Raw genomic sequence first — 57,671 nt, 5'->3', positions numbered from 1 at the left:
ACAGATGAACAAAGATTTATTACTCGAACCCAATCTACTATTCTTTTTAATCTGAGGGTGTTGGGAAAACAGAGGCAAATCCAAATCGATATCCTAGAGAAACCATCCATAGCAATTGGATAACGGAAGAGAGGATGAAACTCGATTCACCGCCAGAGGTTACTTTAAAGCCTTCTCCGCAAGGCCCTGTTAAAAAGAGTTCGATCGCTAAATGGCTCGTTGGATTAATCGTTCTTGGGGCATTGGCAGGTGGAGGATACTTCGTTTACGTTCAACTGACAAATGCACCGCGCCAAGAAGCGAGACGTCGGATGCAGACGGTTTCTGTGGAACGAGTCAATTTACCGATTTCGATCTCCGCTAATGGAACTGTGCAACCAGAACGAGCAGTGAATATGAGTCCCAAGAATTCTGGCGTGTTGAAGCAGTTGCTGGTGAAGGAAGGCGATCGCGTGGAGGCAGGACAAATCTTAGCATATATGGATGATTCCAACCTGCAAGGGCAACTCACTCAAGCTAAAGCGCAACTAACATCGGCGCAAGCAAATCTCGATCGGCTTTTGGCAGGGAATCGTCCTCAAGAAATCGCGCAAGCAGAAGCGCAACTAACATCGGCGCAAGCCAACTTACGACAGGCAGAACTTACTTTTAATCAAAATAAACAATTATATACAGCGGGTGCGATCGCTCTACGTGAGGTGGAAAGTTCCCGTACTTCCTATGACACCGCCAAAGCCCAAGTTAAACAAGCACAGGAATCACTTAATCTGGTAAAATCGGGTACACGTCCGGAAGAGATTGCCCAGGCACGCGCCCAAGTCAAACAAGCACAGGAAGCAGTTAATCTAGCGCGAGCGGGCAGTCGTCCGGAAGAGATTGCCGAAGCACGCGCTCAAGTCAAACAAGCGCAAGAAGCTCTAGACTTAGTGCGAGCGGGCACTCGTCCGGAAGAAATTGCCCAAGCACGCGCCCAAGTCAAACAAGCGCAAGAAGCACTAGATTTAGTAAAATCGGGCACTCGTACCGAAGAAATTACGCAAGCACGCGCCCAAGTTAAACAAGCACAGGAAGCCCTCAACCTGCAACGTGCTGGTGCTAGGAAGGAAGAAATTACGCAAGCACGCGCCCAAGTGATGAGCGCTGAAGGTGCGATGCAGACCATTCAGGCACAGCTTAGCGATACCGTGATTCGCGCTCCCTTCAGCGGCATTGTCACTCGCAAATTTGCCGATCCCGGTTCGTTCGTCACTCCAACTACTTCCAGCAGTTCGGTTTCTTCAGCTACCTCATCATCTATCTTGGCGCTAGCATCTCAAAATCAAATCGTTGCTAAGGTTGCAGAAACCAGTATCCCGCAAATTAAAGTCGGACAAAACGTCACAATTGAGATTGATGCCTATCCAGGTAAGACGTTTAAGGGCAAAGTTACCCAAGTTGCCACCCAGTCCACTGTCGAGCAAAACGTGACCAACTTTGAGGTGAAAACCTCGATCGACGACCCGGAAAACTTGCTGCGTGCGGGGATGAACACCAACGTGGTGTTTGAGGTTGGCACGTTAAACAACGCCTTAGTGGTTCCTACTGTAGCAATTGTGCGCCAAGAGCAAGGAACTGGTGTGTATGTGTTAAACCAGGAAAGAGGCAGACCGCAATTTAAGCCGATTACAACTGGGCAAACAGTCGAGAATAAGACGGTGGTTGTGTCTGGACTGGAAGAAGGAGAACAAGTTTTAATTAGCTTTCCCCAAGGAAGACCCCAAACTAGGACACCTTCTTTAATTCCGGGAATGGGGCCACCTGGAGGAGGTGGAGCAGGCAGAGGAGGTAGAGGAAGTCGGGGGGGATTTTGAAATGAAGACAGAGGGTAGAAGGCAGCAATTTGAGAGGAAAGCTGGAAATTTGGGTCGAATTCATCCGACCGAGATTTCTCTGTTTGAGGTGCTGACAATGGCGGTGGAGGCGTTGTGGAGCAATCGCCTTCGGACAAGTTTGACAATGCTGGGTGTAATTATCGGTATTGCCTCGGTCATCATGGTGACATCGGTCGGACAGGGTGTGCAGAAGGCGACGGAGCAACAGATCCAAGCTTTGGGAACGAATGTGATGCTGGTGCTGGCGGGAGCTGCGCGGTATGGGGGGATCAGTCAGGGTGCGGGTTCGGCAGGAACGCTAACTTGGGAAGATGCCCAAGCGATCGCCAAACAAGTACCGGCAGCTACTGGTGTAACTGCTTACTTGCAGCGATCGGGACAGGTAGTGTATGGCGATCGCAACGTTTCCACTTTCATTCTGGGAGTTGATTTGAGCTATCCGGATGTCAAAGAAATCCATCCCCAGGAAGGACAATTTTTCACTCAAGACGACCTTGACAAAGCAGAACCTGTTGTGGTGTTAGGTAGCAAGGTGCGGAACGATTTGTTTCCCAGTGGACAACCTGCCGTCGGTTCCACGGTGCGAGTTCAGAGCGGACGCTACACTGTGATTGGGGTGATGGAGTCGAAAGGCTCGGTTGGCGGACAAGATCAGGACGATCGAGTTTATATTCCCCTCACTAATATGTCCCGTCGAATTGTGGGCAACAATGCTATTAATGGCACTGCTATTAACGGGTTGTGGCTGAAAGCAAAAGATCAAATCGATCTGGAAGCTGCCCAGTTTCAAGTTACCAATCTGTTAAGAATTCGTCACAATATCTATCCGCCAGAACCGGATGATTTTCGCATCAGCAATCAGATAGATATTATCAATGCTTTTAGCAGCGTGGTGGGATTATTCACTGTTTTGATCGGTGCGATCGCAGGTATTTCTTTGATCGTCGGCGGGATTGGAATTGCCAATATTATGTTAGTTTCTGTGGTCGAACGCACTCGCGAAATTGGGATTCGCAAAGCTGTGGGAGCTACTAACAGGGCTATTTTGAGTCAATTTTTGGCTGAGGCGGTACTGGTTTCTCTGGCGGGAGGAGCTTTGGGTATTATTATCGGCATTAGTCTTACTTTTGCAATCTCTAATGTATTTAAATTTCCCTTTGTGCTTTCTGTTTGGTCAGCTGTCGCCGGACTCGTTCTCGCTATTACGGTAGGACTGATAGCTGGTGTTATTCCAGCTCGAAATGCGGCAAGGCTCGATCCAATTGCGGCACTGAGAAGCGATTAAAACAAAAGATACGAACTATGCCAAACCCACACATTGAAACAACGCGCCTGACCTTGCGACCTGTTGAGCTAACAGATCGGGAAAGATTGCATAATTTGTGGATCGATCGACATATCCGGAGATACCTGTTTGACGATCGCATCGTCTCGCGAGATTGGACAGAAAGCGAAATTATCAAGAGCCGAGAATCTTTTGCCAAATATAACTTCGGTCTGTGGTTAGTTTTTGCCAAACAAAGCGATAATTTTATTGGATTTTGCGGTTATCGCTTCCCGGATGAATCGTCAGAACCAGAACTTTTGTATGGTATAAAATCGAACTATTGCTGTCAGGGGTTGGGAACAGAAGTAGCGCTTGCAGCAAGCAAGTATGCGTTCGCAAACCTTGGTTTTCAGCGCGTTATTGCTAGCGTGGATAAACCAAACTTAGCATCCGTTAAAGTCTTACAGAATATCGGTATGAAGTTCGATCGGTCTGTTTGCGTTAATGGTACAGAGATTCTCTACTTTGTGCTAACTCAAGTTGCTAGTTATTAGTTTTGAGTCCGTAGGTGTGCCATAATATCATGTCCGGTAGCATCGGTTGCATAAAAATGCGTTATTATCTGATTTCTTATCTGCGTTAATCTGCGTTAATCTGCCTACATCTGCGGTAAAAATTTAATTCCTAATTCCCACAGATAATCTTTCGTATCAGCCTTACGCTATCGATGCAACCGGACACGATATAACGCATAATTTTGGCAATAATCGTTAATTTTTGCGCTAGTCACGCACTCTATTTAATCTTCCCGACGCCCTAGTCTCTATTCCCTAGCCCCTAAAAAATATGGCAACGATGATTTGGATGGAAGGTATCAGAAAAACGTACCATTTAGGAGAAGTCGAAGTACCTATTCTCAAAGGAATAGAACTCGCTATTGAAGAAGGCGAATATGTCGCTATTATGGGTGCGTCAGGTTCTGGGAAGTCTACTTTGATGAATATTTTAGGGTGCCTCGATCGTCCTACTGATGGATATTATTTTCTAGAAGGCAGAAATCTGACAACGCTCAATAATGATGAGTTGGCTTATATACGCAATCAGCGGATTGGTTTTGTGTTTCAGCAGTTTAACCTCCTCCCCCGCGCCACAGCTTTAGAAAATGTGATGTTGCCGATGATTTATGCAGGCATTTCCAAATTTCAACGCCGTCGGCGTGCAGAGGAAGCGCTGAGTCGAGTTGGTTTAGCCCAGAGGTTTTTCAACCGTCCCAGTCAGCTATCTGGGGGACAACAACAAAGAGTAGCGATCGCCCGCGCTCTTGTCAACCGTCCTGCCCTTGTTCTAGCAGACGAACCCACTGGTGCTTTGGATACTCAAACTTCCTACGAAGTAATGGAGTTACTGACTGATTTGAACAATCAGGGCATCACAATAGTTATCGTTACCCACGAACCTGACATTGCTGCCCAAACTCACCGCACGATTCATGTCAAAGATGGTTTGGTGGTTTAATTTGTCAAATCTGCCTTTGAAGCATTACTTAATAAATCACAATAAAAAGCTTACAAAGCGAACCATAATTTAATATACAGAAAATATTTAAATATTCAGAGCCTCTATTGAGTGACCTAAATTTGACTCAAAGTCGCTGCTAAGTCTGGATAAATAGTTCTACTACGCAAGGATAAGCATTAAGACTTACGGAAGTGATTACTAATACTTGTTATAAATTTTGTTAAAGATTGGATACTCACTCTATCACTGGGCAAAAGAGGAGTAAACGGTGAAAATCCTTACTGTATAAGCTTTTCACTGTTCACATTTTTCTCATTTTTCTCTTTGCTCTACGAATAGTAAAAAATCCAGTAAAAGTTATCTCATCTGTTTCTGCTGAATCTGATTACAATATAATTACTTTAGACTGACTATTCGATCGGTCATATCAGTAGAGGTTGCTCTATGCCACAAGTTAACTATATTGTTCCTAGCATCAGAACTCTGCAAGAATTGGATCGTGCTGTTGAGCGCTACAAAACCAGTAATCTAAGCGGTGGGGAACTCCTTTCTCTCTGGCAAGCTATCCGCGATGCTTCTCTCAATCAAAGTTTCTCAGAACCTAAGAATGATGGGGTTTCTGTTGAAAATAGCTACTAAGTTAGGGAGCTAACGATTTTCGCGAAAATCATCAATTTGGGCAATTGGGGGCGGCAATATTTACAACAGTTTTCGTTTGGAGAAAGCTTTCTGAGATCCCCGACTTCTTGAAGAAGTCGGGGATCTTTTTATTTAAGGCAAATCGGAGCTGCCCATCAGGTACAAATCGCACTCGCGGGCGGCACCGCGACCTTCATTGATAGCCCAGACGATCAGGCTTTGACCGCGACGGCAGTCACCGGCAGCGAAGACTCCAGGGATGCTGGTAGCATATTTGCCGTAATCTGCTTTGACGTTGCTGCGGGCATCGCGATCGAGTCCCAAGGCGTCCAGCAAAGGTTGTTCTGGGCCAAGGAAACCCATTGCCAGTAAGACGAGTTGGGTAGGAATGACTTTTTCCGTACCGGGGATGTGTTTGGGAATAAATTGACCTTTCTCGTTTTTCTCCCACTCCACTTGTACGGTGTGGATGGCTTTGACGTGACCGTTTTCATCACCCTCGAACTTGGTGGCTGTGGTGAGATAGACGCGAGGGTCGCCGCCAAACTTAGCAGCCGCTTCCTCCTGACCGTAGTCCATTTTGTAAACTTTCGGCCACTCCGGCCAGGGGTTATTGGCAGCGCGTTCTTGCGGCGGCTGAGGTAGAATTTCTACTTGTACCAGGCTATTGCAACCGTGACGAATTGAAGTGCCTACGCAGTCAGTACCAGTATCGCCACCACCGATAATTACCACATCTTTACCTTCAGCAGAGATAAAGTCGTCTCCCGGTTTTTTATCCAGAATCGCCTTCGTATTGGCAGTGAGGAAATCCATTGCAAAGTAAATGCCCTTTAACTGGCGTCCTTCGATCGGCAAATCGCGAGGCTTGGTCGCACCTGTGCAGAGTAGGACGGCATCGAATTCTTTGAGGAGATTTTCGGCGGGAAAGTCTTTGCCAACTTCGGTGTTGCAGATGAATTTCACACCTTCTTCTTCCAGCACTTTGAGGCGGCGCAGGACGACTTGCTCTTTGTCCAGTTTCATGTTAGGGATGCCATACATGAGCAATCCACCCGGACGATCGGCTCGTTCAAATACGGTTACCCAGTGACCCGCTTTATTGAGTTGGGCAGCGGCGGCAAGTCCGGCTGGGCCAGAGCCAATGACAGCAACTCTTTTCCCAGTGCGCTTGGTGGGCGCTTCCGGCGTTATCCAGCCTTCCTCCCAACCTTTATCGATAATCGAACATTCAATATTTTTAATTGTGACTGGCGGATTGTGGATACCCAGCACGCAGGAACCTTCGCAGGGTGCGGGACACACGCGCCCAGTGAATTCGGGGAAGTTGTTAGTTTTGTGCAAGCGATCGAGTGCTTCCCGCCACAGTCCCCGATACACGAGGTCGTTCCATTCCGGGATCAAGTTATTCACCGGACAGCCGCTAGCCATACCGCTGATGAGCGTTCCCGTATGACAAAACGGCGTACCGCAATCCATACACCGCGCCGCCTGGGTGCGAAGCTTGTCATCCGGCATATGCAGGTGGAATTCATCCCAGTTGCGGATGCGATCGAGCGGGGCGAGTTCCGAGGGCAATTCGCGCAGAAATTCGATAAATCCTGTTGGTTTTCCCATAGTCGTGTCTGAGGAGATAGGGGATAGGGGATAGGGGCTAGGGGCTAGGGGATGAGGAATTTTGAATTTTGAATTTTGACTTCCCCTATCCCCTCAACCTCATCCAGAGTCTGTTATTTTACCGCTTCTTGTTATTTTCCCGATTGGAATTACATTAAGTTTTAACAACCATTATTTTCAGGGCGCGAAGGAGATCGCTGACGAAGGGCGATCTCGGCTGTATTGTTGCCTTTTCTTGACATAGATATTTTAAAATATCTCATAAAAAAAGCATTATTTTTGTCCAGTACGAGCAATAATTCGGTCACAGCGGCTTTCGTCTCAAAAGAGTTTGATAGAGAAAACATTTCTTAGAGTTGATTCACAACAGTAAGCTTTTACTTGACAAGTGACTTTTGTAGTACACTAGGCTTAACACTTAACCAAATTTGGTTGCGATTGTCTTCTGTATATCCTACGACAACAGCACCAACAAATGACCCTATTTCGGGATACATTTCTGGGGTCATCGCTCCTGTATCCACAAAGTCAGTTATTTGAATAATTCCCTTTACTTTTGGTTCCCCAAGATCGAGAAACACTCCAAAAGGTTTATGAACTTCTACTTTACCGTATATTAATTTACCAAGTTGATACTTAGATTTTATTTCGTTCCAAAACCCTTCGTTCATAATCAATTATCGCTGTTTGATAATGCCTCAAAATCTTCCAATGGTTCGTCAAAATCATCTGACATTTCTACTAAGCCTTTTGCACTCCCAAACTTAGGTCGCGGTTTTTCCTGCGGAAGGACTACAATTTTAAACGAAATTCCATCACTGCGCGTAATTATAACATCTTCCCCTTCGGCGGCTTCTTCAATGAGTTCTGCCAGCCGACTTTCTGCTTCTTTCAAATTAACTTCAATCATTTGCTAATTATTTCCGATAAATGTCCCTGCGATGCTTGCAGTGGAGGATTACCACAGTTGATGTTTCGTCATCGATTTCATAACGGATTCGGTATTCACCAACTCGTACTCGGTATTCGTTTTCCAACCCTTTCAGCTTTTTAATTCCGACGGGACGCGGTTCTTCCGCAAGTGAGAGTATTTTCTCTGCTATTCGACTACGCACATCCTCTGGTAAATCATCCAGTTGCTTTTGAACAGGTTTGGGGATGAGAACAGTATAGCTCATTGATTTTTCGCGGACTGAACAGCAATATATTCCTGAATAGTTTGATAGTCCCCCATCTTATATGCTTTTCTAGCTGCTTCAATCTCTGCAATAACTTTTGGATCTCGCTCGCTCGATTCTTCTTCCGCTTCAAACACCAAATCCTCTAAAATTTCCAAAAGCTGATGTTTTTTTTCCAAATCCAAACATGTAATTGCTTCAATCAATGATTCAAATGTAACGCTCAATTTAACAGTTGCCATTATTCTCCTCTCTAAATAATTTTAAATTTCAAATTTTAGATTTCAGATTTATTAAATTTTACATCTGAAATCTAAAATTTGAAATTTCCCGACTTTAAGAATCAGATCAACCGCCACCGATGCGGGCGACATCGCGAGCATTTTGCTCGAATGCCGCCGCCAGTGCTTCATCGCCGCTTAAGCCAGATGCTTCCGCCTGTTTGAGCGCTTGCAACACCCGTTTGTAATCCTTGGGAATTACTTTCACGAATTTCGGCACCATCTCCGTCCAGTTACCCAGCACTTTCAGCGCCTTCTGACTCTTGGTGTACTCCGCGTGTTTGGCAATGAGTTGATAAACGGTATCGATTTCCTCTGCATCTTCCAATTTCTCCAGATTCACCATCTGTTGATTGCAACGGATAGAGAAATCCCCCATTTCATCCAGAATGTAGGCAATCCCGCCACTCATCCCCGCTGCGAAATTGCGTCCGGTGGGCCCAAGTACCACCACCTTACCGCCAGTCATGTACTCGCAGCCGTGGTCTCCCACCGCTTCCACCACCGCGTTCACCCCAGAGTTACGGACAGCGAAACGTTCCCCCGCAATACCGCGAATGTACACTTCCCCCGCCGTCGCACCGTACAGCGCCACATTGCCAATGATGATATTTTCCTCCGCGACAAAAGTGGAAACCGCTGGCGGATAAACGATAATCTTACCGCCACTCAACCCCTTACCCACATAGTCGTTCGCATCGCCCTCCAGTTCCAGCGTCACCCCCTTCGGGACAAACGCGCCAAAACTTTGACCCGCACTACCTTGGAAATGCAAGTGTACCGTATCTTCCGGCAAACCATACCAGTGGCGTTTGGTGATTTCGTTACCCAGAATTGTCCCGACAACGCGGTTGACATTTTTAATGGGTAGAGTCGCTTTTACCTTTTCCCCATTTTCGATCGCACCTTTGCAAAGATCCAGCAACACCGTCATATCCAGCGACTTCTCCAAGCCATGATCCTGCAACATCTGGCTTCGGCGACCCACCTCTGGCCCCACTTCCGGCTGGTACAGAATCTTAGAAAGGTCGATATTCTTCGCCTTCCAATGCGCTAGAGCCCGCTTCGGCTCCAGTATATCCGTCCGTCCCACCATCTCGTCAAACGTGCGGAAACCGAGTTGCGCCATGATTTCCCGCACTTCCTGCGCCACAAACCGCATAAAATTAACCGTATGTTCCGGTTCGCCCACAAAACTCTGGCGCAATTGCGGATTTTGCGTCGCAATCCCCGCCGGACAAGTATTCAGATGACACACCCGCATCATAATGCAGCCCAGCGTCACTAAAGGCGCAGTCGAAAAACCGAACTCCTCCGCACCCAACAGCGCCGCCATCACCACATCGCGACCCGTCTTCATCTGACCGTCCGTTTCCACCACAATCCGCGATCGCAAATTGTTCAATACCAGCGTTTGGTGCGTCTCCGCCAATCCTAACTCCCACGGTAATCCCGCGTGCTTGATCGAAGTCTGCGGCGAAGCACCAGTACCGCCATCGTAACCGGAAATCAATACCACATCCGCGTGCGCCTTCGCAACACCAGCGGCGATCGTACCCACTCCCACTTCCGATACCAGCTTCACACTGATCCGCGCAGACCGATTCGCATTCTTCAAATCGTGGATCAACTCCGCCAAATCTTCGATCGAATAAATATCATGGTGCGGCGGCGGCGAAATCAAACCCACCCCCGGCGTCGAGTGGCGCACCTTCGCAATCCAAGGATACACCTTCCCACCCGGTAGCTGTCCGCCTTCACCAGGCTTCGCCCCCTGCGCCATCTTGATTTGCAACTCCTTCGCCTGGGAGAGATACAAGCTGGTAACTCCAAAACGACCCGAAGCCACCTGCTTAATCGCACTATTCTTCGAGTCCCCCAGTTCGTTCGTCCAAGTGTAGCGTTCCGGGTCCTCCCCACCTTCACCCGTGTTCGATTTGCCACCAAGACGATTCATCGCGATCGCCAACGTTTCGTGCGCCTCCTTCGAGATCGAACCGTAACTCATCGCCCCCGTCTTGAAGCGTTTGACGATCGACTCCACCGATTCCACTTCCTCGATCGGGACTGACTCCCGGATCTTGAACTCCAACAAACCCCGCAAAGTAAAATGTTTCTTACCCTGCTCGTTCACCAGATTTGCGTATTGCTTGTAAATATCGTAACTGCCCGTCCGTACCGCCTTTTGCAAAGTGTGGATAGTTTCCGGACTGAACAAATGCGCTTCCCCATCCTTGCGCCACTGGTACTCCCCACCCACATCCAGCGTATGTCCGTTCGTCGGACGATCCGGGAAAGCATGACTGTGACGCAAAATCGCCTCAGTTGCGATCGCCTCCAAATCCGCACCTTCAATCCGCGAAGCCGTCCAAGTAAAATATTTATCCACAACCGACTTATTCAGTCCGATCGCTTCAAAAATCTGCGCCCCCCGATAACTTTGAATTGTCGAAATACCAATCTTGGAAGCAACTTTTACCACACCCTTCGTCGCCGCCTTAATGTAGTTCTTGCAAGCAGTTTTATAATCAACATTCACCAGCATTCCCGACTCGATCATCTCAAGCGTAGTCTCAAACGCCAGATACGGGTTAATCGCACCGCAGCCATAGCCAATCAGCGTCGCGTAATGATGTACCTCCCGTGGTTCTCCCGACTCCAACACAATCGCCACACGAGTCCGCGTCCCCGACCGAATCAAATGGTGATGCAAACCGGAAACAGCTAGCAATGCGGGTATGGGCGCATTATCCTTATCCACACCCCGATCGCTCAAAATGATAATATTCACACCATTGGAGATCGCCTCATCCGCCTTTTCACAAATCTCTACCATCGCCGTTTCCAAACCCTTCACACCCTCCTGCGGGTTGAAGACAATTGGCAGTACGATCGATTGGAAACCCCCCTCACTTATATATTTGAGTTGACGCAACTCTTCATTCGTCAAAATCGGCGTCTTCAACTCAATTAAATGACAACTTTCCGGTTCCGGTTTGAGCAAATTCCGCTCGCTACCGATCGTCGTTTCTGCCGAAGTCACAATCTCTTCCCGAATCGAATCGATCGGCGGATTCGTCACCTGCGCGAACAACTGCTGGAAATAATCGTAAAGCAACTTCGGACGATCGGACAGCACCGCCAACGGCGTATCCGCACCCATCGACCCCACAGCCTCCACCCCAGCACTTGCCATCGGCGTCAGCAACAAACGCAACTCCTCAAACGTATAACCGAAAGCAATCTGACGCTGAGTTAAATTGGGGGCATCCTGTAGAGACGCGGTATGCAATGTCTCTGCGTCCCCAGGCGCATCTTTCAGCTTGGTGAGTTCGACCATATGCTTCTCGATCCACTCGCGGTAAGGATGTTCCGTAGCGATTTTGCTCTTAATCTCCTCATCCGCAATAATCCGCCCCTCCTCCATATCCACCAAGAACATCCGCCCAGGTTGCAAGCGACCCTTCAAAGCCACCCGTTCCGGTTCGATCGGTAACACCCCCGCCTCGGAAGCCATGATTACCAAATCGTCCTTCGTCACATAATACCGGGAAGGACGCAAACCATTGCGATCGAGCGTCGCCCCCATCATCTTCCCATCCGTAAAAGCAATCGACGCCGGACCATCCCACGGTTCCATCAAACACGAATGATACTCGTAAAACGCCTTCTTCTCATCGCTCATCGACTCGTGCGCCGTCCACGGTTCCGGGATCATCATCATCATCGCATGAGGAAGCGATCGACCCGCCAGCACCAGCAACTCCAACGCATTATCGAAAATCAGCGAATCGCTCCCCTCAATATTAATCACCGGCTGAATCTTCTTGATATCCTCCCCGAACAACTCCGACTCGAACAGCGACTGCCGCGCGTGCATCCAGTTAATATTACCCCGCAGCGTATTGATTTCCCCATTGTGAGCAATGTAGCGATAGGGGTGCGCCCTCTCCCAACTCGGAAAAGTATTCGTACTGAAACGCGAATGCACCAGCGCCAAAGCACTCTCCATATCCGGATCGTGCAAGTCCGGATAATACTGCCCCACCTGCACCGGCATCAACATCCCCTTGTAAACAAGCGTCCGACAGGAAAGGCTGCACGGATACCAGAACGGATCGATCGGCGGCTTCCGGATCGCATTATGAGCGCGTTTGCGAATTACATACAGCTTCCGCTCAAACACATCATCATCCACTATATCCGGCGATCGCTGCACGAAAACCTGCTCCACAAACGGCTCGCTCGATTTTGCCGTATTCCCCAACGACGAATTATCCGTCGGTACATTACGCCAGCCAATCACCCGCTGACCTTCCTCAATAGCAATCTGTGCAAAAATCTCCCGACTTTTCTGGCGCGTCGCGGGATCGGGGGAAGAGTAGATCGTGCCAACTCCATACTGACCCGGCTCTGGCAATGCGATCCCCTCCGCCGCAGCAACCTTCTTGAGGAACTTGTGCGGCACCTGCATAAGAATACCCGCACCATCACCCGTGTTCGCCTCGCAACCGCACGCACCCCGGTGGTCTAAATTCAAGAGGATCGTCAGCCCTTGCTCCACAATCTCGTGCGACTTGTTCCCCTTCATGTGAACAATAAATCCAACACCGCAAGCATCGCGCTCGAACTGTGGATCGTACAAACCCTGTTTTGATGGCAGTCCAGTGCTATTCATTCTTGATGGCATATAAAGTGACAAATGTATAATCAGCTACTAGCTCCGACACAAGCTGAAAAATATCGCCTTCATCGAAGCTGACTTTTGCAGTACAACAGCTGAATTGCTTGTATAGCAAGACTCACAAAAATAAAATCCTGCCTCTTTAAAGCTAACTTGGAAAGCTGTTAACTCTAGATAGACTAGATTTTCTAACGGGAGAGCCTTATAGGTGTAAGATCTTAAGGAAACTTTTAGCCGATGCGGTGGGAAGTTACGAAAATTATCAATTCGGCGTCGGGCGTCCGGAAATAGGGAATAGGGATCGGGGCGTCGGAGCTAAGGGAAACAGGAAACGGGGAAACGGGAAAGGGAAAAAAATTAATTCTGCCCCTAACCCCTAATCCCTAACCCCTAACCCCTAACCCCTAACCCCTAACCCCTTTCAATCTTGTGGGCTGGAAATGCCTCTTTTTGTTGAATTTCGTCACATTTTTGTTTTCTCAAAATCGCTGCTTCGGCGTCTGTTTGGACTCCATCGGCTACTACCCTAAGTTTGAGGCGATGTCCCATTTGAACGATCGCATTTAGAATGGGAACACTTTGTAAATTGGCAAAAGCCAAATTTGCTTCTATCTTCAAGTTATTTAGTCGTAATTTATCTAGATAATCCAGAGAAGTATGTTTGAGGCCAAAATTACTTATCGTAGTTTGAATGCCCAGCTTACGCCATGTCATTAGTTTTAGTGCAGTGGCGTTAATATTAGGAGTATTGGCAATCGTATCGGCTGGTATCTCCACCTCTAAATAACGAGGTTCAATTCCCGCATCTTGACAGGATCGAACAATAATTAATTCTATATTATTGTCTGCAAACAACTGTTCGGAAAGTGTCACCGCTACCCTTGCCGATGATACGCGAGAATGCCGCCAAAGTTTTGCCTGTTGACAAGCAGTACGCAACACCCATTCATTAACGATTGATGCCAATCCAGTTTCTTCCGCAACCGCAGCAGTTTTTTCTAGCGAAATTAAGCCTCGAACAGGATGTTTCCAGTACAACACCGCGCCTAAAGCAACAATTTTTTTACTACGAAGGTCTACTCTGGGTTGATAGAAAACCTGAAGTTCCTTTTGTTCCCAAGCTGAATGAAAATCAGCCCCTAGTTGCAAATCTCTGGAGAATTCATGTCCGAAAATTGGTCGGCTATAAACCGCACAGCGATTACCTCCTTCCCGCTTCGCAGAATTCATGGCTATACTGGCTTGTTTTTGCAATTCTTCTAGCGTCGGAGCAGATGGATAAAAGGAAATACCGATACTAGCTGTAAGCAGAATAGATTTATTATCGATGTCAAAAGGTTGGGCAATAATTTTGAGAATATCTTGCGCTACACCCACGCCTGAATCTTGGTCAGCAACCGGTGGCAAAACAATAGCAAACTCATCGCCAGTCACTCTAACTATACCCGCTCCTTCAATTCTTTTGCCAAACAAAATCAACCGTTGTGCCAGTTGTTGTAAAATTAAATTACCATTGGAATAACCGAGAGTATCGTTAATTCTGGTAAATCTGTCTAAACCTAGCAGCAGGAAAGGAATCAAGCGCTTGTTTCTGTTAGTTTTGGCAGTTGCTTGATTCAAATAACCCTCATCTCCCTCTAAAGCTGATGGATTCGGCAAATTAGTTAAAGCATCGTAGTGTTCTAAATGTTCTACTCGCTCCACAACAGATTTAAGTTTTTCATTTTGTTGAGCGACTCGATTTAATCTAGCGGTAATCGCTTCCAGCAATTCGTAGGGAGTAAACGGCTTAGTAATATAGTCATCAGCACCTAAGTTCATCCCTAAGCGCAAGTCTACTCGATCGCACTTAGCCGTTAGAAATATGAAGGGAAGATCGGCGGTGGCGGGGTCTTGACGTAACTGTGCAATTACACCATAACCATCCATTTCTGGCATCATGATGTCGCAAAGAACCAGGTCGAATTTATTTTGGCGAGCCAGTTCTAAACCAATTCGCCCATTTTTAGCTACCATTACCTGGAAATCTTTAGCTTCCAGAAACTCTTGAACGTTGTCACGGATTTCAGCAGTATCTTCAATAACTAATATCTTTTTCATGGCGGCACCTTTTATAGGGTCTAGGGACTAGATTGAGGGTTTGGTGGAATTAATAACTTCCGCGATACCTTGGTGGTTGATGCAGTTATGTATTTATTTTATTTTAATATGATTTGCTGTACCGTTTGTAACAGATTGCTTTTTCAATTTGTAAATGCTCAAACTGAGGATCGCTTGACTTAAAAATATTAGTTTCCGGCCTAATTTTTGTAGTATCGATATTTAAGATTGCTCCAGAAGCGGCGGGAAAATATTCATATATATTCAAAGGCGTTTCTCCACTACCAAGGAATAAATACCCGTTGGGGGATAAAACTTCTCGGACTTTTTCCAAAACGGCTTTTTTGGTTTGCCAATCGAAATAGATGAGAACGTTACGTAAAAAGATAATGTCAAAAATGGTCTTTTCCAATGAATCGGTAACTAAATTCATTTGACGAAATTCTACCATTTCACGAATGTTATCTTTTAGTTGCCATATCTTGCCAGAGTTTTGGAAATATTTCATCAAGAGCGTTTTGGGCAGCCCTCGCATAATTTCCATCTGGTGATAGCTTGCAGCGCGGGCGCGGGCAATCATTTCATGAGATAAATCTGTGGCAAGTAAACGAATTTTCCAAGTTGCTAGTTCGGGAAATTGTTCGCATAATAACATGGCGATACTGTAGGGCTCTTGACCGCTGGAACACGCAGCACACCAAATATTGAGGGTTTGTTGTGTTTGTTTTTTACGTATTAATTCGGGTAAGATAGTTTTGGCGATCGCATCAAATGGATAGCTATCTCGAAAAAAAGAAGTTTCTGTCAGAAGCATAGCTTCAACTACTTGGATATGTAAATGATTAAATGGCTGAGATTGTAATTTATTCATTAATTCTTCCAAGGAATTTAACTTCATCTTAGTAACTAGAGGCGCTAAGCGTAAGTCAGCTAAGTATGCCTTGTCACTGCTTATCACAACTGAGGAATACCCACGCACTAATTCGCGAAGATAACTGAAATCGTAAAAGTTTATAGACATCTACATTAATTATTTTTTAGCTTTCAACTGTTTCGAGATATTGCCGAAGTAACCAGGCATATACTTTCTACTCAAAAGTATTACTGAGAGCGGAAATTGGCGACTGAACTTTGGAGCTTATTGACAACAACAGCTAATCCATCTAAAGAGGTTGTCACCTCTTCTGATTTTTGGGCAGTTGTTGTAGAAATAGCATTTACTCGCTTTACAGTAGCGGTAATTTCCTCTGCTGAGAAAGTCTGTTTTTTACTGGCGGAGGTGATGTTTTGCACCAAACCGTTAATTTCGCGACTGACTTCAATAATCGCAATTAAATTAGTTTTAGCAGCCGCCGCAATTTGCGTTCCTTCTACTACTTGTTGATTACCAGATTCCATCGCACCCATTACACGACTGATTGCATCCTGAATGGTGCGGACAATTTGGTAAATTTCTTCAGTAGCAGAAGCAGAACGTTTAGCTAACTTACGGACTTCTTCAGCAACTACGGCAAAGCCTTTTCCTTGCTCTCCGGCTCGTGCTGCTTCAATTGTAGCATTAAGAGCGAGTAGATTTGTTTGAGAGGCAATCTCAGAGATAGAAGTGACAATTTTACCAATTTGTCTCGATCCTTCACCCAAACACTTCATCATTTCCGATGTTTCCGCTATTGTTTCGCGAAGCCGATCGATTGCCGAGACAGTAAGGTCTACAGCTTTGCCACCCGTTTCGGCTCGTTTAGCAGCTTGTTGGGCGACTTGTTCGGCTCGTTTAGCAGCTTCTGAGACTTCTTTAATAGAGGCGACCATTCGTTCCAACTGCCGTAAAGTTGCTTCAATTTGTGAGGCTTGGCTGCGGGCTTGTTGGGCTAGTTCAGTGGTATCGCCTACCGATACTTTGGTAGCTTGGTTAACTTGGTAAGTGGCATTTTGAATGTCGATCGCAACTTTACGTAAAGAACCGACCAGATAGTTAAAAGAATCTGCTATTGTTCCTAAAATTTCGTTATCAACTTGTGCTTTAACTGTTAAATCTCCCTGCGCTGCTCCGTTAATTTCTCGTGATAGTTCCAACACTTGTTGCATTAAACAATCTGTTTCATTTTTTCGTTCATTGGCAAGATTTTCTAATCGTGCTGTTGCTTCTTTTTGTTGCGTGATATCAAAGCGAATCCCAATGTATTTAACGATCTTACCTTTTTCGTCAAAAATTGGTGCGATGGTTGAATCGACCCAATAAAACGAGCCGTCTTTGCGTCTGTTCTTGATTTCCCCTTTCCAGGTTTGGCCACTAGAAATGGTAGCCCAAAAATTTTTAAAGAATTCTTCCGAGTGATAACCAGAATTGACAAGTCGGTGATTGTGTCTGATTAATTCCTCGCGGCTATAGCCAGAAATTTCACAAAATTTGTCATTGACAAAGGTAATATTTCCTTTGCGGTCTACCTCGCTGACAATCGCGGCTTCATCGAGAACGTGTTGGCGGTTTTCAATCTCTTGCAGCAATCTTGCTTGTTCTACTGTTAATTCTTTGAGTTTTTGTGCAGCCTTTTGGTTGTTCAAATCAGTAATTTGCTTTTCAAATTTAACTGCCATTTGGTTAATATTTTCAGCGAGATCTTGCACGAAATCGTTCCCCTGTAATTGAGGGATGCGAGTATTGAAGTTGCCATTAGCAATCTCTTCGATCGCCTGGGAAATGAGAGCGATTTGCTGTAGGATATTTTCTTGTTTTTTGGCGCTCTTAAACAAAAGAGGAACAACAGCACCTGCTAATAAAGCGGTAAATATGCCGCTGGCAAAACTAAAATGACTGGATTGAAAAGCTGGGATAGTGAATTGTAAGAGTAGGTTAGTCCACATGATAAAATCCTTAAAAAGCCGAGTAATTTTGAGCGAAAAATTCCGAACAATAATAAAAAAGTTACTGTATGCAATTAGCGACAGACAGCAGAATTTCCCCTGCTATTTGGTCTAGAGGCAGCATTTTATCTGCTAAACCTGCTTTCGCCACAAATCCGGGCATCCCCCAGACGACGCTGCTGGCTTTGTCCTGCACGAAGATTTGACCTCCGGCTGACCGGATGCCTTCGCAGCCTCGCAAACCATCATTACCCATGCCGGTGAGTACAACTGCAAGAGCTCCTGCACCATAGGTTTGGGCTACCGATCGAAACAGTACATCCACCGCAGGACGGCAAGAATTTTCTGGAGGGCTTTGGTGGATGCGAAGTTGAACGATAGAGTCTTGGCGCGAGACACTCATATGAAAATCGCCAGGAGCGATATAAGCCGTACCGGGCTCTAAGAAAGCGCCATCAAATCCTTCTATAACCGGGATTTGGCAACGAGCGTTCAGCCGTGTGGCTAGGCGTTGGCTAAAGATTGGCGGTATATGCTGCACGATCAAAATTGGGACGGGAAAATCTGCTCTAAATTGGGGTAAGATTGCAGCCAAAGCGTTTGGGCCTCCAGTTGATACTCCGATCGCGATCGCCTCTATGGGTTTGGGATTTCGGATTGCCCGTTTTCGATAAGTTAATTGTTGGTTGATTGAGGACGTTTTTAAATCCCGATCTGAATTCAAAGTAGTAGTTTCGATCGATTCGCCACAAAATACTTTAATTTTGGGAATAAGTTCCTGACGCAGATGCTGATTAGCTGCCTCAATACTGCCCATTTGAAAAGGTTTGGTTACATAATCTTTAGCTCCTAAAGAAAGTGCTTCCAGTGTTGCAGTAGCGCCTCGTTCCGTAAAGGCACTGAACATAATCGTCGGGAGGTTAGGATAAGTTTTGCGAATCGCTGCTAATGTCTCCAGGCCATCCATTTCTGGCATTTCTACATCCAGGATGACCAAATCCGGTTTTACTTGGGCAATCTTCGCGAGAGCAATTTGACCGTTGGCAGCAACTCCCGCGACTTCTAAGGCCGGGTCATTAGATAAAACTTCACTTACCCGACGACGCACCATAACAGAATCATCAACAATCAAGAGGCGAATTTTAGGCATTATTAGTTAAGAAAGGGTAATTGGCAATCGCCGAGGCGTAAATAGTCGCGTTAGTGGGTAATTAATTGAGGGAATTACCCACTAATGATGACTGGTTTAATATTTAAATTGGCTGACCAGTGTTTGCAATTCTGCTGCTAACAGAGCGAGTTGGTCGGCAAATTTTAAAGTTTGGCTAGCTACATCTGTGGTACTTTGAGCTGCTTCGGCAACATTGTTAATGTTATTGGCAATTTCTGATGTACCCTTAGCAGCCCCAGCAACGTTCCTGGCAATTTCATTTGTCGTGGCAGTTTGTTGTTCGACGGCACTGGCGATGGTATTTTGGAAATCGTTAATTTGGTTAATAATCGCTGTAATTTGTGCGATCGCTGCGACTGCACTTTTGGTATCGCTCTGAATAGTTTCGATTTTTTGACTGATATCTTCAGTTGCTTTTGCAGTTTGTTTGGCTAATTCTTTGACTTCATTAGCGACGACAGCGAAACCTTTGCCCGCTTCTCCGGCTCTTGCCGCTTCAATAGTAGCGTTTAAAGCTAATAAGTTGGTTTGTTGGGCAATCGAAGTAATCACTTTGACGACATTACCAATTTCAATGCTACTTTGGCCAAGTTTGGCGATAGTTTGGTTGGTGCTTTGCGTCATTTTAACGGCGTTAGTTGCTACCATAGCTGCATCCGTCGCACTTTTAGAAATTTCCTTAATGCTGGCGCTCATTTCTTCTACACCAGTCGCAACAACTTGGGCATTTAAGTTAACTTCATCAGCAGAAATTGAAGCAGAATTAGCTTGTCCTGATGTATGTTCTGCATTTTTATTTAGCTGTTGGCTAACTTTGGTGAGGTCTTCCGAAGCATGGGCCAGTGCTTGAGCGATTGAGGCAATTTTTCGCACTGAGTCGGTTAAATTGGTCGTCATTAAGTTGACGTTATAACTTAGTTGTTTGAATTCGCCAACTGTTTTATTTTCGACTTTTTGGGATAGGTCACCTTGCGCGATCGCTAAAGTCATTTTGGTAATGGTTTGAACTTCTTCTTTGAGCTTTTCAATCATCTGGTTAATATTTTCCGTGAGGTCTTTCCAGATACCTGTTGCTCCGGTCAGGACTGCTTTAGTGCTGAGATTTCCTTCTTGACTGAGAAGTTTTGCCACGCGATTTTTTTCGGAAGAGTAGCAAGCGATATTGTCAATTAGTTGGTTAGTTGTGGTGCTAAGCGTCAGCAAATCGCCTTTGAGCGATCGCCCTTTGATTTTGGTAGGCACTTTGCGGGATAAATCTCCCGCCGCTAATGCTGCTAGAGCTTGTTCTGTTTCTAGGATGGGTTGACCTAAAGTTTCAACTAAAGTATTGATTGCTGTGACGCTAGTTGCCCAATCACCTTTTACTGAGCGCATACCCATTTTCTCGGTTAGTTTACCTTCTTCTCCAATATCATTACTAACTCTGACAATACCGTTGGTCAGGTTTTGATTTAAGCTGAGCAATCCATTAAATACTTCAGCAATTTCACCCCATCCATTATTTTCTGATAAGCGCACGCTAAAGTCGCCATCTCTAGCACTCTTAAGAACTGACAGTAATTCGTTCCAATGCTCAGACGTAATTTCAACTCGATCGATTTTACTGCTCTCTTGAGAAAGCGGCTCTGGCTCGGATAATTTTTGCGTTACTTTACCGCTCAGATTACTTGTTTTTTTAAAAAACAAAAACCTTCCGATTTTTTTGTTATTGTAAGTATCCATGCTAGCTCCCATTTGATTAATTTAACTGCTATCGAATTTGCCAATCATCAATATCTAGCAAATATTTTCAATATTAATCTGATATTTTGCTAACCTCAAAAACTTTTTCGGTGTCGAGAATCAGCAACAGCAGATCGTTTAGTTTATAAGCTCCTTTAATTAACTCGCGTGCTTTGCCTTTGAGCGTTTCTGGAGGAGGTTCAAAAGCGCAATCGGAAATTTCTAAAACTTCTCCTACTTCATCAACCAGCAAACTAATTACTTCATCATCTGCCTGCACGATCGCATTGAGAGGCAGTTGCTCTAAGCTGGGAAAAAAGTAATTAAATAGATTAGATGTTGCAGAATTACTCCCCGCCATACTGCTTTTTTGATAAGTAGAATCAGATTCAGATATATCCAAGCACTGTCGCAGATCTATGGCGGGGACAATTTGACCGCGTAAGTTAATCAACCCTCGGACGGCTGGAGGTGCTAAAGGTACGCGGGTAATTGATTGATAGCGAATCACTTCTTGGACTTTCTTTACGTCTAAGCCAAAGCAGATGTGAGCTAGATAAAAGGTGCAAAACTGGTGAGTATGAGCCATATAAATTGAGTATTTTCCATTAATTACAGGTGTGATTTACTAATTAGATATCCACTGAGTAACTGCTGCGAGGTCTAAAATTTCAGTAACTTGGCCTTTGATGACAGCGATCGCATTAACTCCCGGACGACTTGTCGCGGCAGTAAAAGTCAGTTTTTCCATGACAATATCGAGGATGTGGCTGACTGCTAATGCCACTGTCTGCCCGTTTGAGCAAGACACGACTATCATTTGCAGAAGTTGGTTTTCCAGTAAGGATGAGTTGGAATTATTAGTTCTGGTAGTTGCTCCCTTTTTTTTGGTACAAGATAATCGCTGAGGACTAAATACACTAGCTAAATCAATCAGCGGCAGAATGCGATCGCAATATTGAACGATCGTCAAATCGCCTACTTTTTCCACAGCCGTAATGGGAATTTCTTCTAAACGCAAAACCATTGACAGCGGAATAGCCATGCGACTCTTAGGCAAACCTTCAAACAGTAACAGCATTTCTCGCCCATCATCTGTCTGTTGCTCGGATACGCCTTCCTGTTCTAAGCGAGCTTTTGTTTGTGCTTTGGAAAACACACCAGAACGCTGCGCGATGCTACGCACATCTAAAATCAAAGCAACTCTTCCGTCTCCCAGAATAGTTGCTCCGGCAAAAGCAGGTGTATCTTTTAGCAGTTTCCCTAAAGGTTTAACCACAATTTCTTGAGTATCGTCGATCGAATCTACCACTAAACCAAAATGTGTATTGGCTTGCACGACAACGATATTCACTACTTCATCTAGAGATTGTAGATTTGATTTTTGTTCTTGATTTTCTAATTGAAGTTCTCGATTTAAGTAAACGAGTGGTAATAACTTACCTCGCAAACGATATACGGGAGTTTTGTGAATGTATTCAATGCCTCGCTTAGCTTGTTCTCCTTCCAAACGCACCAATTCTGCTAAACTCATTTGCGGAATCGCGTAGCGATCGCCTGCACTGGTAACAATTAACGCCGGAATAATTGCCAGCGTTAAAGGAATCTTGAGCTTAAACACAGTACCTAATTTGCGTTGGCTGGAAATTTGAACCACACCCCCGACTTTTTCAATATTGGTTTTCACCACATCCATACCGATTCCCCTTCCGGATAAGCGAGTCACTTCGTCAGCCGTGGAAAACCCTGGCAGGAAAATTAAGTTGATGGCTTCACTGTCACTCAAACGATTAAACTGTTCGCCAGTAATTAATCCCAAGGTTAGTGCTTTGTTTTTGAGTCGTTCTGGATCGATGCCAGCACCATCATCGATAATTTCAATATTTACGTAACCGCTTTCGTGGAAGGCATACAAGCGCACTTGTCCTGACTCGGGTTTGCCGGACAGTTTCCGCACATCAGGCATTTCAATTCCGTGGTCAACACAGTTGCGAATGATGTGAGTGAGAGGATCTTTGATTGCCTCGATGATAGTTTTGTCGAGTTCGGTGTCTTCACCTTCGATCTCGACTTGCACTTGCTTCCCGGATGCGATCGCCATATCCCTGATCGCACGCGGAAACTTACTCCAAATCGTGCTAATCGGCTGCATCCGAGTTTTCATTACAGCTTCTTGTAACTCGCTAGTGACGCGATTTAATTGTTGAGACGCTGCTTCAAATCCTGCTTCATCCTGGATGGAGTTGAATTGCAAAATTTGGTTGCGAACTAATACCAGTTCTCCCACCAGATTGATCAACTTATCTAATAAGTTGATGTCTACTCGAATCGAGGGCACGGTTTGAGCTGCTGCTAATGGTGTGGGTGCTTCCTCACTGTTGACTTTGCCATTTTTGACCCATTTATCATATATAGAGGGTTTTGTCAAATCTGGGATTTGCGTATAATTACTGGGTACTGAAGGCGGTGTACTGAGAGAGTCCGCAACGTTTTCTGAATTTAGCGCTATAATTAAATGCTTATCTTCATACGCTGTGTGCTGTAAATCATTTAGTCTTTGAATCAGTTCCGAGTTGTCAGAGTCACTCTCTTGTCCGGTGGCATTAATGCAGATACAGCTTTGATGAATGGTATCGACGAGTTGCAGTAAGGTGTTGATAATTTCGATATTTAATATTAATTCCTCATCCCGCACGCGACTGAGCAAATTTTCCCCAGCGTGGGTGAGCGCTTCCAGCTTGCCAAACGCCATAAAGCCGCAGTTTCCCTTGATAGTATGCAGGGAACGGTAAATCCGGACGAGCAAATCTTTGTCTGTGGGATTTTGTTCTAAATCAACTAGATCTCGCTCGATATGGCCGAGATTTTCGTAGTTGTCTGCTAAAAATGCTTTGATATCTTCATCCATATTGATTTATAAATAAAGCTCAAAAAAATTGTGAATAACTTGTGCAAAAATTGCCTTCACTTTCTCTAAGATAGATTTGGCAATGGTTTCAGCCTCTTCTGAGCGTCATTCAATTTTGGATGAGATGATTGTCCATCAGACGTTCATCGGGCGTTTGATATATTTTTGATAGTTAGATATCTGTATTATACAGAACAAACAAAGTAATGTTCTGAGTGATTTAGGTAAGTGCTTTAAAGTATCAGTAATAATACGTAATCTACCTAAATAAAGTACCGTATTAATACTCGATATAAATATATATAAATCGTGTTAGAAATAAGTAGTTGTTTTCAAGTTGGAGCGAGCAAAAATTTAGGCTAATCTCAATAGCTACTACTAAATAATAGGAGAATTTAATGCCTTTAATTCTAATGATTGATGATGCAGCCTTTACGCGCCGGATGCTGCGTAAAGCATTGACAGCAGAAGGTTATGAAGTCCTGGAAGCAACTAATGGACAAGAAGGACTAGAGATGGCGGCAATCCACAAACCGGACTGCATTTTAGTTGACCTACTAATGCCCGATATCGATGGCTTTGGGGTATTACAAGCAATGCGCGATCGCCGATCGACTATCCCTGTCATTGTAGTGAGTGCAGATATTCAAGTAGGAGTTCGACAACGCTGTATGGAATTGGGGGCTGCGGGCTTTCTGAACAAACCAGCCAAACAAGAAGAATTGCGCCAAAAAATTACGCAAGCTTTAGCGTACACTCAGGAGATGGCGCAATGAACTTAAAGCCCAGTCAGATTGATGCAATTCAGGAACTGCTTAATATTGGTGTGGGTCGTGCTGCCAACGTACTCAACGAGATGTTAGATGCTTACATTCACTTGCAAGTCCCTTACATTAAAATTAAATTGCCCCAAGAATTGCAACGAGAAATGCAAACCAGTTTCGGCAGGGGACGGGTAGCTGCGGTACGCCAAGATTTTTCAGGATCGTTTTCGGGCATTGCAGAGCTAGTTTTTCCTACAGACAGCGCTTGTATGCTAGCTGCTATCCTGACGGGTGAAGAACTGGGAACGCCAGACTTGGATGCGGTGAGAATTAGTACCTTGAGTGAAGTTGGTAACATCTTAATTAATAGCGTTATCGGTTCTATTGGCAATTTAATCAATCGCAACCTTGAGTACGAACTTCCCTATTATATTGAGGATACAGTCGAGAATTTAATCCATTTCCATAATCGGGTGATTCCCACTACAGTTTTATTAGCGCAAACTCAATTTACCATAGAACGATTTCAAATTCGGGGGGATATTATACTGATATTTGAATTAGGTTCGTTTGACTTGTTGATGAGTGCGATCGAAGAAGAAGTCTACGCCTACAAATAACTGGTTAGACAGTAATTGAAAAAGTAAAATAAATCATTTTAAGAAATATACATGGCTTTAACTAACGAATACAACGCGATCGCCGCCTTATATGTCTCCTCTATTGCTCAACTAAATCTATTCTGTTTGAACCGGACAAAACTATCAAAAACAAGAAAAAATGATTTCAGAAATCACCCATGAACGACATAGAAGAATTAGCGGAAAAATTTAGTGTTCTCGATCGAATTCCTATAGGTATATGCGTACTTAGGGAAGATTTTACAGTGCTGTATTGGAATCGCTGCTTGGAGAATTGGACTAATATCCCCAAGCAAGAAATACTGGGAACTGATATGATCGAACGTTTTCCTCACTTAAAGGAAACGAAATATGCTTCTCGTCTCAAACAAATTTTTGCTGGGGGGCCACCAACCCTTTTCTCTTCCCAACTCCATAAGCACTTTATACCCGCATACTTACCTAACGGACAGCAGCGAATTCAGCATACTACTGTTACCGCCGAACCTGCACCTGAAGGAGGATACTATGCTTTATTCTCCATCCAAGATGTTACGGAACTCACCCAACGAGTTCAGGACTATCGCATTATGAGAGACCGGGCACTGACAGAAGTGAAAGAACGGCAGCAGACAGAGAAGGCACTGCAACAAGCCAAAGACCAATTGCAAGTAGTTTTAGATGCTGTACCGGGATTAGTTTCTTGGATTAGTTCCGATTTGCGATATATGGGTGTAAATCGGCATCTGTGTACTGCATTTAATCGTCCTCCAGAAATTTTTATCGGTCAAGAAATTGGCTTTTTGGAAAGCAGTAAGACCTTTGCAGAATTCATGAGTTATTTCATGCGTGGTGACGATAAATCTGGTAGTAGAGTGATCGATGCCAACATTAATGGGGCGATCCGAAATTACTTAATTGTTGCCCAAAAGTACCAGCAAGGTGAAGCCGCAGTTGCTGTAGGTATCGATATTACAGATCAAAAACAGATCGAACAACAACTGAAAGCATCTCTGAAAGAAAAAGAACTGCTTCTTAAAGAAATTCATCATCGAGTCAAGAATAATTTGCAAATAATCTCTAGTTTGTTGAAATTGCAATCTGAATGCAGTAACGATCCAGAAATTGCATCGCTTTTGAGTGACAGCTATAACCGCGTTAGGTCAATGGCTCTGATTCATGAAAAACTATACCAATCTGAAGGTATTGCCCTAATTGATGCTGGTGATTACATTACAAGCTTAGCCAATAATCTAGTACGTTCTTACAGATTGTTGTCCGAGTTTATTGATTTGGATATTAAATTTGAGCCAATATTTTTCGATGTAGACACTGCTATTCCTTGCGGCTTAATCATTAATGAATTGGTTTGTAATTCTTTGAAATACGCCTTTACTAATGGGAAAGCAGGAAAAATAAGCATAAAAATTGCTCTCATTGAAGAAAGTAAATTTTTATTAGAAGTCTATGATAATGGCATAGGTTTGCCGCCAAATTTCGACCTTGAAGAAAGTAAATCTTTGGGGTTACAGCTAGTTGTCAATTTAACTAATCAGTTAGATGGAGATATTGAAGTTCATTCGGAGGCAGGTACGCACTTTAAAATTACATTTCCTTTCAAACGTAATGATTGCAGACTCCCCAGTCTGCCTTAAGTAAGAAGCTCGTCAAGAGCCCAGAAGATAAAGCTCTATAATCGATAAAGCCATGCAATCCAGCGATTTTTATTTAAATTTACCAGACTTAGAGCAGGCTATACATCGTCATCCCGTTATCGTAGCTCCCGATACGCAGTTAGTAGATGTGATATCTCTCATGGGACTCTCATGTACCAGCCAATATACTATCGGGAGCGATAATTTAAGAGATACTTCTGGAGTAAGGTTAAATATTGCCGCCCCAGCAGTCGGTATGGAAGAACAAATCGATATGCCATCCGGCACGCTGCGCGATCGCCATTATGCTGTAGTAATGGAAGCTTCGCGAGTTTTAGGGATATTCGCCGAGCGAGATATAGTGCAGTTACTGGCATCTGGGAATAGACTCCAAAGCCAAGTTAAAATTGCTGAATTGATTAAGCCGCCGATATCGACCTTGAGTCTGTCAGATGCAGTCAATATTTTTACACCTGTATTATTTTTTCGTCAGAGTCAAATTTACTATTTACCAATTCTAGACGAGAGGAAGCAACTGTTGGGAATTGTCACTCCCACAAGCATTCTCCAAGCCTTAAAAACCACGAATCTGTTCAAACTCGGTACAGTAGGCGAAGTGATGAACACCCAACTAATCTGTGCCGATCGAACAGCATCCGTAGAGAAGATTGCCCAACTGATGACAGAATATCGCGTTAGTTGTGTGGTAATTACAAAAGAGGTAAGGAACGAAGCAAATAATGCTGTTTCCGGTAGCCTTTCATCCATTCCGGTAGGAGTTGTTACTGAGCGACAAATTATACAAGCTTGGTGCGTAGGGATGGATTTAGCCCAGACACCAGCTGCATCGGTAATGAGGAGATTGGGACACGAGCTAAACCCGGAAAACTCTCTGCTTTATGCTTATCAGCAAATGCAGATCGATCGCATGGAAATGCTGTTAGTTCGAGAGCGTCAGAGTGAGAGTTCAGCAGTGCAATTGGGAATAATAACAGAGATGGAATTGTTGAGTTCCCTAGAACCAGTGCAAATCTACAAACGGCTGAAACGTACCCAGCAATCGGTTTCCAAGTTGCAAGCCGAAAAAGCCGAACTGCTGCGCCTGCGAAACGCCGAACTGGAAAAGGAAGTGGAACGGCGCACGGCGCAACTCCAAGAAGTTCTTGCGACAGTTGAGCGACAAGCTAAACAAGCTACTTTGCTCAATCAAATCGTCCACGCGATGCGAGGAACGCTGGCTTTGGATGAAATTATCCAAATCGCCGCGAATCAACTGCATTCCGCGCTCAATGTCAGCCGTTGCCTGATTTTTCGACCGGATGCCGATCGCGAGTTGGGAATTCGTTATGTTTCCGAGGCTACGTCGGAAGGCAACAGTTTAATAGGTATACACTGCGGGTTTTATCGCCGTTACGACAAAGAGTTAGCGCAAGGAGAATCGCTCGTTTTTGCTCGGATCGATCGGGGCGAACCGCCAGAAATTCTGGAAGCTGTAAAAACGTGCAACATCCGCGCTCTTATGATTGTGCCGCTGATATATCAGCAGTCGTACTTGGGCGGAATTAGCTTAAATGAATGCAAGGGAGAACGGGAATGGACAGAGGAGGAGGTAGCCTTTGTCAAAGCGATCGCCGATCATTGCGCGATCGCCATCCATCAAGCCGAACTTTACGAGCAACTTCAAACCCAACTACAAGAACGTCAAAAAGCAGAAGCTGCTCTGCAAGAAAGTAACGAATTATTCCGGCAGCTAGGGGAAAATCTCCACCAAGGCTTTTTTGTCAGAGACCCCCGACAGAACAAATTACTTTATGGCAGTCCTGCCTTAGACAAAATCTGGGGCGGCTGTATAGATGTATACAATAACCCCACACAATTTTTGGATGCCGTTCATCCAGAAGACCGCGATCGCGTTATCGCTGCGGTGGAATCGCAGATATCCGGACAACCTTACGACCAAGAATATCGGATTATCCGACCGGATGGACAAACCCGCTGGGTTTTGACTCGTGCTTTTCCCCTCAAAAATGAGGGGGGAGAAATTTATCGCGTCACAGGGATTGTCGAAGACATTACCGATCGCAAGCTCTCAGAAGTAGCTTTGCGAGAACAACAGCAATTTCTGCGAACAGTAATCGATACCAATCCTAATTTAATCTTTGTTATAGATCGGGATGGTAGATATGTCTTAGTTAATCAAGCCTGTGCCGATACTTGGGGCATGACTGTGGAGCAAATGGTCGGTAAAAAAATTAGAGAATTTAACAATAATCCAGCCGATGTAGAGCGGTTGAGGCATGACGATATGGAGGTGATGACCACCTTAAATACAAAATTTATTGCCGAAGAAAGCGTGACAATATGTACAGGAGAATTACGCTGGTTTCAAACAGTCAAAACACCGCTTTTATCTGAAGATGGTAAAGCTTATAAATTGCTTTGTGTTGCCACCGATATCACCGCTCGCAAGCTGGCAGAAGCAGAGGTGCAACGCTCGCAGCAAATGTTGCAAATGGTGATGGATAATATCCCGCAATTTATATTTTGGAAAGACAGTAATTCAGTTTATTTAGGTTGTAATTATAACTTCGCACGAGCGGCTGGTTTTGATAATCCACAGCAAATTGTGGGTAAAACAGACTACGACTTGCCCTGGAGAGAAGAGGAATCGGATTGGTATCGCGAGTGCGATCGCCGGGTGATGGAAAGCAATACATCCGAATATGACATCATCGAAACCCAACTGCAAGCAGATGGCAAACTATGTTGGGTGGATACAAACAAAGTTCCTCTCCTAGATGCAAATGGAAATGTAATCGGCATCTTGGGAACTTATGAAGACATTACTGAGCGCAAGCAAGCAGAAGAGGCGCTGCGGGAAAATCAAGTAATTTTTGCTGCTATTTTTAACAATAGCTATCAATTTACTTATTTGCTAAAGCTGGATGGCATCTTGTTACAAGCCAACCAAACCGCCCTTGATTTTGTCGGTCTTCAAGCCACTGAAGTAATCGGTCGTCCCTTTTCGGAAACAAAATGGTGGACAATTTCCAAAGCCACCCAGAAAAAACTCAGAAGGGCGATCCGCACCGCTGCCAAAGGCCACTTTCTTCGTTATGAACTGGAAATGCTCGGTACTGGCGAGCAAGTAATCACAACAGACTTTTCCCTCAAGCCTATTTTTAATGAAAAAGGAGAAGCCATCCAGCTAATTGCAGAAGCCAGAGATATTAGCGCTCGCAAACGTGCCCAAGCAGAACTGCAAAAACTCAACGAAGAATTAGAAACAAAAGTGCAAGAACGCACGCAAGAACTACTGTGGAGTCTTCAACAAGTAACCGTCGAAATTTCCGAACGCCAACAAGCAGAAGCACAATTACAGCAGAGTCAGGCACACTTACAGGCAATTTTAGATAACTCTCCGGCGGTCATTTATGCACACGACTATCGGGACAGATATTTGTTGGTTAACCATCAGTTTGAAAACTTGTTTAATTTGAAGAAAGAAGAAATTGCTGGCCAAAGTATTTACGATTATTGGCCCTGCGAAATAGCCGATGCCTTTGCAGTAAGCAATCGCCAGGTAATAGAAGAAGGAAAAGCCGTAAAAGTTGAAGAAGTTGTTCCTCATGAAGACGGGTTGCATACCTACATTACTGTTAAGTTTCCTTTAAAAGATAGAAATGGAGTGATTTATGCCATTTGTGGCATTTCTATGGATATTACCGAGCGCAAACGGACAGAAGAAGCGCTCAAAGACAGTGAAGAGAAGTTCCAAAAATTAGCAGCCAATGTGCCGGGGATGCTTTATCAGTACATCCTTCGTACTGACGGTTCTCAAGCATTGCTTTATGCTAGTCCGCGTTGTCGCGAAATCTGGGAACTAGAACCAGAAGAAATGCAAGCGGATTTCCAGAAAAGCTTTGAGATGATTCATCCTGATGATGTGCAGTCTTTATACCATTCAACTGTTATTTCGGCTGAAAGTTTGCAACCGTGGCAGTGGGAAGGGCGCATTATTACACCATCCGGTCATCTCAAGTGGATTGAAGGCATTTCTAGCCCGGAAAAACAAACCAATGGCGATATTATTTGGGATGGTTTATTTATTGACATCAGCGATCGCAAACTTGCCGAAGAAGCACTCCGCGAAAGCGAGTCGCGGTTGGCACTGGCGCTGGAAGCGGCGCAAATGGGGACTTGGGACTGGGATATGAAAGCCGAGCGAGTCGTTTGGTCAGAAAGGACTGAATTCATTTTTGACCTTGCACCTGGTTCTTTCCCCGGAACTGCAGAAGCATTTTTTAGCTGCATACATCCAGAAGATCGCCCCGCGTTAGAACAAGCGATTCAACTTGCCATTGAAGAGAGAACATCTTACAGCATAGAAACCCGCATTATCTGGCCTGATGGTACTGTACGTTGGCTCGCCTGTATCGGCAATATTATCTGCGAAAGTAACGGAGAGCCAGATCGGATGACAGGGGTAATGATGGATATTACCGAACGGAAGTTGGCAGAAGAGGCGTTGCAGGAGAGTGAGTGGCGGCTGCGGATGGCCCTCAACGCTGCCCAAATGGGGACTTGGGATTGGGATATCGAGACAAATAACATATTATGGTCAGAGCAAACAGAAGTAATCTTTGGCTTTGTTCCCGCTTCTTTTACTGGAACTTATGAGACTTATATAGACCGGGTTCACCCTGACGATCGCCACTACCTCAAGGCTACAATTACTGACACCCTGAAAGAAAAAATACCCTATAGCATCGAACATCGCGTCATTTGGCCTGATGGCTCTATCCGCTGGGTTGCCACTAAGGGTGATATTATCTGCGATCGGACAGGTCAACCGATCGCAATGAGCGGTGTGGTTATGGATATTACCGATCGCAAGCAGGCGGAAGCAGCATTGCGAGATAGTGAATTCAAACTTCGCACGATCGTAGAAAACAGTACCGATGCTATTTTTATCAAAGATAAAAACGGTCACTACATATTTATTAATAGATCGGGGGCCAAATACTTAAACTGCTCGATCGAAGCAATTTTAGGCAAACGAAATGAAGATTTTCTGACCGCAGAAAGCGAACGACAAATTCGCGAATTCGATGGAATAGTCATGTCAAGTAACATGGCTTGGACTTGTGAAGAAATTTTCGAGACGAATGAAAGCAAACGTATTTTCTTATCTACTAAGTGTCCCTATCTTTCCGCAGAAGGCGAGCTGCTGGGTATCGTTGGTATATGTCGCGACATTACCGAAAGCAAACAAGTAGAGGAAAAGATGCGAAGGCACTTAGCTGCGGTGGAGGCAGCAGGAGATGGGATTGGCATCGTTAATGCCGCAGGCGAATACATCTACATTAACCAGTCTCACGCCAAAATTTTTGGCTACGAAAGTGCTGAAGAACTGATCGGTAAAACTTGGCAAGAGTTATACTACGAAGATGAATGTAAGCGCATTCAAGGAGACATCATCCCCATCGTGATACAACAAGGTAAGTGGCAAGGAGAAGCAACTGCCAGAAGAAGCGACGGCACCACATTTGCACAGGAACTTTCCCTTACCTTAGTTGCAGATGGAGGACTGATTTGCGTTTGTCACGATATTACCGAACGCAAACAAACAGAAGAAAAGTTGCGCTTAACAGATAGAGCGCTTGTTGCTAGCAGTAACGGTATTATTATCTCAGATACCAAACAACCGGATAATCCTGTCATTTATACCAATCCTGCTTTTGAGGAAATGACCGGTTACTCTGCGGCTGAGGTAATCGGACGAAACTGTCGTTTTCTACAAGGTAGCGATACAAATCAACCGGGTTTGGAAAAACTGCGGGCTGCGATTAGGGAAAAAACTACTTGTAAAGTTGTGCTGCGGAACTACCGTAAAGATGGCAGTTTGTTCTGGAACGAATTAAATGTTTCGCCAATTTATGATAGCAATGGCATTCTCACTCACTACATTGGTATCCAAAACGATATTACGGAGCGCAAGCTAGCCGAGGAGGAACTACAAACAAGCACTTCCCGGCTATCAGCCCTGATTGAAAATTTACAGATGGGGATTTTAGTTAAAGATGAGTTTAACCAAGTCGTCACGATCAATCAAGCATTTTGCGATATTTTCAATATTCCCATTGTACCTGCTGCTTTAATCGGAGCCGATTTTTCTACTTTCTACGAAGATTTTCAACAAGTTTTTGCAGACCCAGAGAAATTTATCCAGCAGCATCTCCAAATATTAAACTCCAGGCAAATAGTCACCAACGAAGAAGTTACAATGGTAAATAGTCACATCTTTGAACGGGATTACGTACCGATTTTCGTAAGAGGAAAGTACAGCGGACATTTATGGATGTATCGAGATATTACCGAACGCAAACAAGCAGAAAATCACATCAGGGCATCTCTTAAAGAAAAAGAAGTTTTGCTTAAAGAAATTCACCATCGAGTCAAAAATAACTTACAGGTAATTTCTAGCCTACTCAAGCTTCAGTCTGCGTACATAAAAGATGAACAAGCATTAACTTTATTTACAGAGAGTTATAACCGGATTAGGTCGATGGCTCTCATCCATGAAAAGCTGTATCAATCAGAAGGTTTATCAAGGATTAATGCTTCTGAATATATTAACGAAATGGTGCGAAATTTGGTGAATTCTTATAAAGTTTATGCAAGTTCTGTTCAATTAGGGATTGAAACTGAAGAAATGGAAATAGATATCGATACAGCAATTCCTTGCGGTTTGATAATTAATGAATTAGTTACAAACGCACTAAAATACGCATTCAACGATAGAGAAATAGGAAAATTATGCGTTAATTTTTATCGACTCGATCGGGATAGTCTCCGCTTAGAAGTTAGCGATAATGGTGTGGGGTTACCCCCCGACTTTGACATTGAAGAAATTGACTCGCTAGGCTTACAGCTAGTTTACAACTTAACAGAACAACTGGACGGAGAAATCGCAATTGATTCATCTAGGGGCACTGCTTTTCAGATCACCTTTAGGAAACAAATCAGGGAGGAAAAATGACAGCGACAATTCTAGTAGTAGAAGATGAAGTAATTATTGGGATGGACATTAAAAATAGCTTAAAAAAATTAGGCTACCATGTTCCGGCTGTAATTGCTACAGGTGAAAAAGCAATTGAAAAAGCCGAAAAAATTCAACCGGATTTAATTCTGATGGATATTATGCTAAAAGGTTCGATGGATGGAGTAGAAGCGGCAGACAAAATTCGCCATCTTTTCAATTTACCTGTGGTTTTTCTGACTGCCCATACCGATGCCAAAACTTTAGAACGAGCTAAAGAAGCTCAGCCGTTTGGATATATAGTTAAACCATTTCAAGAAAAAGATTTACACACTACTGTGGAGATTGCTTTAGCTAGGTGTAAAGCCGAAACAGAAATTCGCAAAGCTCTAGAAAAGGAAAAGGAACTTAACGAACTCAAAACTCGTTTTGTTTCTATGGTTTCCCATGAATTTAGGACACCAATGTCCACAATTTTGTTTTCTTCTGACTTGCTGGAAATGTATTTAGACGAATGGTCGAGGGAGAAGAAGCTAACTCATGTTCATCGGATTCAATCTGCTATCCAACGTATGATCGAAATGTTAGATGAGATTTTGGTGATTGGAAAAGCAGAAGCCGGTAAACTGGAATTTAACCCCAGTCCGATTAATTTAGAAAAGTTTTGTAAGGAATTAGTAGAAGATATTGAAGTATTCGATCGAGAAAAACATCCGGTCGAAGTCAATATTAAAGGCAACTTCAACGAGACCATTATGGATGAGAAATTACTGCGTCATATTTTGAGTAATTTGTTGTCAAATGCTGTTAAATATTCGCCAGATAAGAGCCCGATATTCTTTAGCGCTACTTGCGAAAACAACGAAGTTTTATTTGAGATCGAAGATTTCGGAATTGGCATTCCTATAGAATCTCAAAAAAGTTTGTTTGAAACCTTTTATAGAGCCCCTAATGTCGGTACAATCCCAGGCACAGGATTAGGGTTAGCAATTGTAAAAAAATCTGTTGAGTTACATGGAGGTACTATTACGGTACAGAGCGAAGTAGGCGTGGGAACGAAATTTACTGTAAAACTTCCCATGAGATAGTTGTGATAATCTTTTAGTTGAGTTAGGATTAAAATAACTCACAAAAGGTCAATAGTTAAACAACAAAAAAGTTTTTTAAATAAAATTATGCAACCAACAAAAATTTTGGTAATTGAAGACGAAGAGTTTGTGCGAGCTAATATTTTGGATATTTTGGAGTGCAAAGATTTTGATGTTGTGGGGGCAAAGAATGGTGAAGAAGGAATACGCGAGGCACAAAAGGAAATACCTGATTTAATTCTCTGCGATATCATGATGCCTGATATGGATGGTTATAGCGTCTTAACCGAATTACAGCAACAGCCAATAACGGCAGTTATTCCGTTTATTTTTCTAACTGCTAAAACAGAACGGGAAGATCTACGTTTGGCAATGGAACTGGGAGCTGATGATTATATTACCAAGCCGTGTACTGCAACTGAATTACTGAGCGCGATCTCCAGCAGACTCAAAAAACAAGCTATCTACATCGAGCAATATCAAGAGCAACGAAACAAAGCTAGAAGTTTACAAAGAAGAGTCCAAGATCTCCAAAGACTTAGTAACAGTAAAGAAGAGTTATTGCAGAAACTTTCTCAAGATTTACGGGATCCATTATCTAACATCACGATGGGGATTCAAATGCTCAAATTAGCTCCATCGGAGCAAGCACGCGCTCACTATCTAAAAATTTTGCAACAAGAGTGCGCCCGTGAAATAGCCATTCTCAATCAATTAACCAGTTTGCAAGATTAATTAATTCCAAAAATATGTCAAATCAAAACACCTTAATTTCTACAACAGCCAAGCCGGGTACGAAAATCTTAGTCATTGAAGATGATGAGTTGATTCGAGCGAATATTATAGATATTTTAGAGGCGCAAAGGTTTAAGGTTATTGCCGCCCAAAATGGTCGCTTGGGTATATCTTTAGCTCAAGAGATTCTGCCAGATCTAATTCTTTGTGACGTAATGATGCCCGAACTAGATGGTTACGCTGTTCTCGCAGAGTTACGTCAAGATCCTTTGACAGCAGTAATTCCGTTTATCTTTTTGACTGCATTGGCGGATAGAGCTAATACTCGCAAGGGTATGGAACTAGGGGCAGATGACTATCTAATCAAACCGTGTAAACCACAGGAATTGTTAAATGCGATCGCTACTCGACTCGCCAAGCAAACTATTATTACTGGAGTTTATACTACTGCCCTTAAGCAAGCATCACAACAACTGAATAAATCTCGAAAATATGATAGTTTAACCGAGCTACCGAATCGACTTTTACTAGAAGAGCGCTTTAATCAAATTCTCGCTTGGAATTTATCTCATAAAAAACGATTACCAGCCGATTCTAAACAGCTTATTTCTATTTTGTATTTGAGTTTGGATAGGTTTGAAAAAATCGTTGAGTTTTTGGGCCATTCAAGTTGCGACTTATTACTAAAAGCTGTGGCCGATCGTTTACATAAATGCGTTGAGGAAACCAATACAATAGCTCGCTTAAATACGGATGAGTTTGCCATTATTATAGTAAGGCCACAAACCAAAAAAGGAATTTCTAAAATAGCACAAACTATTCTAAATGAACTTTGTAAACCTTTCCTAATAGAACAGAATAGCAAACTTATAATCACTGCCAGCATAGGGATTGCTTTTTATATGAGTGATGGAGATAATTTAGAAAAATTACTGCTATCGAGTTATAAAGCTATGCTTAAATCGAAGGAAAACGGCGGAAATTTATACACATTTTATCGAAGCAGTTTTCAAATAATAACTTCCGAAAATCTCGCTTTACAGACTAGCTTAGGATATGCTTTAGAGAGAGAAGAACTTGAAGTATATTATCAACCTAAAGTCAGCCTACGTACTGGTAAAATTGTCGGTGCAGAAGCCCTTTTGCGATGGAATCATTCACAACTAGGGATAATCTCGCCTGCTAAATTTATTCCCATTGCAGAGGAAACCAACTTGATAGTTCCTATAGGTGAGTGGGTCTTGAAAAAAGCTTGTCAGCAAACAAAAATATGGCATAATGCTGGGTTCTCCGATTTGCGAATAGCCGTAAACATATCCGCACGGCAGTTCAATCAACCCGACCTATATTCTAGAGTCTACCAACTCTTAATAGAAACAGGATTAGATCCAAAATACCTTGAGCTTGAATTAACTGAAAGCGTACTTATGCAAAATACAGAAGTCAGCATTGTGAGATTGACGGCTTTTAAGGCGCTAGGAGTACAGATTGCCATTGACGATTTTGGGACGGGGTATTCTTCTTTGAGCTATCTACAACAATTTCCATTTGAAACGTTGAAAATAGACAAGTCTTTCATTGGCAAAGTTAATAGCGACCCTAAAACGAAGTCGATTACCAAAAATATTATACAGATGGCTCACGATCTGAAACTTAATTTAGTTGCTGAAGGGGTAGAAACCGAAGCAGAATTAAATTTTTTATATTATAATGATTGTGATGAAATGCAAGGTTATTTATTTGACAAACCTTTGAATGTGCGTGACTTTGAAGAAAGATTGTTAGCAGGAAAAAGTCTACAAATTTTGCCAGACAAATGCGATTTTGATTAGCTGTATGTAAATTATAGCTGTCGAAACGGAAGTAAATTTTATTTATTGAGGAAGAACAAATGACAAAGATTTTGCTGATCGAAGATGAGCAAGCAATTAGAGAGAATATCTTGGATCTGTTGCAAGAACAAAATTTTGAGGCTACAGCCGCAGAAAATGGCTTAAAAGGTATTGAGACTGCCAAAGAAATTAGGCCAGATTTGATTATTTGTGATGTGACAATGCCCGATCTAGATGGCTATAGCGTCTTACAGGCATTAAAAGGTGACTCAACTACAGCGATGATTCCTTTCATTTTTCTAACAGCTTTAGCTGATAAAGCCAATACTCGCAAGGGTATGGAATTGGGAGCTGACGATTATCTAACTAAGCCATGTCGCCCAGTTGAGTTACTGAAAGCAATTGAGACTCGATTGGAAAAACAAGCACTGATCGAGCAAAAACAAGCACAAAAAATGGAAGAATTGCGTAATAATATTACCTTTTCTCTTCCGCATGAGCTACGAACTCCATTGAATGGAATTCTGGGATTTTCAGAGATTTTACTTACGGAACTAAATCGGCCAGATCTGCTTGAAATTAGAGAAATGGTTGAGCATATTCACGTTTCTGGTCGTCGGTTATATCGATTAATACAAAACTTTTTGTTATATGCAGATCTAGAATTAATCGCTAACGTACCAGAGCGCATAAAAATGTTACGCAGCCACTATACAGAAAGCATTGATGCAATTATTGCAGAGCGAGCGATATACCAAGCAGAACAAGCACAGCGAAGCTCCGATTTGCACTTACAATTGCAAGATGGTCAAGTCAGGATGTCTGCTCAACGTCTGAATAAGTTGGTTGAAGAATTGGTGGACAATGCGTTCAAATTCTCTGAACCTGGAACGAAAGTGGATGTTGTCACTCAAGTGGACAAAAATTCCTTTATTTTATCTGTAAGCGATCGAGGGCGAGGGATGAAAGCCGAGCAAATTGCTAATTTGGGAGCTTATATGCAATTTGAACGCAAACTTTACGAACAACAAGGCTCTGGATTGGGGTTAGCGATCGCCAAGCATTTAGCCGAATTACATGGAGGCACTTTAACGATCGAGAGCGTACCCAATCAACAAACAACAGTTACAGTCATCCTGCCAAAGGACGACCCATATACTGAATCTAATAATTGAGCTAAAATAGATTGCGGTATAACTTCAAAAAATTTATGAAGTAAAATTTTTGAATAGCAAGCAATTTTGTGAGCGGTTCTCCTCGAAAAATAGATCGGCACGGGAGTTACTAGCTCATCTTGGTTTGCGTGCCACAAACGCCGTATGAGCTTTTGGCAGATGAAATTGACCGTAACTACGCATCTTTTCAACGCAGAAACCGACTTGACGGAGATCTTCGGCAATATCTGTTGATTTGTATAATCGCAGACGGTGTAGTTCGTCATCCCGTCTGTAGTGTTCGCCTAGCTTGCGAAAGGTAATAATTCGACGGTTTAAAGTTCTCTGTTCTCGATCTTCTTCCTTTTCGACGAGTACGATCCAATTCTCTCCTTCAATAAATCCCTTAGTTGAGTTTCCCGGCGTCACCTGTCCCGGTTCTGCAATGTCGAAAATGAAGACGCCTCCTGGTATTAACGCGCTATAGATGCGATCGAAAAGTTCGAGGTGGGTGTTATCCGCATCGAACAAGTAGTTGAGACATTCGCCGATCGAAGTAACCGCATTGCACGTCGGAATGTCAACTTTGAACAGCGACTCGACGCGAAATTCAGCATCCGGTACTCTTTGGCGAGCAATAGCAATCATTGATTCGGAGATATCGACTCCCAAAACGCGATAATCGGCTTTCGCGAGTTCTTGCGTCAACAACCCGCTTCCGCAACCCAAGTCCACTACTAAACCTTCTCCTATTTTACTTCTATGCAAGATTTCCAATATACCGGGAGCGGATTTGAGTGCGTAGTCACTGAACCCGACATCATGAATAAAGGCGAGGTCTTCTTTGTACCACTGTGTCATATTGCGATCGAACTAGAAGCTGGGGAAGACAAAAAACTAGGCCCTCAAAAAAGGCCATTTTCTGCCAAAAGGTAGGAAAAAATAGAAAAGGATTTATGCCGAGAGTGTTTTTGGTGACAATATTAAGTATGACGAAAATTGGCAATACTGGGAAGAGTGGAACTAACGGCTTATGGCACGAGGCGATCAAATTTATGCGATTCGACAGTTTCTCACGATTGAAGGCGTTTACCAGCATCACGGTATTGACTGCGGCGATGGAACTGTGATTCACTACCGCAAACCGAGCGCTACCATTGAACGTACTTCCATTGCTACGATGGCTCAAGGTTCAAAAATTTATGTAAAGCAGTACCAAACTTGTTTCATTCCCGATGTCGCGATCCGTCGTGCTGAAAGTCGTTTAGGCGAACAAAAATACAATTTGCTGTTTAACAATTGCGAACACTTTGCTACTTGGTGCAAGACTGGTGTTAGCTACAGCCAACAGGTGGTAGATTTTATTCCTATGTTGGCGAATATCAATATTGATAGTTTAGCCGAACCTGTAGGCCGATCGCTCAAAGAAGCCAAACAAGATGATGCTATCCAGTTAGTCGATCGAGCCCTCTCCCAAATTCGAGTTACTTGGGATACAATTCAACCTCAGTACACCCAAGAACTCAAGGAAATGGATGTTTGGCAACGAGTGGCGATACAGGCGCTCAAACAAAAGCGGGAAGACTTGGCACGGGCGGCACTTCAGAGAAAGCGGGAGTATAAACAACGTGCCGAGTCACATCAGGAAATGCTACAAAAGCTAGCGAAGATGACAGAAACGCTGCTCTTAAATCAGCAATCTTGGCAACAGGTTCAATAAAGCTATACATCATGAAAGAACAAAGCCTCGATCGATCGCCATCTTATCGATTAATTACTATTCCAATTAGCCATTACTGCGAGAAAGTCCGCTGGGCATTAGATTGGCTACAAATCCCTTACATTGAAGAACGCCACGTACCCCTTTTTCATCGACTGGCAACTCGTCCTTACGGTGGCAAAAGCGTTCCTGTTTTGGTAGCGCCAGAAAGTGCTTTAGTCGATTCTACAGATATTTTGCATTACTTGAATGGCAAAAGTGACGGCAGTCGGCAACTTTATCCAACGCAACATAATCTCCGCCAAGAAGTTGAAGAATGGGAAGAATTATTTGATAGCCAGCTTGGTGTTTCGGCGCGATGTTGGGCATATTTTTATCGCCTTAATGACCGGGAAGCAATGCGTCGAGGTTGGTGCGAAGGAACTCCCCAAATCGAAAAAATGGGATTTGCGATCGCGTTTCCCTTAATACGTCGCATCGTGCAAAAATCATTGAACGTTACAGCCGCTTCTGCTGCCACTTCCCTAGAAAAAATTAGAGATATTTTTGATAAAGTAAGTCAACGCTTATCTGATGGTCGTCCCTACTTAATTGGCGATAACTTTTCCGCAGCAGACTTGACTTTTGCCGCCCTATCCGCTCCCACTTTACTGCCTCCAGAATATCCTATGAAACTGCCTCAACTCGATGTGATTAAAAGTGAAATGGCAACAACAATCAAAGAACTAAGAGCAACTCCAGCAGGAGCTTATGCACTTCGCCTTTATCGAGAACATCGTCATTAAACATCTCCAAAAATTCTTGTGGGGTAGGCATCCTGCCTGCCCTTTGAGATTCTTTTAGAGGAGATGTTTATTAAACGTAGGGTGGGCATCGCCCACCAAATTGCCGATTAACCTTCTCCAAACTCAATGGTGGGCACTGCCCACCCTACAAATTATGTTGCAGTGTAGCAGTAGATCAGTTATTAGCTTGATGGAACATGAAGATGCGATCGCACTTCTCAGTATGGCCCCAAGAATCGTTCCCCATTAAAGTGAATGATATGAGTTGGTGCTTCAGCTATCCAAACTTCTGTTTCCCAAGAAATTTCGTTTAGGTATCTCGCCATGTCGCTACGGTGATTGAACGCGGTAACGAATACTAAGCCAGCTGTAGAATTATTAAATACTATTTGAAGCTCATTCCGACGCTTCGGGGTCACTGCACCATGACTTGTCACAGCTTCAATCAGCACTAACCAATTCTTTTGAACATAGTGAACTACAACATCCGGCATCTTCCCGTGCGCTTCAACAGTGACACCTAACGGTTTAAGTGATTCGCTGTCAAAGTAACCCCACTTATCGCCAGTATCGCCCACATAAATTAATTTTCCTCCTGGTGTAAACAAGGAGCAAAAATCGTTGATAATTTTTTCAATGAGCATATTCTGCCCACCGGGGGACAAAAAAATACTTTTTCCTGTTACTAGCGTTACGGGAATGCGTTGCATCTCTCTTTCTTGAGCATACCGCCTTTTTAGCGTCTCGATGGATGCCAAATAATTTCTCAGTTTTTCACTCCATTGATTCGTCTCGTAGCTACGAAACAACTCTAATGCGGTTGCTTCAATTTGATACACAGTTTTTGGACTGTTCGTCGGTCTTGAAGGTTTATCTGGATTGGGGATAAGAAAGCCAGCCTCTACAAATTGGTGAACAGTCTGGCGACGAATTGTTTCGCGGGTGTTCGGTGCATAGGTTTTTGCGTAATTTTGTGCAATAAATTCCATTATCGGAGTGATTCCTAGTAGATAATTACTGGCATCAGACCAAGGTGTATTAACATTCAAATTAAGTAAAGCTAGTAATGTGAGGGCAGACCGATCGTTTTGTTGTGCAGGTGGCAAACCGAGATCTCTAAGAATAGCCTTAGCTTCCTCAATCCTCTTCAGCACATCGATAGAATTAGGAGCATTAAAGTTCTCGGACATCGGTTTTAACCCCTCGTCGATGTGATTTACTATTTTTTCGGGCAGGGATCTCTACAATGTCAATTCCAAGGTCTAGAGATAGCTGTATGTATTGACTTTGTTGACAAATCTCCGATGGCAATCTTCTTTCACTACTATCTAAATACCTTTTTACACAACAAGCTAAAGCTTTCGCTAATATAGGTGGAACTGCATTACCAATCTGGTTGAACTGGCTATTTTCAGAACCTTGAAATTCAAACCAATCTGGGAAACTCTGAAGTCGCGCACCTTCTCTAACTGTCAGTCTTCGCCTGCGTCCGTCGGGTAAGCATATTCGCAGCATATCACCAGTCGCACCGCATAAATTACGACAAGTAACAGTTCTAGAAGGCGCATCGAGATGCAAATCTCTAGGTTTGATACATTTGGATGCTATCTCATATTTTTTGACATATTCATCCATGCTAGGAGTAAGAAATTTTGATTCTGGTGGGGCAGAAAATGCCATATTTCCTAATGCTTCCCCAGCAGTGTAGGGCGAGTTGATATGCGTTTTTACAGGCCATTTCCAACCGCCTTTGTGCGCGACGCAAAAAAGGCGTTCTCTTTTTTGCGGAACTCCATAATTGCCAGCATTTAAAATTTGCCATTCCACAACATATCCTAGTTCTTGCAAAGCAATAACAATTTCTTCAAAATATTCTTTATTGCGAAATAACATTCCCCGCACATTTTCAAATAAAGCAATTTCGGGACGATAGCGCTTAACCGCAGAAATAAAGGTTGGAAAGCCGTCGCGACTATCTTTTAATCCTAGTTGATGTCCACCTACGCTAAAAGGTTGACACGGTGGGCCTGCAATTATTACTGTTGCACTATCAACTAACTCTGATGATGGCGTCAAATTAATATTATAACATGAATTATGCAGATTGTGACTATAACTTAAGCAGGCGTCTTCTAATATTTCGTAGCCAACAGTTTTAAAACCTACGGCTTCAAAACCAAGGGCAAGTCCGCCGCAACCTGCAAACAAATCTATTACTAAAGGTTGATTGCGTTGCTTTGGAGAAAGTTTAAGTTCTTGATGAATAAATTCAAGATACGGGAGTTTATTTTGCATCTGGCGATATTTCAAATCTGCGATACTGCATGATAGTTACAGAAACGATCGGGATTAGTTTAGCAGCTATTTGAGTTAAGCCAAACTTCCATTTTAGCGATGATGGTAACTCTTGCCAAGCAACAGGTATAAAACCAAAACGTGTATAAAAATGCACCAATTTTTTACCTACACATTCTAGATAAAGCGGTTGGGTTGATTGTTGGATTAAATGTGTGACTAAGTAGCTACCCAAACCGCGATCGCGCCAAGCTGGTGCAACCACTAAACTACCTAGTTCTTGCGCTTCGGGAAAAGAGCGCAGTTGTCCGCAAGCTACTACAATGTTATCGCATTCAATAACCCAAAATTGTTGCCAGCGTAACTGGGTAGGATCGAGTTTCGCACTCAATACTAATTTGCGAATCGTCCAAATATCGCTGGCATTAGCTGGGCGGATAATACAACCAGGTGGTAGGGAATTAGAAGAAGTTTTCATGGCTTAACAGTCTCCAGCGACACGAAAATTGCAGATTTTAGATTGCAGATTTGAGATAGAAATCTGCAATCTAAAATTTAAATTTGGCAATTTTTCAACGAACATTATCGAGATTTCATGTCGGCGATCGCACTCCTAGCTACCCCAGCAATAGCTTGGTCTGTTGCCTTGGGTAAGTGATAGTATTTGCCACTAGCTGTCTTCGCCAATTCCTTTGCAAATCCAGTGGAAATAAACTTATTTTCGGTATCGATAACTAACAGTTGAATTCCCAAACCTCGAATTCGCGCCGCAATTTCCAACAGTTCATTTTTGATATCCGGTTTCTCTCCTTCTGGCAAAGGTTCGCCTAAAGAACGCGCTAGAGGAATGTTACCTCGACCGTCGGTAATCGCGACAATTACAACTTGACCGATATCGCCAGACATTTGTGCGTTTATCCCCACTCGCACCGCCTGAGTTAAACCGTGTGCTAAAGGAGAACCGCCACCACAAGGTAACAGTTCCAGACGGCGACGCGCTAATGCAATGGAACGAGTCGGAGGTAACAGCACATCGGCGCGTTCTCCACGGAAAGGTATCAACGATACTTGGTCGCGATTTTCGTAAGCTTCGGTCAACAGACTCATCACCGCACCTTTCGCTGATTGCATCCGGTTGAGCGCCATCGAGCCAGAGGCATCTACGACGAATACTACCAGAGAGCCGGCTTTACGTACCAATCTTTTCGATCGAATATCTCCTTCTTCGACAATTACTCGTCTGTTCGGGTAACGTTCCCGTCGCGCTTTTTGGTAAGGTGCAGCTGCGCGTAAAGTCGCATCGACGGCAATGCGTCGCACCCGCCCTTTTGGTAACATCGGTTTAACGTAGCGACCTCTATCTTCAGAAAAGATTTTGCTGCGAGTGCCTGATTTTCCGCGACGTTGCGCCATTTGTGCAAAGAAAAGCACGCTGGGGTCGAGAATTACTCCTTCGGGATCGAAAACAAATTCTTCCGGGATACTAGCTTGTTCTTGTTCCGGTTCTTGGGGATTTTCTTCTTCTTCTTGGTTATCTTGTTCTTCTTCGGATTGGTCTTCCGGCGGTGGTGGAGGTGGGGGTGGGGGTGGCTGTTGTTGTTGTTCCGGTGGCGTCTGCACAATTGTCGCTCTCGGAACTATAACCAGTTCCACTGCACGACGCAAATCTTCAGCTGTAACGTTGGTGCGTCCTTCTAACGCAGCAGCTGCTTTGGCAACTCGCACGGCGAATAATTCCGCTCTATGTCCCTGTACGCCTGCGCGAATGGCTTCTTCTACTAAATATGTGATTTGATCGTGGGTAATGCTAACTTCTTTCAGCCATTCTCTGGCTAAGACGATCTGCGTTTTGAGGTTGTCGATATCTTCGCTGTATTGTGCGAGGAAATCTTGGGGATTTCTGGAGTATTCTAGTGCTTGCTCTACTGCTTGCACTCGATCGTCTAATCCCAGTACGCCATCAGCTGAAAGGGTTATGGCAATGCGATCGAGTAAATGTTCTCGCAGCGTTCCTTCTTCAGGATTGTAAGTGGCAATGAACAGTGCTTTGCAAGGATGTTCGACGCTAATGCCTTCCCGTTCGATGAGGTTGCGTCCTTCGGATAATACTGTGAGCAGTTGGTTGGCAATTTGGTCATCTAGTAGGTTAATTTCATCTACGTAGAGTACGCCTCGATTTGCTGCTGCTAATAATCCCGGTTGAAATACCGAACTGCCGCTTTTGACTGATTCTTCCACATCGACCGAACCTAACAATCTGTCTTCTGTGACTCCCAAGGGAATTTGTACAAATGGTGCGGGAATAACTTCTGTCTCTGTTGTGGGGCGGGCATCTTGCCTGCCAAAAGACAGGCAGGATGCCTGTCCCACAAGAAGTTCATTGGGGTCGGCGTTGCAGAAAGAACCTTTGATGACTTCAATGGGTGGAATGAGTGCGTGCAAGGCGCGTGCCATAACGGATTTGGCTGTTCCGCGACGACCTGCGATCGCTACTCCCCCCAACCCCGGATCGACCGCCGCCAGCAGCAGCGCTAGTTTGATTGCTTCTTGACCGACGACGGCAGCTAGAGGAAATGTTATATTTGCCGTTGTGCTAATGAGGGCTGGCATAGTTTTGTGCTTTTTTAGTCCAGCTTTTCAGCATATCGCAGACTTTGCCTACCCAGCGCGGTTAATTTAACCTCCCCAACTTTGTCACACACAGGCGATCGTCTGTGGCAAAATTTATCTCAAAGAGAAATATAACCTAAACTTGTCTGATTTGATGGTTTTAAAGTGCTGCTTTCTTGGTTGACTCGGATGCGATCGCAAAGCTGCACGCTCGATAAATTTTTCTGGCCATCTTTGCAGCTATAAATTTCCAGTACAGCATTTGGCACTGCTTCAAAAAATAAGCGCTCTCCTGGAAAAATAACGCGCTCATACTTCAATTTGGCAATATTTTTTAAACGTATTATTTGAATCTGGTTACTCTCGTTTATATGAAAACAGAGAATGCGATCGGAGTTTTCTAAATTCTGGTTAAACTGTGTTTGCAGCATATCTGTTAATTGGCCTATTTTAAAATGTGTATTTTATCTTGTTAATGTTTAATATAACTCATAATTATTACCTCAATATCGGTCTGAGGAGTGACGATACTGTTAATTTAGCCTGTAGGCATAAATACAGTACCGCTTAACTACGCCCGCCCACAAACGTGGATTTGTCTTCTTCCAGACAAAGGAGATTCTTGAGGACAAAGAGGATTCTTTTGCCAAACCAACTACTTATCGCTACACCCTATGTCTTAGGAGAGGTTGATTTTTCCAATTTGCAATGATACAATCTAAAAAAATTTGAGTAAGTCAGCCTAATCCAGATTTTTAAACCTGGAGCGGAGGAACCACATTTTGGGGCGTATTTCTGCCTTTTTTAGTCAAAATTTGGCAGAAAAGGACATCTCTCAGTCCTAGCCCGTCAGCTAACTTCGTAGGCATTGAGAGGAGACTGAAGAGGCAGTTTTTTTTAATGTTCTGACCTCATCAGTGTCCCCGGCTGGTACTGCTCAGCATTCTTGTACCTGCTTCTGACACTTATGTCCATACAACTAAATTTGTCTGCGATCGCGGTTGTCGGACAGGCAGCCTGGAGACGCGCAAAACCGATCGTTCTCTGGTAAAGGCGACGATCGAAGCTTGCCAGTATTGCAGCAAACCGGAAAATCGCCCAGAAGTTGCCGAATTAATTACAGAGCGATCGTTTACCGGGGCTAAGCCAAAAAAAGGTGCGATCGATAAGTTTACCCGCCCTGCAATTGTTGGGGAATACAACTATGGTGGCTGCAGAAATGGGGATTCAATGTCCCGCAGGAGATGAAAAAGTCGAACCAGCTGAAGCGTTCATAGACAAAAAAGCATTCGATCCTAGCGATCCGGTAGGTTATCTCAACAGTTTTGAAATCCGAGCAAATGCACCGACTCGCTTTTTCATATCTTAACTTTGCTGCTCAAAATTGTGGCAGGTTTGGAAAAACCGACTTCTGGAACCGTGTGGTTAGATGGCAGAGAAATTCGCAAACCGGGAAGCGATCGCATGATGGTATTTCAACATTATGGACTGCTACCCTGGCTAACTGTGCGCGAAAATATTCGTTTAGCTGTTGATGAAGTCCTGGAAAGTGCTACCCGCGCCGAAAAAATTAGTATCGTGAACGAACACTTGGCGATGGTAAATTTAAATGCCGCAAGAGATAAATATCCGGATGAAATTTCTGGTGGGATGAAACAAAGAGTTGGCATTGCCAGAGCCTTGGCGATTCGACCGAAAATGTTACTGATGGACGAACCTTTCGGGGCGCTGGATGCGCTGACTCGCGGTAAATTACAGCGACAGGTTCTCAATATTTGGGAAAGTCACAAGCAAGCGGTAATGATGATTACCCACGATGTAGATGAGGCAATTTATATGTCCGATCGCATCGTATTGATGACGAACGGCCCTGCTGCTACAATAGGAGAGATTTTAGAGGTGCCTTTTCCCCATCCACGCAACCGTCAGGAAATCCGCGAAAGCAAAGAATATTTTGAACTCCGCAATCACGCCCTGAATTTCCTCGATCGGTATTTTACCCAGGACGAGTAGATTACACCATTATTTTGTTTAAAAGGGAGAAGCTTGTGAACATCAAGTCAATGTTAATGCGACTGCAAAGCTCATTAGGTCGAGAGGATTTATGCGATCGAATTGTATTGTTGCCCCAGCCAATAAAAACAGTTATTGCAGCAGATGAATCGTCAAATTCGCTCACTTTAGTTGTCGGCTATAACGGCTCTCCCAAAAGCCACGCGGCTTTAGATATCAGTCTTTTGATTGCTCATCAAACACGTTTGGCTACGAGTAAGCAAGTTACAGTTCAAGTTGTCTACGTTTTAGATCAAAATCAAACTAACGAGTGCCAGGATACCTTCAACAAATATTCAAACGATGCCATGTCGCTGGAGTTTTTATCAGCCTCTGCATCAAAATCAAGCACCCCTGTATTAACTCGCACCAAACTCAAAACATCAATAGATTCTTGCTCGCTCAAAGAAAGTTTTTCTGAATACCATTGCTTTGAGCAAGCGGAAAGTATTTTATGGCAAGCACGCTGTCTCGTTGAGGAATGGCGGGATGCTTTCGCAGCGCATCTTCGATTTGGTTCTGTTGCTACAGAACTGAGAAAAGTTGTGGAATCGAAATCGGCAGATATACTTGTTCTCGGCTGCAAATCGCCCAACGAGAAAATTGTGCAAAAACTAGGTTCTAATTTCCCCTGTGCGGTGTTAGGAATCCCCGACACTATTGATTAAGCAGTCATTGCTGCAAGCATTTGCTATAAAATTTTGTTATGTTGGAAATCCCTTGCCAACATGACAATTAACTAATGGTTTATAGCTAATGTTGATGTCTAACATCTTAACTGCAAATGTTGTTTTTTTATTACGCCACCTTTACGGGGGTGGCTTTTTTTTGTACGATGCGATCGAGTATCTAACTCAGTAGAGGAGTAGTTCGTGGAAAACTGGCAAGCTATTATCGCTACTTTAACCTTTGTGGGTGTAATTTTCTTAATCATGACTGAGTGGATACACCTAACGATCGCTGCCTTTTTAGGGGCATTGATATTGGTTTTCGCTCACGTTATGACTTTAACAGAAGCGATTGGATACATTGGCGACAGTTATACAACTCTGGCTTTATTCTTCGGAGTTATGGTACTTGTGCGGGCATTTGAGCCTACCAAAATATTTGAGTATTTAGCCACTAAAATGGTGCTGTGGACTAAAGGTAAAGGCTACCGCTTATTGCTAGCAATTGTCGGTCTTACCACTCCTATTTGTGCATTTTTACCAAACGCCACCACAGTGATGTTGTTAGCGCCTTTGATTCCTCCAGTAGCAGAAGAAATAGGTGTAGATTTTGTACCCTTAGTGATTTTGATGGTACTTGTTGCTAACAGTACTGGTCTATTAACATTAGTTGGCGATCCGGTTACATTTATTGTTGGCGATGCCATCAATATCAGCTTTACCGATTATCTGATGCGTTTGAGCTTGGGCGCAGTAGTGGCTTTGATGACAGTATTAGTTACCCTACCGTTTTTATTCCGCGACATTTGGCATAAAAAATTAGAAAATCTCGAACAACTGCCACACCCGCAACTGAATCATACCCGCATTTTGGCAGTCGGTGGCTTAATTGTAGCTTTTGTACTGGTATTTTTCGTCGTCGGCGAAATGCTGCCAATCCGTATTTCACCCGCTGCGGTGGCTTTATTGGGAGCGGCTTTAGCTTTACTTCTAGCTCACCATAGCAAAATTGATTCAATCAACAATATATTGCGGGATGTAGACTGGAGTACATTGATTTTTTTTATGTCAACTTTTGTACTGATCGGCGGACTTGAAAAAACAGGCGTATTTACAAGTGTATTGGGAGTATTGGCAGTTGTTTTGGGAAAAAATATTATCTTGGCTTCGATGGTTCTGCTTTTTTTAACGGGCGCATTATCCAGCGTAATTCCCAATATTCCGCTGGTAGTAGCAATGGTGCCATTACTCAAACAGTACGTGGTTAATGTAGGCTTGGTAAGTTCGGAAGTCCTATCCCCAAACTTTGAGGGGCAGTTTCCGCCAGAAGTCCTAACGCTGTTTTATGCCATGATGTTCGGCGCAACTTTAGGAGGAAACGGCACCCTCGTAGGTGCTTCTTCCAACATCGTAGCGGCAGGAATTTCCGAACTGCACGGACGCCGAATTTCCTTTAAAACTTTCCTGAAATACGGTTTACCTGTGATGACGCTGCAACTGATAACCGCAGCATATTATGTGATTGTTCGCTTTTTAATTTAGGGAAAGTTAGAAGCGGCGATTTCCATCAGCAGGAATACTTACTCTCCATCTCGATCTCAAGCGGCGGCTGAGAGGTCAGCCCCAATTTTCACCCGTCCTTTCAGTACTGCTCTCAGCAGTCTGTTGAGAGAACATCTGTCTTCTTCATCCAAGCTTTCATCAAGGATAGCTGCTAGGAGTCCGTAGCGATCGGCTACCGTAAGAACACCAGTATCGGTAACAGAGGCGAGAATTTCAGAAATTGCACCGGGAAGAAGATTTACTGGGGATATCATGGCAGTGGGCTGAACCCTACATATCTAATGTGCCGTGTTTTCCCCAAGGCAAGTGCGATCGCTTCGATAACTAACCTGTGAGAATTACTGCCTTTTTGAGTGATGGAGGCTATCCTATCTCAGTGATCTCAATTACAAAGCCAATGCCAAATGTCCAAACTGGGATGCCTTTATCGATCGGGTATGGGACATAGCGCACGGAGCGTGGGGCAATAATGCTCTCACTGGGTTTCTCCGTGTGCAATGTAACTCCCTATCCCTTTCTGCCAAATTGCAATTTGAGGCTTTTTTATACTTAATTCTGAAAATTTGTCAACTATGGAAAGCTAATGATGAAAAGGCCAATTCTTCTCAGCCTTCTGTATTTCGCTTGATTTTATCGGAAATTATTTGAGTTATATACCTAAAGTAGTTATCAGAGATAAAAATAAGTCTGTTATTGCACTTCTTAACAATTTTTAAAAAATGCGAAACATTCCGCCATAACACTTGATTTGAGGCGTTCGCCAATTTCAATACTGTTTTGAGAATCGGAAAGGCTATCATAACAAAAGCGGCAAATTGTCTTGATTTAGCATGAGTTACCATTCCGTGCCAAATAACTTTGACAAAAACTCAGACCCCAATCCCACTGCGCCTTACGGCGATCCTGATATGCGAAGATTTGCTGACCGTCTTGCTAAAACACTAGAACGGGATGCTTTAATTCAACAAACTACAGATGAACTGAGAGAGTTTCTGCAAGTCGATCGCGTCGTCTTATATTACTTTTATCGCCAGTGGAAAGGTCAAATTACCTTTGAATCTATAAGTGCTAAGCAGTTATCGATTTTAGGATCGACAGGCCCGGACGATTGTTTTGATGACGAATACGCACAGATGTATCTCGCCGGAAGGATGAGAGCGATCGCAGATATAGAATTAGATATCGTCAACCCTTGTCACCGAGATTATCTCCGCAGTATGCACGTTCGCGCTAATTTAGTAGCACCAATTCTCAATTCCGTCAGATTGTGGGGATTGTTAATTGCTCATCACTGCAAAGAAGCTCGTCCCTGGTCATCTGCGGATATTGAAGCAATCAGAAAAGGTGCAGAAACCTTAGCAAACGCTCCGGCAATCCGAAATAGCTGATTTGTAGAGACTGGTTATTTCTAGTCAATTATTCTAATTTGGACACGGTATCGTCAAATATTTTTTTATCCAAAGTTTTGATTATGCCGTGTTCAAAACCGCATATTTATAACAAAAAATATCCAAGTTAGTGAAGATAGAATAGAGTTTCTCCAAACTCGATATCACTATAGCGATCGTTAATAATATTTCTGCATTAAGCATCTTTATTTGCCTGGGTATTTGCTAGAAAAACGATTTCTCAACTTGGCGCACAAAAAAAACAGACTCCCTTCAAAAGAGTCGTTTTAATTGATGAGATTTAATTGGAGCGATCGCACAATTTTCATGGTAAAATTTAAGTGCGATCGCTCCAGCAACTTATCGGCGAAATTATCGGCAATAGCTCAGATAGGCTCCAGATACATAACCGCTAATTGGGCCAGTAACTCTTACCCAACCGTTGGAGCTATAACCGCTAATTCTGACACGAGTTCCGTTGTATAATTTGCCGACAATACGTCCACCTGGAACTCGGCGGACATTCAGCCGACCGCCATTTGTACTAACTCGGCGACAGTAGCCAGCGCTAGCAACTCGATATCCACTTCCACCATAATATGTTGTTACTGTGCGCTCATAACTGACGCTGCGAGCTACTATTGTACTGGCACTCGCCGCAGAGGGAAAACTAAACCCAGTCATACCTACAGACAACAAGGCCATGACAGCCATAGATTTTAATGTTTTGATCAGTTTCATGTGGCAAAATCCTTCTCTTCGCAAAAGAAAAAATTGAAAAATCAACTTCGCTTACCTTTCCAGAGCCTACTAATTCAAAACAGGAAATTTTGGAAAAAATTTTAGTTTTTGCTAATCTTGTTTGAGGAACCTGATTTCCACAAGACCGCTGCGTAAGCTCTTGTTTGTATTCTCGGAAATCAGAAGCAGGTTCGGCAGTACCCTCTCCGGGTACTTTTCTCTACACAGAAATGGCTGATAATATTAAATCCACGATTTTTACCCCTTTTTAAAAGAACCGCTCTTGATGCGATAGCGTTTGCGCGAATAAGGAAGAAAGAAGAAAAAGGGGGTAATCAACTCGGATTTGGTATAAATTGTTGGGTTTGGCTTCTCTCAACCCAACCTACAAAGTATGCTAAAAAAAACCCGATTTCTTTAAGAAACCTGAATAACTTGCTTCCTAGTTCCAGTACAAAATCCGGTACGGAAGTAGGGAATGGCCCACCACCGGCCACTTTTTTGTCTAATGCAACTCCTTTTTGAATGAGCGATCGAACATTCTGCTTTGGCTCTAAGATGTACTTACTCAGCACTTTTGCACTTAGCAACTCAGCACTTTTGCACTTTATGGCGAGTCCTCGCGTTCTCTCTGGCGTCCAACCAACCGGCAATCTTCACCTGGGTAACTACTTAGGAGCAATTCGTAACTGGGTGGAAAATCAAAGCCAGTATGACAATTATTTCTGCGTGGTCGATTTGCACGCAATTACCGCACCCCACGACCCAGCCACATTAGCAGAAAATACATATAAAATCGCCGCTTTGTATCTAGCTTGCGGCATAGATTTGCAATATTCCACCATTTTCGTGCAATCCCACGTCTCGGCGCACAGCGAATTAGCATGGCTGCTCAATTGCATTACGCCGATTAACTGGTTGGAAGATATGATCCAGTTTAAGGAAAAAGCTGTTAAGCAGGGAGAAAATGTCAACACCGGTTTACTCGACTACCCGGTGCTGATGGCGGCGGATATCTTACTCTACCAAGCGGATAAAGTACCGGTAGGCGAAGATCAAAAGCAACACCTGGAACTCACCCGCGATATCGCCAATCGGTTTAATCATCAATTCGGTAACGGGAAAAAAATACTAAAATTGCCAGAGATGCTCACTCGACCGGAAGGGGCGCGAGTGATGAGTCTGACCGATGGAAGTCGCAAAATGTCCAAATCTGACCCTTCCGACCAAAGTCGGATTAATCTGCTGGATACACCGGAGGAAATTCAATACAAGATTAAACGCTGCAAGACTGACTCAGTTCGGGGTTTGAGTTTCGACGACCCGGAAAGACCGGAAGCACGTAATTTGCTGACTTTGTATTTGATCCTTTCTGGAAAAACGAAGGAAGAAGTAGCGGCGGAATGTGCGGATATGGGTTGGGGACAATTCAAGCCGTTATTGACAGAAACGACAATTAATGCTCTCAAACCGATTCAAGAAAAGTATTATGGAGTGATGAACGAGAAAGGTTATCTGGAATCGGTGTTGCGCGAAGGACGAGAAAAGGCGGAAGCGATCGCTAACGATACTCTAGCGCAAGTCAAAGCCGCACTCGGTTTTTCTACACCGTTGTAATACTGGACGCAAGCATAAAGGATGATGGATAAAGGATGAAGGCTAAATTTCGTAGTTCTTCCTTCATCCATCAGACTCATGTTCAGCATCCAAAACCCAGCAACCTTGACTTCCTTTCGCGCCGCCGTCCAGGGCGGTGAATTTTTAATCACCGCAGAAGTCGCGCCACCTAAAGGAGGCGACCCCACCCATATGATCGAAATGGCGCAACTCCTGAAAGGGAGAGTTCATGCTATCAATATTACCGATGGCAGTAGAGCGGTGTTGCGGATGTGTCCCTTGGTGGCGTCGGTTATTTTACTGCAATACGGAATTGAGCCAATTTGTCAAGTAGCTTGTCGCGATCGCAACCGCATCGGATTGCAAGCTGACCTGATGGGAGCCCATGCGATCGGCATTCGCAATATTCTAGCCCTGACTGGCGATCCCGTCAAAGCGGGAGATCATCCCGACTGCAAAGCTGTCTTCGATTTGGAATCTGTGCGTCTGCTGCAACTGATAGACAAAATGAATAATGGTTTTGATTGGAACGATAAACCCCTCACCGATGGCGCTACAGATTTATTTGTCGGTGCGGCGGTTGACCCGCAATCACCCAGTTGGTCGGGATTGCAAAGTCGATTTGAGCGCAAGTTACAAGCTGGGGCGCAATTTTTCCAAAGTCAGCTGATTTCGGATTTCGATCGCTTGGAAAAATTTATGAGTCAAATTGCGGCTGGTAGCAATAAACCGATTTTGGCGGGGATTTTTCTGCTCAAATCCGCCAAAAACGCCGAATTTATCAATCGGTGCGTTCCTGGGGTAAATATTCCGCAACAGATTATCGATCGTTTGGCAAGTGCAAAAGATCCGTTAGAGGAAGGGATGAAAATTGCCGCCGAACAAGTCAAGCTAGCCAGTCAAATTTGTCAAGGCGTTCATTTGATGGCGGTCAAGCGCGAAGACCTAATTCCCCAAATTCTCGATATGGCTGGAATTCCACCTATTCAGACCGCTTGATATCCGAAGTTCAGTTTCGCGAACTGGCCTAAAGGTCGATCGAGCCATAATTGAGAAGCCACCCTGTTACTAATAAATAGTAGAGGGTGGCTCCCAAATTAATTCATCAGTATCTACTTAAGTGGAGCTGATCCGAATTGAACGGATGTCCGCGACGGGTATTTACTTTCCGCTCCTTCACAGGCTTAGCCCATCTGACCCTTTGGGCGGGAACCATCCATTATCCCGGATGACAGGATGCAGTGGTTGAATCTTAGCTAGCAATCAACCAGAGAAACCTTGCTAGAGCATCCGTTGGGGTTTGTCTGTAGCCCTTAACGGAGTCAGACTACAGACGCTCGAACCTTGTTATTGGTTATTAAGCAGCAACAGTGGCAGCTTTACGAGCAAAAGGAACGATGTTGTTCGCATTTACTTTTTTTTGAGCCTTTGATTAGCGAGAGGAGACTCACTCTCGGCCTGTATCACGGGGCAGCTTTCGCCGACACGTCGAAACCTTTACAGCCCCATGTCTTACATTTCCTATTATAGTTGGCTATTTTGAGTTTGTGTGGTGAGTTTGTCTGTGGGAGCTAAAGGTAGCCGACACTATAATCGGTACTCCGATTTAGTGTTGGGAGTATGTCACCATCCGTTGAGTTATCGCATTTGCCTAGAAACCAATTTTTCAAAGTCTGCTTGAGTTTGCTGCAACAATTGCTCTCGGCTATCTGCCGCTTGGGTGAGATTGGGTACTAAGTTACGTGCTTGTAACGCCATATGAAGCTGAAGGTGTGCCACGTACTCGCTGAAATCTTCACGACATGAATGCGAGGAGCGATTTAAATCGAGTTGCAATGTGTTCTCCATCCCTGTTTCTGCGCCGTTTTCAAACATCGGTCAACATCAATAGACGTTATCACGGAGTTATGACCAAGTTTTGACTTTGTAATTAAGTTTAATCTTTGCGCGGGTATATGTTAAGAGATGTTAACTTAATATACTAGCCCTTTTAAAGTTGTTGAGGTTAATGTAGAAATTGGGGAGGCTGCGGTTTCAGATGCTATATAAGCCCATTCGCCCCAGTGATTATACCTCGACGGCACAGCAGGGCAATCGGAGTTATGATTCTGTTCGGTGGCGATCCGCATGGCGATTTTAGGCCATTTATCAGGGCGGTTGAGATTTATGCTCCACAAGCTGCAATTTTGCTTGGCGATTTGGATTTGGAGCGATCGCTTGATGAGGAACTTTCCGCCATACTGGACAAAACGGAGGTTTGGTTTATCCCCGGCAATCACGACTGCGATCGCGATTGTTGGTACGATAATTTGTTTGGGTCAAAATTGGGCGATCGCAACCTGCACAACCGCGTCGTCGAGATTGATGGCAAGCGCATAGCCGGATTGGGTGGCATCTTCCGCGAAAAGATTTGGAGACCGCCTATGAAACCGAGATTTCGCAGTCGCAAAGACTTATTACATTATTGCCGAAAAGAGGAACGCTGGCGCGGCGATATTCCCCGCAAACATCATGCCAGCATATTTTGGCAAGAGTACGAGGCACTTTGGGAGAAGCGAGCGGATATACTGGTAACTCATGAGGCTCCTTCTTGCCATCGCTACGGTTTCAGGGAATTAGATGAGTTGGCGGAAGCGCTGGGAGTCAAAAAAGTATTTCACGGTCATCACCACGAACAGTATAGCGCCACAATATGCAGAGGCAAAATTGCCGTGTATGGGGTTGCTAAAGCTGGAGTGAGCGATGAATATGGAAATGTGTTGATACCGGGGAAGCGAGATAAGCAATATCGCGATAATTTAGCTTGATCGCGCTTATCATCAATCCCGTTGCCGGGATTCTGTTGATTGAAAGTTATCCGAAGACACAAGCGAAGTTACGGAACCGATGTTTCAATCCCGTTGCCGGGATTCTGTTAATTGAAAGCTCCAATCAGGAACAAGGTGCGATCGCAGTCGTTCCGTTTCAATCCCGTTGCCGGGATTCTGTTAATTGAAAGCTTGCAGTTTGTTATAGATAAATCAGCAGAAGAAACTAAAGTTTCAATCCCGTTGCCGGGATTCTGTTAATTGAAAGTCTAGATTCAGATGGTACATTTTGCAGATTTGGTTGTTTCAATCCCGTTGCCGGGATTCTGTTAATTGAAAGAATTTCCTCGTGCAACTAGGATATGATGCGGATGGAGTTTCAATCCCGTTGCCGGGATTCTGTTAATTGAAAGTTTGTGGCATGGCGGCATTGTTAGCAGGAACGGTGCAAGTTTCAATCCCGTTGCCGGGATTCTGTTAATTGAAAGGCTATGTTGAAGAATTGATTGGTTGTTTCGTTGCTAGTTTCAATCCCGTTGCCGGGATTCTGTTAATTGAAAGAAAAAGTTTCTTTCCTACTGGAGTTTAGACTAACCGCGCTTTAGGGCGCGGTTAGTCTAAACTCCTATACAAGGCAAAATAGCTCAGCTTTTAGCTGAGTAAAAAAAGATTGATTTAATCAGGATTTAAGAGAAAAATAAGTTAGCTTTTTGAGTT

The 57,671-nt window shown here is 43.8% G+C and carries 46 protein-coding genes, 1 other RNA gene, 1 CRISPR repeat array and 1 riboswitch; of the genes, 23 read left to right on the top strand and 24 right to left on the bottom strand.

Features of this window, described 5'->3' with window-relative positions; translation table 11 throughout:
- The first annotated feature begins 134 nt into the window (after window positions 1–134).
- The 5 genes from ACE1CD_RS07355 (at window position 135) to ACE1CD_RS07335 (ending at window position 5,295) form a co-directional block, all read left to right on the top strand.
- Window positions 135–1,850 carry an efflux RND transporter periplasmic adaptor subunit gene (locus ACE1CD_RS07355; protein WP_374822833.1) on the top strand — a complete coding sequence of 572 codons (1,716 nt, stop codon included), beginning with the start codon at window positions 135–137 and terminating at the stop codon, window positions 1,848–1,850.
- Window position 1,851: 1 nt separating this feature from the next.
- Entirely contained in the window at window positions 1,852–3,156 is a 1,305-nt protein-coding gene (locus ACE1CD_RS07350) for an ABC transporter permease (RefSeq protein ID WP_374822831.1), read from the top strand.
- Between the two features lie 17 nt (window positions 3,157–3,173).
- A complete protein-coding gene (locus ACE1CD_RS07345) occupies window positions 3,174–3,692 on the top strand; it encodes a GNAT family N-acetyltransferase (RefSeq protein ID WP_374822828.1) in 519 nt (172 codons plus the stop codon).
- Window positions 3,693–3,984: 292 nt separating this feature from the next.
- Window positions 3,985–4,653 carry an ABC transporter ATP-binding protein gene (locus ACE1CD_RS07340; protein ID WP_374794494.1) on the top strand — a complete coding sequence of 223 codons (669 nt, stop codon included), beginning with the start codon at window positions 3,985–3,987 and terminating at the stop codon, window positions 4,651–4,653.
- A 447-nt stretch (window positions 4,654–5,100) separates the two neighbouring features.
- Window positions 5,101–5,295: a hypothetical protein gene (locus ACE1CD_RS07335; RefSeq protein ID WP_374794493.1), complete on the top strand. Its 195-nt coding sequence runs from the start codon at window positions 5,101–5,103 to the stop codon at window positions 5,293–5,295.
- Window positions 5,296–5,427: 132 nt separating this feature from the next.
- Here the strand turns inward: ACE1CD_RS07335 and gltD are convergent, their stop codons facing one another.
- The 13 genes from gltD to ACE1CD_RS07270 form a co-directional block, all read right to left on the bottom strand.
- Entirely contained in the window at window positions 5,428–6,912 is a 1,485-nt protein-coding gene (gene gltD / locus ACE1CD_RS07330) for a glutamate synthase small subunit (RefSeq protein ID WP_374794492.1), read from the bottom strand.
- Window positions 6,913–7,289: 377 nt separating this feature from the next.
- Window positions 7,290–7,583, bottom strand: coding sequence for an RNA-binding protein (locus tag ACE1CD_RS07325; protein ID WP_374822825.1), 294 nt, complete (start codon window positions 7,581–7,583; stop codon window positions 7,290–7,292).
- A 2-nt stretch (window positions 7,584–7,585) separates the two neighbouring features.
- The gene (locus ACE1CD_RS07320; protein WP_374822822.1) at window positions 7,586–7,822 is read right to left on the bottom strand and encodes a type II toxin-antitoxin system Phd/YefM family antitoxin; all 237 of its coding nucleotides are present in this window, start codon (window positions 7,820–7,822) and stop codon (window positions 7,586–7,588) included.
- Window positions 7,823–7,829: 7 nt separating this feature from the next.
- A complete protein-coding gene (locus tag ACE1CD_RS07315) occupies window positions 7,830–8,090 on the bottom strand; it encodes a type II toxin-antitoxin system RelE/ParE family toxin (RefSeq protein WP_374822819.1) in 261 nt (86 codons plus the stop codon).
- On the bottom strand, window positions 8,087–8,332 hold the full coding sequence (locus ACE1CD_RS07310; RefSeq protein WP_374822816.1) for a hypothetical protein: 246 nt from the start codon (window positions 8,330–8,332) through the stop codon (window positions 8,087–8,089). Before ACE1CD_RS07310 ends, ACE1CD_RS07315 begins: the two co-directional genes overlap by 4 nt.
- Window positions 8,333–8,438: 106 nt before the next feature.
- Window positions 8,439–13,049 (bottom strand): glutamate synthase large subunit, encoded by a 4,611-nt coding sequence (gene gltB / locus ACE1CD_RS07305; protein ID WP_374822813.1) that lies wholly within the window; start codon window positions 13,047–13,049, stop codon window positions 8,439–8,441.
- A 417-nt stretch (window positions 13,050–13,466) separates the two neighbouring features.
- Window positions 13,467–15,155 carry an EAL domain-containing protein gene (locus tag ACE1CD_RS07300; protein ID WP_374822810.1) on the bottom strand — a complete coding sequence of 563 codons (1,689 nt, stop codon included), beginning with the start codon at window positions 15,153–15,155 and terminating at the stop codon, window positions 13,467–13,469.
- A 103-nt stretch (window positions 15,156–15,258) separates the two neighbouring features.
- Complete coding sequence (locus tag ACE1CD_RS07295) at window positions 15,259–16,176, bottom strand: CheR family methyltransferase (protein ID WP_374822807.1); 918 nt, start codon at window positions 16,174–16,176, stop codon at window positions 15,259–15,261.
- An 80-nt stretch (window positions 16,177–16,256) separates the two neighbouring features.
- Window positions 16,257–18,017 carry a methyl-accepting chemotaxis protein gene (locus tag ACE1CD_RS07290; RefSeq protein WP_374794485.1) on the bottom strand — a complete coding sequence of 587 codons (1,761 nt, stop codon included), beginning with the start codon at window positions 18,015–18,017 and terminating at the stop codon, window positions 16,257–16,259.
- 61 nt (window positions 18,018–18,078) lie between these two features.
- A complete protein-coding gene (locus ACE1CD_RS07285) occupies window positions 18,079–19,167 on the bottom strand; it encodes a chemotaxis response regulator protein-glutamate methylesterase (protein WP_374794484.1) in 1,089 nt (362 codons plus the stop codon).
- A gap of 96 nt (window positions 19,168–19,263) precedes the next feature.
- Window positions 19,264–20,874 (bottom strand): methyl-accepting chemotaxis protein, encoded by a 1,611-nt coding sequence (locus tag ACE1CD_RS07280; protein WP_374822804.1) that lies wholly within the window; start codon window positions 20,872–20,874, stop codon window positions 19,264–19,266.
- A 109-nt stretch (window positions 20,875–20,983) separates the two neighbouring features.
- Entirely contained in the window at window positions 20,984–21,499 is a 516-nt protein-coding gene (locus tag ACE1CD_RS07275; RefSeq protein ID WP_374794482.1) for a chemotaxis protein CheW, read from the bottom strand.
- 39 nt (window positions 21,500–21,538) lie between these two features.
- Window positions 21,539–23,818, bottom strand: coding sequence for a chemotaxis protein CheA (locus ACE1CD_RS07270; protein ID WP_374822801.1), 2,280 nt, complete (start codon window positions 23,816–23,818; stop codon window positions 21,539–21,541).
- Window positions 23,819–24,216: 398 nt separating this feature from the next.
- Here ACE1CD_RS07270 and ACE1CD_RS07265 point away from each other — a divergent pair, with 398 nt between their 5' ends.
- The 8 genes from ACE1CD_RS07265 (at window position 24,217) to ACE1CD_RS07230 (ending at window position 38,729) form a co-directional block, all read left to right on the top strand.
- Window positions 24,217–24,594, top strand: a complete 378-nt coding sequence (locus tag ACE1CD_RS07265; protein ID WP_374794480.1) for a response regulator transcription factor — start codon at window positions 24,217–24,219, stop codon at window positions 24,592–24,594.
- Window positions 24,591–25,202, top strand: a complete 612-nt coding sequence (locus ACE1CD_RS07260) for a chemotaxis protein CheC (RefSeq protein WP_374794479.1) — start codon at window positions 24,591–24,593, stop codon at window positions 25,200–25,202. Before ACE1CD_RS07265 ends, ACE1CD_RS07260 begins: the two co-directional genes overlap by 4 nt.
- Before the next feature lie 179 nt (window positions 25,203–25,381).
- A complete protein-coding gene (locus tag ACE1CD_RS07255) occupies window positions 25,382–26,857 on the top strand; it encodes a histidine kinase dimerization/phosphoacceptor domain -containing protein (protein ID WP_374794478.1) in 1,476 nt (491 codons plus the stop codon).
- A gap of 52 nt (window positions 26,858–26,909) precedes the next feature.
- Entirely contained in the window at window positions 26,910–33,899 is a 6,990-nt protein-coding gene (locus ACE1CD_RS07250; RefSeq protein WP_374822798.1) for a PAS domain S-box protein, read from the top strand.
- Window positions 33,896–34,987 (top strand): ATP-binding protein, encoded by a 1,092-nt coding sequence (locus tag ACE1CD_RS07245; RefSeq protein ID WP_374794476.1) that lies wholly within the window; start codon window positions 33,896–33,898, stop codon window positions 34,985–34,987. The genes ACE1CD_RS07250 and ACE1CD_RS07245 overlap by 4 nt, the downstream gene beginning before the upstream one ends.
- Window positions 34,988–35,074: 87 nt before the next feature.
- Window positions 35,075–35,722 (top strand): response regulator, encoded by a 648-nt coding sequence (locus ACE1CD_RS07240; protein WP_374822795.1) that lies wholly within the window; start codon window positions 35,075–35,077, stop codon window positions 35,720–35,722.
- Between the two features lie 14 nt (window positions 35,723–35,736).
- Window positions 35,737–37,554 (top strand): putative bifunctional diguanylate cyclase/phosphodiesterase, encoded by a 1,818-nt coding sequence (locus ACE1CD_RS07235; RefSeq protein ID WP_374822793.1) that lies wholly within the window; start codon window positions 35,737–35,739, stop codon window positions 37,552–37,554.
- Between the two features lie 59 nt (window positions 37,555–37,613).
- Window positions 37,614–38,729, top strand: coding sequence for a response regulator (locus ACE1CD_RS07230; protein WP_374822790.1), 1,116 nt, complete (start codon window positions 37,614–37,616; stop codon window positions 38,727–38,729).
- A 114-nt stretch (window positions 38,730–38,843) separates the two neighbouring features.
- Here the strand turns inward: ACE1CD_RS07230 and ACE1CD_RS07225 are convergent, their stop codons facing one another.
- Window positions 38,844–39,569, bottom strand: coding sequence for a class I SAM-dependent methyltransferase (locus tag ACE1CD_RS07225; protein WP_374822787.1), 726 nt, complete (start codon window positions 39,567–39,569; stop codon window positions 38,844–38,846).
- Between the two features lie 172 nt (window positions 39,570–39,741).
- On the opposite strand from ACE1CD_RS07225, the gene ACE1CD_RS07220 reads away from it, so the two are divergent.
- Both ACE1CD_RS07220 and ACE1CD_RS07215 read left to right on the top strand, forming a co-directional pair.
- Window positions 39,742–40,428, top strand: a complete 687-nt coding sequence (locus ACE1CD_RS07220; RefSeq protein WP_374822784.1) for a lecithin retinol acyltransferase family protein — start codon at window positions 39,742–39,744, stop codon at window positions 40,426–40,428.
- An 11-nt stretch (window positions 40,429–40,439) separates the two neighbouring features.
- A complete protein-coding gene (locus tag ACE1CD_RS07215; RefSeq protein WP_374822781.1) occupies window positions 40,440–41,213 on the top strand; it encodes a glutathione S-transferase family protein in 774 nt (257 codons plus the stop codon).
- Between the two features lie 218 nt (window positions 41,214–41,431).
- Here the strand turns inward: ACE1CD_RS07215 and ACE1CD_RS07210 are convergent, their stop codons facing one another.
- From ACE1CD_RS07210 to ACE1CD_RS07185, 6 genes are all read right to left on the bottom strand, one after another.
- Window positions 41,432–42,403, bottom strand: a complete 972-nt coding sequence (locus ACE1CD_RS07210) for a BsuBI/PstI family type II restriction endonuclease (RefSeq protein WP_374822778.1) — start codon at window positions 42,401–42,403, stop codon at window positions 41,432–41,434.
- Window positions 42,387–43,508, bottom strand: coding sequence for a DNA cytosine methyltransferase (locus ACE1CD_RS07205; protein ID WP_374822775.1), 1,122 nt, complete (start codon window positions 43,506–43,508; stop codon window positions 42,387–42,389). The genes ACE1CD_RS07210 and ACE1CD_RS07205 overlap by 17 nt, the downstream gene beginning before the upstream one ends.
- Window positions 43,498–43,986, bottom strand: coding sequence for a GNAT family N-acetyltransferase (locus ACE1CD_RS07200; RefSeq protein ID WP_374822772.1), 489 nt, complete (start codon window positions 43,984–43,986; stop codon window positions 43,498–43,500). Before ACE1CD_RS07200 ends, ACE1CD_RS07205 begins: the two co-directional genes overlap by 11 nt.
- Before the next feature lie 104 nt (window positions 43,987–44,090).
- Window positions 44,091–46,118: a magnesium chelatase ATPase subunit D gene (gene bchD / locus ACE1CD_RS07195; protein ID WP_374822769.1), complete on the bottom strand. Its 2,028-nt coding sequence runs from the start codon at window positions 46,116–46,118 to the stop codon at window positions 44,091–44,093.
- A 119-nt stretch (window positions 46,119–46,237) separates the two neighbouring features.
- Window positions 46,238–46,549, bottom strand: coding sequence for a DUF1830 domain-containing protein (locus tag ACE1CD_RS07190; RefSeq protein ID WP_374822767.1), 312 nt, complete (start codon window positions 46,547–46,549; stop codon window positions 46,238–46,240).
- Between the two features lie 298 nt (window positions 46,550–46,847).
- Window positions 46,848–47,001: riboswitch (cyclic di-AMP (ydaO/yuaA leader) on the top strand.
- An 82-nt stretch (window positions 47,002–47,083) separates the two neighbouring features.
- Window positions 47,084–47,320: a hypothetical protein gene (locus ACE1CD_RS07185; RefSeq protein ID WP_374822764.1), complete on the bottom strand. Its 237-nt coding sequence runs from the start codon at window positions 47,318–47,320 to the stop codon at window positions 47,084–47,086.
- A 2-nt stretch (window positions 47,321–47,322) separates the two neighbouring features.
- Here ACE1CD_RS07185 and ACE1CD_RS07180 point away from each other — a divergent pair, with 2 nt between their 5' ends.
- From ACE1CD_RS07180 to ACE1CD_RS07165, 4 genes are all read left to right on the top strand, one after another.
- The gene (locus tag ACE1CD_RS07180) at window positions 47,323–47,487 is read left to right on the top strand and encodes a hypothetical protein (RefSeq protein WP_374822761.1); all 165 of its coding nucleotides are present in this window, start codon (window positions 47,323–47,325) and stop codon (window positions 47,485–47,487) included.
- 2 nt (window positions 47,488–47,489) lie between these two features.
- Window positions 47,490–48,131 carry a nitrate ABC transporter ATP-binding protein gene (locus ACE1CD_RS07175; protein ID WP_374822758.1) on the top strand — a complete coding sequence of 214 codons (642 nt, stop codon included), beginning with the start codon at window positions 47,490–47,492 and terminating at the stop codon, window positions 48,129–48,131.
- Window positions 48,132–48,166: 35 nt separating this feature from the next.
- Window positions 48,167–48,838, top strand: coding sequence for a universal stress protein (locus ACE1CD_RS07170; RefSeq protein WP_374822755.1), 672 nt, complete (start codon window positions 48,167–48,169; stop codon window positions 48,836–48,838).
- A gap of 204 nt (window positions 48,839–49,042) precedes the next feature.
- A complete protein-coding gene (locus tag ACE1CD_RS07165; protein WP_374822752.1) occupies window positions 49,043–50,380 on the top strand; it encodes an SLC13 family permease in 1,338 nt (445 codons plus the stop codon).
- A 56-nt stretch (window positions 50,381–50,436) separates the two neighbouring features.
- Here ACE1CD_RS07165 and ACE1CD_RS07160 read toward each other — a convergent pair whose 3' ends face one another.
- On the bottom strand, window positions 50,437–50,652 hold the full coding sequence (locus ACE1CD_RS07160) for a hypothetical protein (RefSeq protein WP_374794504.1): 216 nt from the start codon (window positions 50,650–50,652) through the stop codon (window positions 50,437–50,439).
- 579 nt (window positions 50,653–51,231) lie between these two features.
- Here ACE1CD_RS07160 and ACE1CD_RS07155 point away from each other — a divergent pair.
- Window positions 51,232–51,789: a GAF domain-containing protein gene (locus tag ACE1CD_RS07155; RefSeq protein WP_374794461.1), complete on the top strand. Its 558-nt coding sequence runs from the start codon at window positions 51,232–51,234 to the stop codon at window positions 51,787–51,789.
- Between the two features lie 372 nt (window positions 51,790–52,161).
- Here ACE1CD_RS07155 and ACE1CD_RS07150 read toward each other — a convergent pair whose 3' ends face one another.
- A complete protein-coding gene (locus ACE1CD_RS07150) occupies window positions 52,162–52,530 on the bottom strand; it encodes an SH3 domain-containing protein (protein WP_374794460.1) in 369 nt (122 codons plus the stop codon).
- Window positions 52,531–53,139: 609 nt separating this feature from the next.
- On the opposite strand from ACE1CD_RS07150, the gene trpS reads away from it, so the two are divergent.
- Window positions 53,140–54,147 (top strand): tryptophan--tRNA ligase, encoded by a 1,008-nt coding sequence (trpS, locus tag ACE1CD_RS07145; protein ID WP_374794503.1) that lies wholly within the window; start codon window positions 53,140–53,142, stop codon window positions 54,145–54,147.
- Window positions 54,148–54,252: 105 nt separating this feature from the next.
- The gene (locus ACE1CD_RS07140) at window positions 54,253–55,146 is read left to right on the top strand and encodes a methylenetetrahydrofolate reductase (RefSeq protein ID WP_374822839.1); all 894 of its coding nucleotides are present in this window, start codon (window positions 54,253–54,255) and stop codon (window positions 55,144–55,146) included.
- Between the two features lie 119 nt (window positions 55,147–55,265).
- Here ACE1CD_RS07140 and ssrA read toward each other — a convergent pair.
- Both ssrA and ACE1CD_RS07130 read right to left on the bottom strand, forming a co-directional pair.
- Window positions 55,266–55,654: a transfer-messenger RNA gene (ssrA, locus tag ACE1CD_RS07135) on the bottom strand.
- Window positions 55,655–55,785: 131 nt separating this feature from the next.
- Window positions 55,786–55,995 carry a hypothetical protein gene (locus tag ACE1CD_RS07130; RefSeq protein WP_374794501.1) on the bottom strand — a complete coding sequence of 70 codons (210 nt, stop codon included), beginning with the start codon at window positions 55,993–55,995 and terminating at the stop codon, window positions 55,786–55,788.
- A gap of 254 nt (window positions 55,996–56,249) precedes the next feature.
- On the opposite strand from ACE1CD_RS07130, the gene ACE1CD_RS07125 reads away from it, so the two are divergent.
- On the top strand, window positions 56,250–56,954 hold the full coding sequence (locus ACE1CD_RS07125) for a metallophosphoesterase (protein ID WP_374822749.1): 705 nt from the start codon (window positions 56,250–56,252) through the stop codon (window positions 56,952–56,954).
- A gap of 9 nt (window positions 56,955–56,963) precedes the next feature.
- A CRISPR array of direct repeats spans window positions 56,964–57,515; the repeat unit is 37 nt; unit sequence GTTTCAATCCCGTTGCCGGGATTCTGTTAATTGAAAG.
- Window positions 57,516–57,671 lie beyond the last annotated feature (156 nt).

This window comes from Aerosakkonema sp. BLCC-F183 (genome assembly GCF_041929145.1).
GTDB lineage: Bacteria > Cyanobacteriota > Cyanobacteriia > Cyanobacteriales > Aerosakkonemataceae > Aerosakkonema.
The sequence above is the reverse complement of the archived record's forward strand: the minus strand, read 5'-3'. Positions and strand labels throughout refer to the sequence as shown.

Bases quoted from the DNA above. Each gene is read 5' to 3' on its own strand.
- gltB (WP_374822813.1), bottom strand. From the start codon at position 13,049: ATGAATAGCACTGGACTGCCATCAAAACAGGGTTTGTACGATCCACAG.
- bchD (WP_374822769.1), bottom strand. From the start codon at position 46,118: ATGCCAGCCCTCATTAGCACAACGGCAAATATAACATTTCCTCTAGCT.
- ACE1CD_RS07235 (WP_374822793.1), top strand. From the start codon at position 35,737: ATGTCAAATCAAAACACCTTAATTTCTACAACAGCCAAGCCGGGTACG.
- ACE1CD_RS07355 (WP_374822833.1), top strand. From the start codon at position 135: ATGAAACTCGATTCACCGCCAGAGGTTACTTTAAAGCCTTCTCCGCAA.
- ACE1CD_RS07190 (WP_374822767.1), bottom strand. From the start codon at position 46,549: ATGCTGCAAACACAGTTTAACCAGAATTTAGAAAACTCCGATCGCATT.
- ACE1CD_RS07345 (WP_374822828.1), top strand. From the start codon at position 3,174: ATGCCAAACCCACACATTGAAACAACGCGCCTGACCTTGCGACCTGTT.
- ACE1CD_RS07205 (WP_374822775.1), bottom strand. From the start codon at position 43,508: ATGCAAAATAAACTCCCGTATCTTGAATTTATTCATCAAGAACTTAAA.
- ACE1CD_RS07315 (WP_374822819.1), bottom strand. From the start codon at position 8,090: ATGAGCTATACTGTTCTCATCCCCAAACCTGTTCAAAAGCAACTGGAT.
- gltD (WP_374794492.1), bottom strand. From the start codon at position 6,912: ATGGGAAAACCAACAGGATTTATCGAATTTCTGCGCGAATTGCCCTCG.
- ACE1CD_RS07130 (WP_374794501.1), bottom strand. From the start codon at position 55,995: ATGGAGAACACATTGCAACTCGATTTAAATCGCTCCTCGCATTCATGT.
- trpS (WP_374794503.1), top strand. From the start codon at position 53,140: ATGGCGAGTCCTCGCGTTCTCTCTGGCGTCCAACCAACCGGCAATCTT.
- ACE1CD_RS07250 (WP_374822798.1), top strand. From the start codon at position 26,910: ATGCAATCCAGCGATTTTTATTTAAATTTACCAGACTTAGAGCAGGCT.
- ACE1CD_RS07215 (WP_374822781.1), top strand. From the start codon at position 40,440: ATGAAAGAACAAAGCCTCGATCGATCGCCATCTTATCGATTAATTACT.
- ACE1CD_RS07245 (WP_374794476.1), top strand. From the start codon at position 33,896: ATGACAGCGACAATTCTAGTAGTAGAAGATGAAGTAATTATTGGGATG.
- ACE1CD_RS07155 (WP_374794461.1), top strand. From the start codon at position 51,232: ATGAGTTACCATTCCGTGCCAAATAACTTTGACAAAAACTCAGACCCC.
- ACE1CD_RS07340 (WP_374794494.1), top strand. From the start codon at position 3,985: ATGGCAACGATGATTTGGATGGAAGGTATCAGAAAAACGTACCATTTA.
- ACE1CD_RS07335 (WP_374794493.1), top strand. From the start codon at position 5,101: ATGCCACAAGTTAACTATATTGTTCCTAGCATCAGAACTCTGCAAGAA.
- ACE1CD_RS07265 (WP_374794480.1), top strand. From the start codon at position 24,217: ATGCCTTTAATTCTAATGATTGATGATGCAGCCTTTACGCGCCGGATG.
- ACE1CD_RS07240 (WP_374822795.1), top strand. From the start codon at position 35,075: ATGCAACCAACAAAAATTTTGGTAATTGAAGACGAAGAGTTTGTGCGA.
- ACE1CD_RS07210 (WP_374822778.1), bottom strand. From the start codon at position 42,403: ATGTCCGAGAACTTTAATGCTCCTAATTCTATCGATGTGCTGAAGAGG.
- ACE1CD_RS07180 (WP_374822761.1), top strand. From the start codon at position 47,323: ATGGTGGCTGCAGAAATGGGGATTCAATGTCCCGCAGGAGATGAAAAA.
- ACE1CD_RS07230 (WP_374822790.1), top strand. From the start codon at position 37,614: ATGACAAAGATTTTGCTGATCGAAGATGAGCAAGCAATTAGAGAGAAT.
- ACE1CD_RS07150 (WP_374794460.1), bottom strand. From the start codon at position 52,530: ATGAAACTGATCAAAACATTAAAATCTATGGCTGTCATGGCCTTGTTG.
- ACE1CD_RS07310 (WP_374822816.1), bottom strand. From the start codon at position 8,332: ATGGCAACTGTTAAATTGAGCGTTACATTTGAATCATTGATTGAAGCA.
- ACE1CD_RS07220 (WP_374822784.1), top strand. From the start codon at position 39,742: ATGGCACGAGGCGATCAAATTTATGCGATTCGACAGTTTCTCACGATT.
- ACE1CD_RS07225 (WP_374822787.1), bottom strand. From the start codon at position 39,569: ATGACACAGTGGTACAAAGAAGACCTCGCCTTTATTCATGATGTCGGG.
- ACE1CD_RS07285 (WP_374794484.1), bottom strand. From the start codon at position 19,167: ATGCCTAAAATTCGCCTCTTGATTGTTGATGATTCTGTTATGGTGCGT.
- ACE1CD_RS07350 (WP_374822831.1), top strand. From the start codon at position 1,852: ATGAAGACAGAGGGTAGAAGGCAGCAATTTGAGAGGAAAGCTGGAAAT.
- ACE1CD_RS07270 (WP_374822801.1), bottom strand. From the start codon at position 23,818: ATGGATGAAGATATCAAAGCATTTTTAGCAGACAACTACGAAAATCTC.
- ACE1CD_RS07320 (WP_374822822.1), bottom strand. From the start codon at position 7,822: ATGATTGAAGTTAATTTGAAAGAAGCAGAAAGTCGGCTGGCAGAACTC.
- ACE1CD_RS07255 (WP_374794478.1), top strand. From the start codon at position 25,382: ATGAACGACATAGAAGAATTAGCGGAAAAATTTAGTGTTCTCGATCGA.
- ACE1CD_RS07300 (WP_374822810.1), bottom strand. From the start codon at position 15,155: ATGAAAAAGATATTAGTTATTGAAGATACTGCTGAAATCCGTGACAAC.
- ACE1CD_RS07200 (WP_374822772.1), bottom strand. From the start codon at position 43,986: ATGAAAACTTCTTCTAATTCCCTACCACCTGGTTGTATTATCCGCCCA.
- ACE1CD_RS07125 (WP_374822749.1), top strand. From the start codon at position 56,250: ATGATTCTGTTCGGTGGCGATCCGCATGGCGATTTTAGGCCATTTATC.
- ACE1CD_RS07275 (WP_374794482.1), bottom strand. From the start codon at position 21,499: ATGGCTCATACTCACCAGTTTTGCACCTTTTATCTAGCTCACATCTGC.
- ACE1CD_RS07260 (WP_374794479.1), top strand. From the start codon at position 24,591: ATGAACTTAAAGCCCAGTCAGATTGATGCAATTCAGGAACTGCTTAAT.
- ACE1CD_RS07295 (WP_374822807.1), bottom strand. From the start codon at position 16,176: ATGTCTATAAACTTTTACGATTTCAGTTATCTTCGCGAATTAGTGCGT.
- ACE1CD_RS07290 (WP_374794485.1), bottom strand. From the start codon at position 18,017: ATGTGGACTAACCTACTCTTACAATTCACTATCCCAGCTTTTCAATCC.
- ACE1CD_RS07325 (WP_374822825.1), bottom strand. From the start codon at position 7,583: ATGAACGAAGGGTTTTGGAACGAAATAAAATCTAAGTATCAACTTGGT.